This window comes from Ancylobacter sp., assembly GCF_965279025.1.
In the GTDB taxonomy this organism is placed as follows: domain Bacteria; phylum Pseudomonadota; class Alphaproteobacteria; order Rhizobiales; family Xanthobacteraceae; genus Ancylobacter.
Genome location: NZ_OZ257132.1, coordinates 1386950 through 1443705 on the forward strand (window position 1 = coordinate 1386950; position 56756 = coordinate 1443705).

Annotated in this window: 49 protein-coding genes and 1 pseudogene (2 of these 50 running past the window's edge); 29 read left to right on the top strand and 21 right to left on the bottom strand. The window is 67.9% G+C overall.

Annotated elements, in window-relative coordinates:
- The 7 genes from ACQY76_RS06450 to ACQY76_RS06480 form a co-directional block, all read left to right on the top strand.
- On the top strand, window positions 1-1304 hold the 3' portion of the coding sequence (locus ACQY76_RS06450) for an FGGY-family carbohydrate kinase (protein WP_428032065.1). 205 nt of this gene lie to the left of the window's left edge; 1304 of the gene's 1509 nt are visible here — the last part of the coding sequence; its start codon lies off the left edge, out of view; the stop codon is at window positions 1302-1304.
- 121 nt (window positions 1305-1425) lie between these two features.
- A complete protein-coding gene (locus ACQY76_RS06455; RefSeq protein WP_428032066.1) occupies window positions 1426-2532 on the top strand; it encodes an ABC transporter ATP-binding protein in 1107 nt (368 codons plus the stop codon).
- 1 nt (window position 2533) lies between these two features.
- Window positions 2534-3604, top strand: coding sequence for an ABC transporter ATP-binding protein (locus ACQY76_RS06460; RefSeq protein ID WP_428032067.1), 1071 nt, complete (start codon window positions 2534-2536; stop codon window positions 3602-3604).
- Entirely contained in the window at window positions 3601-4506 is a 906-nt protein-coding gene (locus ACQY76_RS06465; RefSeq protein ID WP_428032068.1) for a carbohydrate ABC transporter permease, read from the top strand. The genes ACQY76_RS06460 and ACQY76_RS06465 overlap by 4 nt, the downstream gene beginning before the upstream one ends.
- Window positions 4503-5291, top strand: a complete 789-nt coding sequence (locus tag ACQY76_RS06470; RefSeq protein ID WP_428032069.1) for a carbohydrate ABC transporter permease — start codon at window positions 4503-4505, stop codon at window positions 5289-5291. Before ACQY76_RS06465 ends, ACQY76_RS06470 begins: the two co-directional genes overlap by 4 nt.
- 10 nt (window positions 5292-5301) lie before the next feature.
- Window positions 5302-5607 carry a DUF2160 domain-containing protein gene (locus tag ACQY76_RS06475; RefSeq protein ID WP_428032070.1) on the top strand — a complete coding sequence of 102 codons (306 nt, stop codon included), beginning with the start codon at window positions 5302-5304 and terminating at the stop codon, window positions 5605-5607.
- 83 nt (window positions 5608-5690) lie between these two features.
- On the top strand, window positions 5691-7451 hold the full coding sequence (locus ACQY76_RS06480; protein WP_428032071.1) for an ABC transporter substrate-binding protein: 1761 nt from the start codon (window positions 5691-5693) through the stop codon (window positions 7449-7451).
- 217 nt (window positions 7452-7668) lie between these two features.
- On the opposite strand, the gene ACQY76_RS06485 is transcribed toward ACQY76_RS06480, so the two are convergent.
- Window positions 7669-8400, bottom strand: coding sequence for a TetR/AcrR family transcriptional regulator (locus tag ACQY76_RS06485; RefSeq protein ID WP_428032072.1), 732 nt, complete (start codon window positions 8398-8400; stop codon window positions 7669-7671).
- A 48-nt stretch (window positions 8401-8448) separates the two neighbouring features.
- Between ACQY76_RS06485 and ACQY76_RS06490 the strand changes: the two genes are divergently transcribed.
- From ACQY76_RS06490 to ACQY76_RS06500, 3 genes are read left to right on the top strand one after another with little or no spacing between them, the layout of a single operon-like run.
- Window positions 8449-9651 (top strand): efflux RND transporter periplasmic adaptor subunit, encoded by a 1203-nt coding sequence (locus tag ACQY76_RS06490; protein WP_428032073.1) that lies wholly within the window; start codon window positions 8449-8451, stop codon window positions 9649-9651.
- A complete protein-coding gene (locus tag ACQY76_RS06495; protein WP_428032074.1) occupies window positions 9648-10733 on the top strand; it encodes an efflux RND transporter periplasmic adaptor subunit in 1086 nt (361 codons plus the stop codon). The genes ACQY76_RS06490 and ACQY76_RS06495 overlap by 4 nt, the downstream gene beginning before the upstream one ends.
- Window positions 10730-13807 (top strand): efflux RND transporter permease subunit, encoded by a 3078-nt coding sequence (locus ACQY76_RS06500; protein WP_428032075.1) that lies wholly within the window; start codon window positions 10730-10732, stop codon window positions 13805-13807. The genes ACQY76_RS06495 and ACQY76_RS06500 overlap by 4 nt, the downstream gene beginning before the upstream one ends.
- 82 nt (window positions 13808-13889) lie before the next feature.
- Here the strand turns inward: ACQY76_RS06500 and ACQY76_RS06505 are convergent, their stop codons facing one another.
- The 11 genes from ACQY76_RS06505 to ACQY76_RS06555 form a co-directional block, all read right to left on the bottom strand.
- Window positions 13890-15284 carry an aspartate aminotransferase family protein gene (locus tag ACQY76_RS06505; protein ID WP_428032076.1) on the bottom strand — a complete coding sequence of 465 codons (1395 nt, stop codon included), beginning with the start codon at window positions 15282-15284 and terminating at the stop codon, window positions 13890-13892.
- 23 nt (window positions 15285-15307) lie between these two features.
- The gene (locus ACQY76_RS06510; protein WP_428032077.1) at window positions 15308-16822 is read right to left on the bottom strand and encodes an NAD-dependent succinate-semialdehyde dehydrogenase; all 1515 of its coding nucleotides are present in this window, start codon (window positions 16820-16822) and stop codon (window positions 15308-15310) included.
- Window positions 16823-16952: 130 nt separating this feature from the next.
- Entirely contained in the window at window positions 16953-17732 is a 780-nt protein-coding gene (gene ehuA, locus ACQY76_RS06515; RefSeq protein ID WP_428032078.1) for an ectoine/hydroxyectoine ABC transporter ATP-binding protein EhuA, read from the bottom strand.
- Window positions 17729-18421, bottom strand: coding sequence for an ectoine/hydroxyectoine ABC transporter permease subunit EhuD (ehuD, locus tag ACQY76_RS06520; RefSeq protein WP_428032079.1), 693 nt, complete (start codon window positions 18419-18421; stop codon window positions 17729-17731). Before ehuD ends, ehuA begins: the two co-directional genes overlap by 4 nt.
- Before the next feature lie 10 nt (window positions 18422-18431).
- Window positions 18432-19097 carry an ectoine/hydroxyectoine ABC transporter permease subunit EhuC gene (ehuC, locus tag ACQY76_RS06525; RefSeq protein ID WP_428032080.1) on the bottom strand — a complete coding sequence of 222 codons (666 nt, stop codon included), beginning with the start codon at window positions 19095-19097 and terminating at the stop codon, window positions 18432-18434.
- Between the two features lie 90 nt (window positions 19098-19187).
- Entirely contained in the window at window positions 19188-20039 is an 852-nt protein-coding gene (gene ehuB / locus ACQY76_RS06530) for an ectoine/hydroxyectoine ABC transporter substrate-binding protein EhuB (RefSeq protein ID WP_428032081.1), read from the bottom strand.
- 99 nt (window positions 20040-20138) lie between these two features.
- Complete coding sequence (gene doeB / locus ACQY76_RS06535) at window positions 20139-21149, bottom strand: N(2)-acetyl-L-2,4-diaminobutanoate deacetylase DoeB (RefSeq protein ID WP_428032082.1); 1011 nt, start codon at window positions 21147-21149, stop codon at window positions 20139-20141.
- Window positions 21150-21154: 5 nt separating this feature from the next.
- Window positions 21155-22333 (bottom strand): ectoine hydrolase DoeA, encoded by a 1179-nt coding sequence (gene doeA, locus ACQY76_RS06540; RefSeq protein ID WP_428032083.1) that lies wholly within the window; start codon window positions 22331-22333, stop codon window positions 21155-21157.
- Window positions 22330-23343, bottom strand: coding sequence for an ectoine utilization protein EutC (gene eutC, locus ACQY76_RS06545; RefSeq protein WP_428032084.1), 1014 nt, complete (start codon window positions 23341-23343; stop codon window positions 22330-22332). Before eutC ends, doeA begins: the two co-directional genes overlap by 4 nt.
- Window positions 23340-24356 (bottom strand): hydroxyectoine utilization dehydratase EutB, encoded by a 1017-nt coding sequence (eutB, locus tag ACQY76_RS06550; protein WP_428032085.1) that lies wholly within the window; start codon window positions 24354-24356, stop codon window positions 23340-23342. Before eutB ends, eutC begins: the two co-directional genes overlap by 4 nt.
- A 122-nt stretch (window positions 24357-24478) precedes the next feature.
- Complete coding sequence (locus ACQY76_RS06555; protein ID WP_428032086.1) at window positions 24479-25933, bottom strand: PLP-dependent aminotransferase family protein; 1455 nt, start codon at window positions 25931-25933, stop codon at window positions 24479-24481.
- Between the two features lie 60 nt (window positions 25934-25993).
- On the opposite strand from ACQY76_RS06555, the gene ACQY76_RS06560 reads away from it, so the two are divergent.
- The 5 genes from ACQY76_RS06560 (at window position 25994) to ACQY76_RS06580 (ending at window position 30392) form a co-directional block, all read left to right on the top strand.
- Window positions 25994-26449 carry an Lrp/AsnC family transcriptional regulator gene (locus ACQY76_RS06560; RefSeq protein WP_428032087.1) on the top strand — a complete coding sequence of 152 codons (456 nt, stop codon included), beginning with the start codon at window positions 25994-25996 and terminating at the stop codon, window positions 26447-26449.
- Window positions 26450-26801: 352 nt separating this feature from the next.
- Window positions 26802-27731 (top strand): metal ABC transporter substrate-binding protein, encoded by a 930-nt coding sequence (locus tag ACQY76_RS06565; RefSeq protein ID WP_428032088.1) that lies wholly within the window; start codon window positions 26802-26804, stop codon window positions 27729-27731.
- Complete coding sequence (locus ACQY76_RS06570) at window positions 27728-28666, top strand: manganese/iron ABC transporter ATP-binding protein (RefSeq protein WP_428032089.1); 939 nt, start codon at window positions 27728-27730, stop codon at window positions 28664-28666. The genes ACQY76_RS06565 and ACQY76_RS06570 overlap by 4 nt, the downstream gene beginning before the upstream one ends.
- On the top strand, window positions 28663-29538 hold the full coding sequence (locus tag ACQY76_RS06575; protein WP_428032090.1) for a metal ABC transporter permease: 876 nt from the start codon (window positions 28663-28665) through the stop codon (window positions 29536-29538). The genes ACQY76_RS06570 and ACQY76_RS06575 overlap by 4 nt, the downstream gene beginning before the upstream one ends.
- The gene (locus ACQY76_RS06580; RefSeq protein WP_428032949.1) at window positions 29535-30392 is read left to right on the top strand and encodes a metal ABC transporter permease; all 858 of its coding nucleotides are present in this window, start codon (window positions 29535-29537) and stop codon (window positions 30390-30392) included. Before ACQY76_RS06575 ends, ACQY76_RS06580 begins: the two co-directional genes overlap by 4 nt.
- Before the next feature lie 91 nt (window positions 30393-30483).
- On the opposite strand, the gene ACQY76_RS06585 is transcribed toward ACQY76_RS06580, so the two are convergent.
- The 5 genes from ACQY76_RS06585 to ACQY76_RS06605 are packed head-to-tail and all read right to left on the bottom strand — an operon-like array spanning window position 30484 to window position 36232.
- On the bottom strand, window positions 30484-31449 hold the full coding sequence (locus ACQY76_RS06585; protein WP_428032091.1) for an ABC transporter substrate-binding protein: 966 nt from the start codon (window positions 31447-31449) through the stop codon (window positions 30484-30486).
- A gap of 26 nt (window positions 31450-31475) precedes the next feature.
- The gene (locus ACQY76_RS06590) at window positions 31476-32474 is read right to left on the bottom strand and encodes an ABC transporter permease (protein ID WP_428032092.1); all 999 of its coding nucleotides are present in this window, start codon (window positions 32472-32474) and stop codon (window positions 31476-31478) included.
- Window positions 32467-34029, bottom strand: a complete 1563-nt coding sequence (locus ACQY76_RS06595) for a sugar ABC transporter ATP-binding protein (RefSeq protein WP_428032093.1) — start codon at window positions 34027-34029, stop codon at window positions 32467-32469. The genes ACQY76_RS06590 and ACQY76_RS06595 overlap by 8 nt, the downstream gene beginning before the upstream one ends.
- Window positions 34026-35177, bottom strand: coding sequence for a Gfo/Idh/MocA family protein (locus ACQY76_RS06600; RefSeq protein ID WP_428032094.1), 1152 nt, complete (start codon window positions 35175-35177; stop codon window positions 34026-34028). Before ACQY76_RS06600 ends, ACQY76_RS06595 begins: the two co-directional genes overlap by 4 nt.
- Window positions 35174-36232, bottom strand: coding sequence for a sugar phosphate isomerase/epimerase family protein (locus ACQY76_RS06605; protein ID WP_428032095.1), 1059 nt, complete (start codon window positions 36230-36232; stop codon window positions 35174-35176). Before ACQY76_RS06605 ends, ACQY76_RS06600 begins: the two co-directional genes overlap by 4 nt.
- A 163-nt stretch (window positions 36233-36395) precedes the next feature.
- Here ACQY76_RS06605 and ACQY76_RS06610 point away from each other — a divergent pair, with 163 nt between their 5' ends.
- The 3 genes from ACQY76_RS06610 to ACQY76_RS06620 all read left to right on the top strand — a co-directional run bounded on the left by ACQY76_RS06610 (window position 36396) and on the right by ACQY76_RS06620 (window position 40804).
- Entirely contained in the window at window positions 36396-37406 is a 1011-nt protein-coding gene (locus ACQY76_RS06610) for a LacI family DNA-binding transcriptional regulator (RefSeq protein WP_428032096.1), read from the top strand.
- A 165-nt stretch (window positions 37407-37571) separates the two neighbouring features.
- Entirely contained in the window at window positions 37572-40070 is a 2499-nt protein-coding gene (locus tag ACQY76_RS06615; RefSeq protein WP_428032097.1) for a glucan 1,4-alpha-glucosidase, read from the top strand.
- Between the two features lie 11 nt (window positions 40071-40081).
- Window positions 40082-40804 carry an ROK family protein gene (locus ACQY76_RS06620; protein ID WP_428032098.1) on the top strand — a complete coding sequence of 241 codons (723 nt, stop codon included), beginning with the start codon at window positions 40082-40084 and terminating at the stop codon, window positions 40802-40804.
- Window positions 40805-40911: 107 nt separating this feature from the next.
- Here ACQY76_RS06620 and ACQY76_RS06625 read toward each other — a convergent pair whose 3' ends face one another.
- Window positions 40912-42162: a Zn-dependent hydrolase gene (locus tag ACQY76_RS06625; protein WP_428032099.1), complete on the bottom strand. Its 1251-nt coding sequence runs from the start codon at window positions 42160-42162 to the stop codon at window positions 40912-40914.
- 28 nt (window positions 42163-42190) lie between these two features.
- Window positions 42191-43126, bottom strand: coding sequence for a LysR family transcriptional regulator (locus ACQY76_RS06630; protein ID WP_428032100.1), 936 nt, complete (start codon window positions 43124-43126; stop codon window positions 42191-42193).
- A gap of 132 nt (window positions 43127-43258) precedes the next feature.
- On the opposite strand from ACQY76_RS06630, the gene ACQY76_RS06635 reads away from it, so the two are divergent.
- The 3 genes from ACQY76_RS06635 (at window position 43259) to argE (ending at window position 46863) form a co-directional block, all read left to right on the top strand.
- On the top strand, window positions 43259-44428 hold the full coding sequence (locus tag ACQY76_RS06635; protein ID WP_428032101.1) for an aromatic ring-hydroxylating oxygenase subunit alpha: 1170 nt from the start codon (window positions 43259-43261) through the stop codon (window positions 44426-44428).
- Between the two features lie 11 nt (window positions 44429-44439).
- On the top strand, window positions 44440-45585 hold the full coding sequence (locus ACQY76_RS06640; protein ID WP_428032102.1) for an aromatic ring-hydroxylating oxygenase subunit alpha: 1146 nt from the start codon (window positions 44440-44442) through the stop codon (window positions 45583-45585).
- Window positions 45586-45708: 123 nt separating this feature from the next.
- A complete protein-coding gene (gene argE / locus ACQY76_RS06645) occupies window positions 45709-46863 on the top strand; it encodes an acetylornithine deacetylase (RefSeq protein ID WP_428032103.1) in 1155 nt (384 codons plus the stop codon).
- Between the two features lie 109 nt (window positions 46864-46972).
- On the opposite strand, the gene ACQY76_RS06650 is transcribed toward argE, so the two are convergent.
- Window positions 46973-47881, bottom strand: a complete 909-nt coding sequence (locus tag ACQY76_RS06650; protein ID WP_428032104.1) for a helix-turn-helix domain-containing protein — start codon at window positions 47879-47881, stop codon at window positions 46973-46975.
- Between the two features lie 393 nt (window positions 47882-48274).
- Between ACQY76_RS06650 and ACQY76_RS06655 the strand changes: the two genes are divergently transcribed.
- From ACQY76_RS06655 to ACQY76_RS06690, 8 genes and pseudogenes are all read left to right on the top strand, one after another.
- Window positions 48275-49465, top strand: coding sequence for an HlyD family secretion protein (locus tag ACQY76_RS06655; protein ID WP_428032105.1), 1191 nt, complete (start codon window positions 48275-48277; stop codon window positions 49463-49465).
- A gap of 56 nt (window positions 49466-49521) precedes the next feature.
- Complete coding sequence (locus tag ACQY76_RS06660) at window positions 49522-51084, top strand: DHA2 family efflux MFS transporter permease subunit (protein ID WP_428032106.1); 1563 nt, start codon at window positions 49522-49524, stop codon at window positions 51082-51084.
- A gap of 126 nt (window positions 51085-51210) precedes the next feature.
- A complete protein-coding gene (locus tag ACQY76_RS06665) occupies window positions 51211-52272 on the top strand; it encodes a hypothetical protein (RefSeq protein WP_428032107.1) in 1062 nt (353 codons plus the stop codon).
- Window positions 52273-52341: 69 nt separating this feature from the next.
- Window positions 52342-53111 (top strand): annotated as a pseudogene (locus tag ACQY76_RS06670) (IS5 family transposase).
- Window positions 53112-53319: 208 nt separating this feature from the next.
- Complete coding sequence (locus tag ACQY76_RS06675) at window positions 53320-54714, top strand: sensor histidine kinase (protein ID WP_428032108.1); 1395 nt, start codon at window positions 53320-53322, stop codon at window positions 54712-54714.
- A gap of 29 nt (window positions 54715-54743) precedes the next feature.
- Window positions 54744-55397 carry a response regulator transcription factor gene (locus tag ACQY76_RS06680; RefSeq protein WP_428032950.1) on the top strand — a complete coding sequence of 218 codons (654 nt, stop codon included), beginning with the start codon at window positions 54744-54746 and terminating at the stop codon, window positions 55395-55397.
- Between the two features lie 119 nt (window positions 55398-55516).
- Window positions 55517-55891: a response regulator transcription factor gene (locus ACQY76_RS06685; protein ID WP_428032951.1), complete on the top strand. Its 375-nt coding sequence runs from the start codon at window positions 55517-55519 to the stop codon at window positions 55889-55891.
- Between the two features lie 81 nt (window positions 55892-55972).
- On the top strand, window positions 55973-56545 hold the full coding sequence (locus ACQY76_RS06690) for a hypothetical protein (RefSeq protein WP_428032109.1): 573 nt from the start codon (window positions 55973-55975) through the stop codon (window positions 56543-56545).
- A gap of 7 nt (window positions 56546-56552) precedes the next feature.
- Here the strand turns inward: ACQY76_RS06690 and ACQY76_RS06695 are convergent, their stop codons facing one another.
- Window positions 56553-56756, bottom strand: the final stretch of a protein-coding gene (locus ACQY76_RS06695) for a lipase family protein (protein ID WP_428032110.1). Its footprint extends 1071 nt past the window's final position; 204 of the gene's 1275 nt are visible here — the last part of the coding sequence; the start codon falls outside the window, past its right edge; its stop codon occupies window positions 56553-56555.

Here is a 56756-nt window from a genome sequence, read left to right on the forward strand (position 1 = left end):
CCCCGGACGATGTGGTGGCGGTTTCCTGTGCCGGCTATGGCAGCGGCATCTACCTGACCGATCGCGACGGCAATCCGGTCCGGCCGGGCGTGGTCTCCACGGACAGCCGCACCGCCGATCTCGTGGCGGAGTGGGACGGCAACGGGCGCGCCGGCGTCACCGCCCGGCGCATCCAGCAGCGGGTCTGGCCCGGCCAGGCCATCGCCCTCATGGCCTGGTTCTCCAAGCATGAGCCGGAGACGGTCGCGCGCACCGAACGCGTCCTGTTCTGCAAGGATTTCCTGCGCGGGCGGCTGTGCGGGGATTTCTCCACCGACCCCACCGATGCCGGCATCGCCGGTGCCATCGACGTCGAGACCGGCGAATATGCCCGCGAGGTGTTTCGCGATCTCGGCATCGCCTCCTGGCTGGACGTGATGCCGGAGATCGGCCCCTCGGCCGAGGTGGTGGGCAAGGTGACGCCGGCGGCGGCACGCCAGACCGGCCTGAAGGAAGGTACGCCGGTGGTGCGCGGCGTCGCCGATGTCGCGGCAGCGGCGCTTGCGTCCGGCGTTGTAACACCCGAGCGCCTGTCGATGATCGCCGGGACATTCAGCATCAACTCCACCCTCCACGCCAGCCCGCGCCTGTCCGTACCGCCCTTTCTGCAAATGCCCTATCCCATTGGCGGTCAGGTGCTGGCCACGGAGGGGGCGGCGACGTCCGCCTCCAATTTCGAGTGGTTCTGCCGTGAAATCCTCGACGCCGAAGCCGCAAGGGCGCTGTCGAACGGCGCCTCGGTCTACGACGTCTGCAATGATTACGTGCGCGACGCGCTCGACCGCGACAACGACATCCTGTTCCTTCCCTATCTGTTCGGCGGTCCCGGCGGGGCGCCGGCGGGGCTGCTCGGATTGAAGCGCTCCGACAAGCTGGGCGACGTGCTGCGCGGCATCTTCGAGGGCATCGCCTATGCCCACCGGGTGGACATCGAGCGCCTGCTCTCCGGCTATGACGCGGCCAGGCCGACGACGATACGCCTCGCGGGCGGGGCCTCGCGCAGCGCCATCTGGGCGCAGATCTTCGCCGATGTGCTGGGACTGCCGGTGGAGGTTACCGACGGCACCGAGCTTGGCGCGCGCGGCGTGGCCATCGCCTCGGCGGTCGCCATCGGCGCCTATGCCGACTTTGAAACGGCCATCTCGAGGATGGTTCGGGTTCGCCAGCGCTGGGAGCCGAATGCCGGCCAGCACGCCGTTCACTCCCGCAAATATGTCCGCTTCCTCGGCCTCACCCGCGCGGTGGCGCGGGAATGGCCGCAATAGGCCAAATCGCCGGCACGGCCGTCGCCCGGCGAAGCAATGTCGTTGCCGCAAACCGGCCCTGCCACGCGTCCCTTACAGCCGGCCAGCTCTCTCGCAGACACGTCTCCACAATGAGGCCCCGATGTCGTTGTCGCTTCAGGATATCTCGCTGACGGTGGGTGGACAGCACCACCTGCGCGATATTGCCCTTACGCTGGAACGCGGGACGGTGAACGTGCTGCTGGGCCCCACGCGCTCGGGCAAGACATCGCTGATGCGCGTCATGGCGGGTCTGGACCCCGCCACCAGCGGCCGTATGACCGCCGACGGCCGCGATGTCACCGGCGTGCCGGTCAAGAAGCGCTCGGTTGCCATGGTGTACCAGCAGTTCATCAACTACCCCGCCCTCACGGTCTATGAGAACATCGCCTCGCCGCTGCGGGTACGCGGCGCCCCCAAGGCGGAGATCGACCGGCGGGTGCGCGCCGCCGCCGCGATGCTGAAGCTCGACAACCAGCTCGAGAAAACCCCGCTCAAACTGTCCGGCGGCCAGCAGCAGCGCTGCGCCATTGCCCGTGCGGTGGTGCGGCAGGCCGATCTCGTGCTGCTGGACGAGCCGCTGGCCAATCTCGACTACAAGCTGCGCGAGGAGCTTCGCGAGGAACTGCCGCGCATCTTCGCCGAGACCAACGCCATCTTCGTTTATGCAACCACCGAACCCACCGAAGCCCTCATGCTGGGCGGCAACACGGCCTGCCTGTCCGAGGGCCGCCTGCTGCAATTCGGGCCGGCGGCGCAGGTCTATCGACGCCCGAACAGCCTCGCGTCGGCGCGGACCTTCTCCGATCCGCCGATGAATGTCGCCGAGGTCGTGAAGCGCGGCGGAGAGCTGGTACTGCCGGGGGGAGCGGCAGTCGCGGCCGATGGCGCGCTGGCGGCGCTCACGGATGGCCCCTACCAGCTCGGCGTGCGGGCGCATCACCTGCGGCTGGCTCCCACGGCGGGAAGCATCAGCATCGCCGGCACCGTCGACATCACCGAAATCACCGGCTCCGAAAGCTACATCCACATCCACACCAACGCGCTGCGCTGGGTGGCGCTGGTCGCCGGCGTGCATGAGCTTGAGCCCGGCTCGCCCATCGCCATCCATATCGATCCGGCCCAGCTCTTCGTCTTCGATACGGACGGGCATGTGGTCGTTACGCCCGACAGCGCGGCAGATGGCGCCTTGCCGCGCGTGAGAGGCTGACATGGCACAGATCGAACTCGTCGACCTCGCACACGCCTATGGCACTGCGGCGCACCCCTCCGATTACGCGCTGAAGCCGATGAACACCACCTGGCGGCAGGGCGGCGCCTATGCGCTGCTCGGGCCCTCCGGCTGCGGCAAGACCACGCTGCTCAACATCATCTCCGGGCTCGTGACACCCTCGCACGGCAAGGTGCTGTTCGACGGCGTCGACGTCACCCGCCTGCCGACCGAGCGCCGCAACATCGCGCAGGTGTTCCAGTTCCCGGTCGTCTACGACACCATGACGGTGTTCGACAATCTCGCCTTCCCGCTGCGCAATCGCGGCCTCGACCGCCGCGCCGTGGAGGCGCGGGTCCGCGAGATCGCCGGCCTGCTCGACCTGACGCCCGATCTCGCACGACGTGCCCGTGGCCTCGGGGCGGATGCCAAGCAGAAGATTTCGCTCGGTCGCGGCCTGGTCCGGCCGGACGTGGCTGCGGTGCTTTTCGATGAGCCGCTGACGGTCATCGATCCCGCGCTGAAATGGGAGCTGCGCTCCAAGCTGAAAGCGCTGCATCGCGCCCTCGACGTCACCATGATCTACGTCACCCACGACCAGACCGAGGCACTGACCTTCGCCGACACGGTGGTGGTGATGCATGACGGCGGCATCGTGCAGTCGGGGCGGCCGGACGATCTCTATGACCGCCCCCGGCATACGTTCGTCGGCCATTTCATCGGCTCGCCCGGCATGAATTTCATGCCCGCGCAGGTGATGGCGGCCCATGCGCAGGTCGGCGAGGCCATTATCCCGCTGGCACGCAGCTACCCCACGCTGACCGCCGGAGCCAAGCTCGGCATCCGGCCGGAGCATCTGCGCCTGTGCGCGCAGGGCGGCCATCGTGCCCGGCTCGAGCGGGTCGAGGACCTCGGCCGCGTGCGCTATGCCCGCGTCCTCTTCGAGGGCAACCGGCTCGCGGCTCTCGTGCCCGAGGGCGAGCCGCCACCGAGCGGGCCGGACGTCGGCGTCGCCTTCGATCCCGCGCGCATTCATGTCTATGCCGACAATCTGCTGGTGGGCGAACCATGATCAAATCCATCGACAACCGCGCCTGGTTCCTGGTTCTGCCGGTTTTCGCGCTGGTGGCCTTCAACGCCATCGTGCCGCTGATGACGGTGGTGAACTATTCGTTCCAGGATTCCTTCGGCAACAACCAGTTCTTCTGGAACGGCATCGGCTGGTATCAGGAATTGCTGGATCCCTCGAGCGAACTCGGCGGGCGCTTCTTTGCGGCGCTGGGGCGCTCGGCGGCGTTCTCGCTCGCCATCCTCGCCATCGAGGTGCCGCTCGGCATTCTGGTTGCCCTGTGCATGCCGCGCGACGGCACGCAACTCGCCATCGGCCTCGTCGTCATGGCACTGCCGCTGCTGGTGCCGTGGAACGTCGTCGGCACGATCTGGCTGCTCTACACGCGCGGCGATATCGGCCTGTTCGGCTGGCTCATCAACGCGGTCGGCATCGACTTCAACGCCACCCAGAACGCCGCCCAGGCCTGGTTCGTGCTGATCGCCATGGATGTGTGGCACTGGACCAGCCTCGTGGCGCTGTTGTGCTTCGCCGGCCTCAAGTCGATCCCCGACGCCTATTACCAGGCGGCGCGCATCGACGGCGCGTCGCGGCTCGCCATCTTCCGCTACATCGAGCTGCCGAAGCTCGGCCGCGTGCTGATGATCGGCGTACTCCTCCGCTTCATGGACAGCTTCATGATCTACACCGAGCCCTTCGTGGTGACGGGCGGCGGGCCCGGCAACTCCACCACGGTGCTCTCCATCGATCTCGTGAAGATCGCGCTCGGCCAGTTCGACCTGGGCAAGGCTGCCGCGATGTCGATCGTCTACACGCTGATCGTGCTCACCGTGTGCTGGGTGTTCTACACCGTGCTCGTCACCCGCGACAGCGCCGCTGTCGATCGTCCGGAGGGCCAGTCATGAGCCGCCGCATCATCTTCTACGCCTATCTCATCTGCCTGATGCTGCCGCTCTACTGGCTGATCAACCTGTCGTTCAAAGCCAATGTCGAGATATCGACGACGATGACGCTGTGGCCCAACGTGCCAACGCTGCGCAACTACATCGTCATCTTCACCACGCCGGAATGGTTCGACGGGTTCCGGTTCTCGCTCAGCTATGTCGCGCTCAACACCATCATCTCGATCAGCGTGGCACTCCCCGCCGCCTACGCCTTCTCGCGCTACAGCTTTCTGGGCGACAAGCACCTGTTTTTCTGGCTGCTGACCAACCGCATGGCGCCGGCGGCGGTGTTCGCCCTGCCCTACTTCAACCTCTACTCCTCCATCGGGCTGTTCGACACGGTTTGGGCAGTGGCGCTGGCGCATTGCATCTTCAACGTGCCGCTGGCGGTGTGGATCCTGGAGGGCTTCATCTCCAGCGTGCCGCGCGAGATCGACGAGACCGCGCGCATCGACGGCTATTCCTTCCCCCGGTTCTTCGTGAAGATCTTCATGCCGCTGATCGCCAACGGCATCGGCGTGGCGGCCTTCTTCTGCTTCATGTTCTCCTGGGTGGAACTGCTGCTTGCCCGCACGCTGACCAACAGCAAGGCGATCTCGTCGATCATGACCCGTACCGTTTCGGCCTCCGGCATCGACTGGGGGCTGCTGGCCGCCGCCGGTGTGCTGACGCTCATTCCGGGCGCGCTCGTGATCTGGTTCGTGCGCAACCATATCGCCAAGGGCTTCGCCCTCGGGCGGGTGTGAGGAGGTCGGCATGCAAGGGTTTCTCGACCATCTCTCCGAGAGCACGGCCTGGATGGCCTGGACCTGGCAGACCGGCCTGTTCTTCGTCGCTCTCGCCATGACGCTCACGCTGATGACCTGGCTCGCGGCGGCGCGGCCCGAGGCGCCCCGCGTCGGGGTGCTGTATTTTCCGACCACGCGCGGCGACCGGCTGTTCCTGTCTTTGCTGGGGGCGGCCTTCATCCACCTCGGCTGGATCGCCCTCGCCGGGGGCGACCTCGCCTGGGCGTCCGGTCTCTCGGTGATCTGGGCGATGGCGGTGTTTCGCTGGGTGTGACACCGGGCGCATCAAAGGGCTGGCATGTGCGCCCAGTGCCAGCCGAACAGACAGAGGCGCGTTCTCCGGCCAAGGAAACGACCATGCAGAGCCTATCACGCGTCTCGATGGTGGCGCTCGCCCTAGCGCTATCGGCACCTCTCGCGGCATTGTCCGCCCACGCCGACGAGGCTGCCGCGAAGAAGTGGATCGACAGCGGCGAGTTTGAGCCGTCGACGCTGACGAAGGAAGAGCAGCTCAAGGAGCTGGAATGGTTCATCAAGGCGGCTGAACCGTTCAAGGGGATGGAGATCAACGTCGTCTCCGAGACCCTGACCACGCATGAATATGAATCCAAGACGCTCGCCAAGGCCTTCTCCGAGATCACCGGGATCAAGCTCACCCATGATCTGATCCAGGAAGGCGACGTGGTCGAGAAGATCCAGACCCAGATGCAGTCGGGCCGTAACATCTATGATGCGTGGGTGAACGATTCCGACCTGATCGGCACGCATTTCCGCTACAAGCAGGCGGTGCCGCTGACCGACTGGATGGCCGGCGAGGGCAAGGACGTCACCTCCCCGACGCTCGACCTGCAGGATTTCATCGGGCTCTCCTTCACGACCGCGCCCGACAAGAAGCTCTACCAGCTCCCCGACCAGCAGTTCGCCAACCTCTACTGGTTCCGCTATGACTGGTTCACCAACCCCGACTACAAGGCCAGGTTCAAGGCCAAGTATGGCTACGATCTCGGCGTGCCGGTCAATTGGTCGGCCTATGAGGACATTGCCGAGTTCTTCACCAACGACGTGAAGGAGGTCGACGGCGTGAAGGTCTATGGCAACATGGACTACGGCAAGAAGGACCCCTCGCTCGGCTGGCGCTTCACCGATGCCTGGCTCTCCATGGCCGGCAATGGCGACAAGGGCCTGCCCAACGGCCTGCCGGTCGACGAATGGGGCATCCGCATGGAAGGCTGCCGCCCGGTCGGCTCGTCGGTCGAGCGCGGCGGCGACACCAACGGCCCGGCGGCGGTCTATTCCATCGTCAAATACATCGAGTGGCTGAAGAAATACACGCCGTCCCAGGCCGCCGGCATGACCTTCTCCGAGGCCGGCCCGGTGCCCGCCCAGGGCGCCATCGCCCAGCAGATGTTCTGGTACACCGCCTTCACCGCCGACATGGTGAAGCCCGGCCTGCCGGTGATGAACGCCGACGGCACGCCGAAATGGCGCATGGCCCCCTCGCCCAAGGGCGCCTACTGGAAGGACGGCATGAAGCTCGGCTACCAGGATGTCGGTTCCTGGACCCTGCTGAAGTCCACCCCGGTGGAGCGTCGCAAGGCGGCCTGGCTCTACGCCCAGTTCGTCACCTCCAAGACCGTGTCGCTGAAGAAGAGCGATGTCGGCCTGACCTTCATCCGCGAGAGCGATATCTGGTCGCAGCACATGACCGAGCGCGCGCCCAAGCTCGGCGGCCTGATCGAGTTCTACCGCTCGCCGGCCCGCGTGCAATGGTCGCCGACCGGCTCGAACGTGCCGGACTACCCCAAGCTGGCGCAGCTCTGGTGGCAGAACATCGGCGACGCCTCCTCCGGCGCCAAGACCCCGCAGGCGGCGATGGACTCACTCGCCGCGGCGCAGGATTCGGTGATGGAGCGCCTCGAAAAGTCCGGCGTGCAGGGCGAGTGCGGCCCCAAGCTCAACAAGAAGGAAAGCATGGCCTATTGGGTCGAGCAGGCCAAGAAGAACGGCACTCTCGCCCCCCAGCCCAAGCTCGCAAACGAAAAGCCAAAGGGCGAGACAATCGACTACGACACCCTCATCAAGTCCTGGCCCGCAACCCCGCCGAAAAAGGGCGGCTGAGGATTCGCCAGAACCCTGCCTGTCCTCCCCGGCCGCGGCCGGGGAGGTTCTGCGTCCGGCAGCAACGGCATGCGATGTGACTCGAGACCCTGATCCTCCCAGACTCAAGTAGAGCCCCTCGATCATGGAGACGGACGGCGCGCGCCTCGCGGTTCACAGAGGAACAGATCATGCTGCCATGGCATGAGCCGCCCCGTATGAGCCCGCCCGATTGAACCTAGTCCGGCTCAACGGCCCCTGAGCCGCGCTCAAAAGGCGGACGGTAACCGTTCAGAAAGAGAGCGAGGCCGCTTTCGATCGTGGTCGTAACCCGGTCCGCTGTCAGCTGCCCGAGACCGAGCAGGCCCGTCAGTGGAATGTCGACCGACATCAGCTGCAGAAACTGCAGGGCCGCAAGCTCCGGGTCCGGGACGGACAGTTCGCCCCTCGCGCTCGCCTCGCGCAGGAACAGCGCGATCCTCTCCTGGATCACCTTTGGTCCCGATTCATTGAAGATACGTCCGAGTTCGGGAAACCTCGGTACCTGGGCGATGATGGTCCGGTAGAAGGCGAGCGCGTCCGTCGTGGCGAACATCGCCATGAAATTCCGGGCAATGGTCCGCAACCCCTCCTCGACATCGTCCGACTCGGAGGCCGAGTTCAAGATGGACTGTGCCGTCTGTGCGCAATTCTCGCTGACGAGGGCGGAAAACACCGCCTCCTTGCTTGGAAAATAGACGTAGAGGGTCGTCTTCGAAATCCCGGCGGCCCTGGCGATCGCATCCGTGCTTACGGCATCATAGGGCAGCTCCAGAAACAGCGCATGGGCCGCCTCCATCACCTGCCGCACCTTGGGGTTTTCCCGGTCGGGCGGTGCGAGAGATTTGGCGCTCGCGACGGTCGCCGCGCCCGTGCCGTCGCCGGCCATATCGGCATCCGACGTCTCGATTTTCCCGGCGTGCCGAACCATGGCGTGCCTCCATGCGCAATAAAATGAACTGTACAGTCCAGTTCATCATTGACCTTTCGTGCAATATGCGTCAAGCCTGAAACTGAACTGAACCGACCAGTACAGCCAAGGCGAGTCCTCATGCGCGTGGGTCTTTCAAGCATAGCCGGGCCTGTCAGGCGCCGGCGGCCGAACCGGGTGGGCGCCCTCGCCGCTGGCCTGCTCGCGCTCGCCGCGCTGACGGGCTGCGGACCGGAACAGGCGGCCGCCCCGCAGGCGCGGGAGGCGGTCAAGGCGCAGGCGGCCTCCTTCCAGCCGATCGCCCGGACGGTATCGCTGAGCGGAACGGTCGCTGCGCGCGTGGAGAGCAAGCTCTCCTTTCGCACCGCCGGCCGGATCGCCGAGCGCAAGGTCGATGTCGGCGACCATGTGAAGGCGGGCGACGTTCTGGCCACCATCGAGACGACGGAGCAGGTCTCCGATGTGCAGGCCGCCAAGGCGACGCTGCTATCGGCCGAGGCGACGCTGACGCAGGCGCAGAGCAGCTTCAAGCGGCAGCAGCAGCTGATCGAGAGCGGCTTCACCACACGCAGCAGCTACGATTCCGCCGAACAGCAATTGCACAGCGCCGAGAGTTCGGTCGAGTCCGCACGAGCCGATGTCGACACCGCCGAGGAACAGCTGGCCCTGACCGTGCTGAAGGCGGACGCCGACGGCGTCATCACCGCCCGCGACGCCGAGACCGGACAGGTTGTCTCCGCCGCGCAGACGGTCTTCACCCTGGCGCAGGACGGCGCGCGCGACGTCGTCTTCGATGTCTACGAGGCCCTGCTCGCCGACACCCCTCCGAGCGATCGCGTGGAAATCCGGCTGCTGTCCGACCCGGACGTGGTCGCCACGGCTGTGGTGCGCGAGATCGCGCCGACCTTCGACACAGCGACCGGTACGGTACGGGTCAAGATGTCGTTGATTGATCCGCCCGCCGCCATGAGCCTCGGCGCCGCCGTGCTCGGCAGCGGAAAATGGACCGCGAAAAACGTGATCGTGCTGCCCTGGACCTCGCTTTCCGCCGGCGAGGCCGGTCCCACCGTATGGGTCGTCGACCCCGAGACAAACGCCGTCTCGCCACGCGCCATCACGGTGGACCGCTACAAGACGGGGGAAATCCTCGTCAGTGCCGGGCTGAAGGAAGGCGAGATGGTCGTGACACATGGCGGCCAGTTCCTGCGCGCGGGTCAAATTGTCTCCATCACATCGGGAGAGCCGTCATGACGGTTCGACGCACGCTCATCGCCCTTGTCGGCCTCGGCTCGCTGGCCGCGCTCAGTGGCTGCTCGGAGAACGAGGCGGCGCCGGCGCCCCCCGTGCGGCCCGTGCTGTCCATGGTGGTGGCGCCGCACGGCGCCGAGGCGGCCCGCTTCACCGGCACCATCCAGCCGCGCTTCTCGCGCGATCTCGGCTTCCGCGTACTGGGCCGCGTGGATTCGCGCCTCGTCGATGTCGGCCAGACGGTCAAGGCCGGGCAGCTTCTCGCCTCGCTCGACCCGACGACGCTCTCCCTCGCCGTCCGGCAGCTGGAGGCAGAGCTGGCCAAGACGGAGGCCCAGCTCGTTTATGCCACCGCGACCCGCGACCGCAAGAAGGCGCTCGTGGCCCACAAGGTCGCCTCGCAGGCCGATCTCGACACGGCGGAAGAGTCGCTTGCCGGCGCCAACGCCGCCGTCACCCGTGGCCGCGCCGCCCTCGACAAGGCGCAGGAGCAGCTCTCCTACACCCGCCTGCTGTCCGAGACCGACGGCATCGTCACCGCCGCCAATGCGGAAGTCGGCCAGACCGTGAATGCCGGCGAAACCGTCTTCACCGTCGCGCAGGCCGATATCCGCGAGGCCATGGTCGACGTTCCCGACGAGATGGCGCAGGCGTTCAAGGTGGGTGACCGGTTCACCACGTCGCTGCAGGTCGAGCCCGGCATCCAGGCCGAAGGGCGCGTGCGCGAAATCGCGCCGCAGGCCGACGCCGCAACCCGTACGCGGCGCATCCGCATCACGCTCGACGCGCCGCCGCCGACCTTCCGCATCGGGACGACCGTCGTCGCCTCGCCGCAGCAGATCGCGCGGACCTCGATCGAGCTGCCGCGCTCCGCCCTGCTCAAGGCAGATGACCGCACCTTTGTCTGGGTGGTGGACGAGACGGCGATGACCGTCTCGCGCAGGCCCGTGGAGGTCGCGGCGGAGGCCGGCGAAACGATTCGGATCACGAGCGGGGTCGATGCCGGAACGCGGATCGTGACCGCCGGCGTGAACAGCCTGACCGACGGCCAGAAGATCAAGATCGACCCGGAGATGGTCCCATGAACGGCTTCAACCTGTCGGATTGGGCGCTCCGCCACCGCTCGCTTGTCTGGTACTTCATGATCATCGCGTCGATCGCCGGCGCGCTCGCCTATTTCAATCTCGGCCGTGAAGAAGACCCAAACTTCACCATCAAGACGATGCTCATCACCGCCATCTGGCCGGGCGCGTCGATCGAGGACACCGCCACGCAGGTCACCGAGCGGATCGAGCGCAAGCTCGAAGAGATCACCACGCTCGACTACACCAAGAGCCAGACCTCGCCGGGCCGGACGACGATCTTCCTCAATCTTCGGGACACGACGCAGGGGCGTGCCGTCAACGACACCTGGCTGCGGGTGCGCAGCATCCTCACCGATCTCAAGGGCGACCTGCCCGAAGGTGTGCAGGGTCCGTTCTTCAACGACGATTTCGGCGACGTCTACGGCAACATCTACGCCTTCACCTCCGATGGCCTCTCCCAGCGCCAGCTGCGCGACTATGCCGAGGCGGCGCGGGCCCGCATCCTCACCGTGCCGAATGTCGGCAAGGTCAATCTGGTCGGGGTGCAGGACGAGATCGTCTATCTCGAATTCTCCACCCGGCAGATGGCCGCCCTCGGCCTCTCCCAGCAGACCATCATAGATGCGCTGAGCGCGCAGAACGCCGTCGTTCCCTCCGGCACCGTCGAGGCCGATGGCGAGCGTGTGTCGGTGCGCACCAACGGACAGTTCGCCTCGGAGAAAGACCTCAGCAAGGTCAATCTCTGGATCAATGACCGCTTCTTCCGCCTGTCGGACGTGGCCACCATCACCCGCGGCTATGCCGATCCACCGACATCGCTGTTTCGCTATGACGGGAAGCCGGCGATCGGGCTGGCCATCGGCATGAAGCCCGCCGCCAACCTGCTGGAGTTCGGCGAGGCGCTGTCCAAGGAGATGCGGCAGATCGAGGCCGAGCTTCCGGTCGGCGTCGGCGTGCATCAGGTCTCCGACCAGCCTCATGTGGTCGAGGAGGCGGTCGGCGGCTTCACCAAGGCGCTGGGCGAGGCGGTGGCGATCGTTCTGGTGGTGTCCTTCATCAGCCTCGGCATGCGCGCCGGCCTGGTGGTCGCCCTGTCGATCCCGCTGGTGCTGGCGATCACCTTCGTGGCGATGGAGTATCTCGGCATCTCGCTCCAGCGCATCTCGCTCGGTGCCCTCATCATCGCGCTCGGCCTGCTGGTGGACGACGCCATGATCGCCGTCGAGATGATGGTCTCCCGGCTCGAAGTGGGCGATACGCTCGAGAAGGCGGCGACCCATGTCTACACCTCCACCGCCTTCCCCATGCTGACCGGCACTCTCGTTACGGTCGCCAGCTTCATTCCGGTGGGGCTCAACAGCAGCAGTGCGGGCGAGTTCACCTTCACCCTGTTTGTGGTGATCGCGGTCTCGCTGGTGGTGTCGTGGATTGTCGCGGTGGTCTTCACCCCGCTTCTCGGCGTCACCCTGCTGCCGAAATCCATGAAGAAGCATCACGAGGAGCCGGGGCGTTTCACCCGCTTGTTTCGTTCGCTCCTGCACGCCTGCGTCCGTTTCAAATGGCTGACCATCGCGGCCACGCTCGCGCTCTTTGCCGGCTCGATGGTCGGCATGGGCTTCGTGCAGCAGCAGTTCTTTCCCTCGTCGGACCGGCCGGAGGTCATCGTCGACTGGACCGCGCCGCAGAACACCTCGATCACCGAGATGCGTGCGCAGATGGACCGCTTCGAGGCGGCGCTGAAAGGCGATGACGACATCGCCTTCTGGTCCTCCTATGTCGGCGAGGGCGCCCAGCGCTTCCTGCTCTCCTACGACGTGCAGCCGGCGAGCCCCAATTTCGGGCAGATCGTCATCATGACCAAGGGGCTCGAACAGCGGCAACGCGTGATCAAGCGCCTAAAGGCCCTGGGCGAAAAGGAATTCGTCGGCACCGACGTGTTCGTCCACCCGCTGGACATCGGCCCGCCGGTCGGGCGCCCGATCCAGTACCGGATCAGTGGTCCCGATCCGGCAAAGGTGCGGGCCTATGCCCAGGACGTCGCCGCCATCGTCGGCTCCAACGCCAACACCGATCGCGTCACCTATGACTGGAACGAGCCGGGACGCGTCGTGAAGATCGATATCCTGCAGGACAAGGCCCGCCAGCTGGGGGTTACCTCGCAGGACGTGGCGACGGTGATGAACGGCGTCGTCGGCGGATCGACGGCGACACAGATCCGCGACTCCATCTACCTCGTGAACGTCGTGAGCCGGGCCCGCTCCACCGAGCGCGCCTCTATCGAGACACTGGAGAACCTTCAGATCCCGACCCAGAACGGCCGGTCCTTCCCGCTCGCGGCGATTGCGACGTTCCACTACGAGATGGAGCAGCCGATCCTGTGGCGGCGCAACCGCATCCCGACGGTGACGGTCAAGGCGGCTCTGGTCACCCCGGTCCAGCCGGCGACGGTCGTCGATCAGATCAAGCCGCAGATCGACGCCTTCATCGCCAAGCTGCCCCCCGCCTATCATGTGGTCACCGGCGGTGCCGTCGAGGAAAGCGCCAAGGGCCAGGGCCCGATCCTCGCCGTCGCGCCCTTCATGCTGATCACCATGGCGACGCTGCTGATGTTCCAGCTGCAGAGCTTCCAGCGCCTGTTCCTGGTGGTCGCGGTCGCGCCGCTCGGCCTGATCGGCGTCGTCGCCGCGCTGCTTCCTTCCGGCGCGCCGCTGGGATTCGTAGCGATATTGGGCGTGCTGGCGCTGATCGGCATCCTCATCCGCAACTCCGTCATCCTCGTCGTCCAGATCGAGCACCTGATCGACACGGGACAGGACAAGTGGCACGCCGTGCTGGAGGCCACCGAGCACCGGATGCGGCCGATCATGCTGACCGCTGCGGCGGCCTCGCTGGCGCTGATCCCGATCTCGCGGGAAGTGTTCTGGGGCCCGATGGCCTATGCGATGATGGGCGGCATCATCATCGGCACCGTGCTCACGCTGCTGTTCCTGCCGGCGCTGTATGTCGCGTGGTTCCGCATCAAGGAGCCCGCGCGCACGGCGGTGGAGCACATGGCAGCGGAGAAGAGCCTCTGACCTTCAGGCAACGGCGCTGGGGATCGCGGCGGCGGCCTGGGCTGGGTGGAGCCGGGGAAACGCGGCTCCACCGCCCGAAGGCTCAGCCGATCGCCGCCGAGACCGCCTTGATGGCTTCGCGTGTCGCGTCCACGACGATATCGGCTTCCTGCCGGGTCAGACACAGCGGCGGGGCGAAGCCCAGAATATCGCCCTGCGGCATGGCGCGGGCGATGACGCCGCGCTCCAGAAGAGCCGCCGCAACACGCGGCCCGACCTTTTCGCCGCCCTCGAAGAACACCCGGTCGTCGCGGTCGCGTACCAGTTCCACCGCCGCCAGCAGCCCTTCGCCGCGTACCTCGCCCACATGCCGATGCCCGCCGACGGCATCCTTCAGCGCCGCGTTGAAATAGGAGCCGACCTCGCGGGCGTTGGTGACGAGATCGAGTTCGTCCACCAGTTCGAGATTGGCGATGCCGGCCGCCGTGCAGAGCGGGTGCGAGGAATAGGTCCAGCCATGGCCGATCGGGCCGTGCTCGTCCGACCCCTGCTCCAGCTGCCGCCAGAGCTTTTCCGAGACGATGACGCCCGACAGCGGCGCATAGGCGGAGGTGAGCCCCTTGGCGATGGTGATCAGGTCCGGCTCGATGCCGTAATGGTCGGAGCCGAACATGGTGCCCAGCCGGCCGAAGCCGGTGACCACCTCGTCGGCGATCAGCAGGATGTCATGCTTCTTCAGCACCGCCTGGATCTTCGGCCAGTAGCCGGCCGGGGGAGGAACGATGCCGCCGGTGCCGAGCACCGGCTCGCCGATGAAGGCGGCGATGGTGTCCGGCCCCTCGGCCTGGATCATCTCCTCCAGCTTGTCGGCGCAATGCTGGGAGAATTCTTCCTCGCTCTGGCTGCGGTCTTCGCGGCGGAAATAATAGGGCGCCTCGGTGTGCAGGACCGGCGCGCGCGGCAGGTCGAACAGATTATGGAAGCCGGCGAGGCCGGTGAGGCTGCCGGTCATCACGCCAGAGCCGTGATAGCCGCGCCAGCGCGAGATGATCTTCTTCTTTTGCGGCCGCCCAAGCACGTTGTTGACGTACCAGACCAGCTTGATGTTGGTCTCGTTGGCATCCGACCCCGACAGGCCGAAGAATACCCGGCTCATATTTGCGGGCGCCCGCTCGATCACCATGCGGGCGAGGCGGATCGAGGGCTCCGAACCATGCCCGGCATAGGCGTGGTAATAGGCGAGCTTCGACGCCTGCTCGGCTATGGCATCGGTGATCTTCTTGCGGCCATAGCCGACATTCACGCAATAGAGCCCGCCAAAGGCGTCGAGGCTGCGCCGGCCCTCGCGGTCGACGATGTAGACCCCTTCCGCCCCAGTGATGATGCGGTTGGGCATCTCGCCGCGCGCGTGCTGGCCCATATGGGTGGAGGGGTGGAAGAAATGGTCGCGGTCCCAGCTTTCGAGCTCGTTGCTGGAGGGGGCGGGATGATCGAGCATGCTTATCTCCATGTTTCTCGCCCTCAGCTCAGGTCGAGGCAGACATATTTGAGGTCGGTGAAGGCTTCGAGGCCGTGGCGGGACCCTTCCCGGCCGAGGCCGGATTGCTTCATGCCGCCAAAGGGGATCGGCGCGCCGGTGATCTTGACGCGGTTGATCGCCACCATGCCGTAGTCCAGCGCCTGCGCCATCCGCGCCGCGCGGGCGCCGTCGCGCGTGACGACATAGGCGACCAGCCCATATTCGCTGGCATTGGCGCGGGCGATCACCTCCTCCTCGCTGTCGAACGGTGCGAGGGCAGCAATGGGGGCGAAAGTTTCCTCGCGCATGATCAGCGCCTCTTCCGGCACGTCGGCGAGCACGAGGGGGGCGAGGAAGAGCGGGCCGGGCACCGAGCGCTCCGGGGTCAGCCGCCGGGCGCCGCGCCCGAGCGCGTCGTCGATCTGCGCGCGGGCCTTCGCCACCGCGCCGGCGTGCATCAGCGGGCCGATCTCGGTGCCTTCATCGAGGCCTTTGCCGACGCGCAGCTGCGCCGCCCGTTCGGCAAAGGCGGTACAGAAGCGCGCATAGAGCGGGCGCTGCACATAGATGCGGTTGGCGGCGAGGCAGTCCTGTCCCGAGGTGGCGAATTTGGCGTCGAGCGCGATCTCCACCGCGCGCGCAAGGTCGGCATCCTCGAACACGATCAGCGGCGCGTGGCCGCCCAGTTCCATGACGACACGTTTCAGGCTGGATGCGGCATTGCGCGCGACCATGCGGCCGATGTCAGTGGAGCCGGTGAAGCTGACCGCGCGCACCCGCAGATCGGCGCAGAAGGTTTCGGCGATCGGGGCGGGCGCGCCGGTGACCACGTTGAACACGCCGGCGGGCATGCCGGCGCGCTCGGCGAGTTCGGCCAGCGCCAGCGCCGAGAGCGGCGTGTGCGAGGAAGGGTGCGAGACGATGGTGCAGCCGGCCGCCAGCGCGGCGGCGGCCTTGCGGGTGAGCATGGCGGACGGGAAATTCCACGGCGTCAGCAGCGCGGCGACGCCCACCGGCTCGCGGGTGAGCGACATCTGCGCGCCGGGGAGGTGGCTGGTGACGCCCTCGACATTCACCCGCAGCGCCTCCTCGGCGTAATAGGCGATGAAGGAGGCGGCATAGGCGATCTCGCCGCGCGATTCCGCCAGCGGCTTGCCCTGCTCGATCGTCATCAAGAGCGCCAGATCCTCGGTGGCGCTGAGCATCAGCGCGTGCCAGCGGCGCAGAATGTCGGCGCGCTGCTGCGGGAGAAGGGACTTCCACGGCGCGAAGGCGCGGTGGGCGGCGTCGACCGCGCGCGCCGCCGCCGCCGCGCCAAGAGCGGCAACCTCGGCAATGGCGGTGCCGTCGGCGGGATCGGTGACGGGGAAGGTCCGCCCGTCCGGTGCCCCGGTCCACTTGCCGTCGATATAGGAGAGCGTGCGCAGCAGCCGGCGGTCCTGCAGCCGCGACAAGGCTGGGTGAGGCTCGGGCCGGGCGAGGCGGTCGAGGCGTTCGGTGCGGGCGGGCGCGATCATGGCAGCTCCTCTCTCAACGCCGCGAGATTAGGGGCGGGGGCACCGAGAGGGTTTCCGAAGGTGCCGGCGGCCACCGACAGGCCGCCGGAACTTCGCCGCCGCGCCGAGAGACTCTCGGCGGGCACGCCCATTACCGCAGGACGGAGGCGAGGAACTCGCAGGTGCGCGGGTGCTGCGGCGCGGTGAAGATCGCATCGGGAGTGCCCTGCTCGCAGATGCGGCCCTGGTCGAAGAAGCACACGCGATCCGAGACTTCGCGGGCGAAACGCATCTCATGCGTCACCAGCAGCATGGTGAGGTCGTGCTCATGGGCGAGATCGCGGATGACCGCGAGAACCTCGCCGACCAGTTGCGGGTCAAGCGCCGAGGTCGGCTCGTCGAACAGCAGCACGCGCGGGCGCATGGCGAGCGCACGGGCGATGGCGACGCGCTGCTGCTGGCCGCCGGAAAGCTGCGAGGGATAGTGGTCCTTCTTGTCCGCCAGGCCCACCATGTTCAGCAGCTCGATCGCCCGGCACTCGGCCTCGCCGCGCGCCAGGCCCAGCACGCGCATCGGCGCTTCCACGACATTGCGCAGCACGCTCATATGGGGGAACAGGTTGAAGCTCTGGAACACCATGCCGACATGGCTGCGGATCTGGCGCAGATGGCGTTCCGATGCCTGGAACGGGCCGGTGCCGCCGGGCAGTTGATAGGGCATGCCGGCAAGGGTCAGTTGCCCCTCCTGAAACGGCTCCAGCGTCATTAGGATGCGCAGCACGGTCGATTTGCCCGAGCCGGACGGGCCGATCAACGTGACCTTCTCGCCCGGCGCGACCTCGAAGTTGAAATCGTCGAGCACGGTGAGCGCGCCGAAGCGCTTGGTCACGCCGGCGAACTGGATGAGCGGGGGCTTCACGGTTTCGGTCATCGCAGCGGGATTCCTGCCTTGGGAAGCACCTTCTGCAGCCGGTGCAGGCCGGCCGAGCAGATCAGCGTCAGGATGAGGAAGATCACGCCGACCATGGTCAGCGGCACCAGATATTCAAATGTGCGCTCGCCGATCATGTTGGCCAGCGCCATCATGTCGAGCACGGTGATGACGGAGAGCACCGGCGTCTCCTTGATCATGGCGACCATATAATTGCCCATGGCGGGCAGGATGCGCGGCACGATCTGCGGCACCACGATGTCGCGGAAGGTCTGCAGGCGGGTGAGGTTGAGCGCGGTCGCCGCCTCCCATTGCCCGCGCGGCACCGCCTCGATGCCGCCGCGATAGACCTCGGAGGTGTAGGCGGAATATTGCAGCCCCAGCGCCAGCGCGCCGGTGAGGAAGGCGGGCAGCGTCACGCCATATTCCGGCAGCACGTAATAGAGGAAGAAAAGCTGCACCAGCAAAGGCGTGTCGCGCAGGAACTCGACAACGCACGCCGTGGTCCAGGAGACGCTGCGAAACCGGCTGCGGCGCAGCAGGGCGAAGACGAGGCCGAGCACCAGCGCGATGGCGAAACCCGCTGCCGCCGCCTTCAGCGTGACCGTGAGGCCGATGAGGATGATGGGCAGGATCGACCACGCATAGGCGAGCGGGGTCGCGGTGTCCCAGGTGAAGCCGTACATCATGCCGGAGCCCTCACGAATGCGCCGCGCGCGGGAAGGCGGCGCCGCGCCGGACCAGGCGCTCGATCAGGCGCATCGCCAGCATCAGCACCAGCGACATGGCGAAATACCCCACCAATGTCAGGCTGTAGACGCCGGCGCTGTCGAGGGTGATGTTGCGGATCGACTGGGCGCGGAACGTCAGATCGGCGATGGAGATGAGCGAGACCAGCGAGGACAGCTTCAGCGTCTCGATGGCGAGATTGCCGAAGGCCGGCATCATCTCGATCAGCGCCTGCGGCAGGGTGACATGGATCAGCGTGTGCAGGCGGCCGAAATTGAGCGCCCGCGCCGCCTCAAACTGCTGCACCGACACCGAGGCGAGGGCGCCGCGCACGATCTCCGATCCATAAGCGCCGACATGCAGCGCGAGCACCAGAATGCCGGTCGAGACCGGCTCGAAGCTGATGCCGATCAGCGGCAGCGCGTAATAGAACCAGAACAGCTGCACCAGCAGCGAGGTGCCGCGAAACAGCTCGGTGTAGCAAAGCGCCAGCACGGAGACGACGCGCCCGCCCTCGACCCGGGCGATGCCCGCCACGAAGGCCAGCACCACGCCGATGGCGATCGCCGCCAGGGTGATCCACGCGGTGACGAACGCGCCCTGCGCCAGCGCGGGCAGATAGGAAACCCACTGCATCGTCAGCTCCCGGTTTGTGCGGCAGAAAACGGCGCGCCCTCCGCCACGGCGAGGCCGCCGGCGGAGGGACGCTTGTGGTCGACGCGCGGTTTACTTGCCGGCGCAGAGATCGGCCACCTTGCGGTCCGCCGCCGCCTGGATGCTCTCCGGCGAAAGGCCGTAATTGGCCAGGATCTTCTTGTACGCGTCGGTGCTGCGGAACTCGACCAGCGCCGCGTTGAACGCCGCGTAGAGTTCCTTGTCCTCGGGGCGGAAGGCGAACCCGCCAAAGTTGCGCACCGGCTTGCCGTCGACCACCGGATCGGTGAACGGCGCCACCTGCTCGACATTGGCCTGGCCCTTGGCGAGCGAAGCGACGGTCAGCTCGGTCGCCGCATAGGCGTCGGCGCGGTTCTGCACGGTGGCGAGCGCGTCGGCATTGGCGGTGATGAAGATCACCTGGTCGTCCTTCACGCCGACGGCGCGCAGGAAGTCGATATTATTGGCGCCCGAGACCACCGCCACCTTGAGCGAGGGATCCTTGGCGATGTCGGCATAGGTGGCGAGCTTCTTCGGGTTGCCCTTCTTCACCAGCAGGCCTTCGCCATAGGAGGAATTCGGCTCGGTGAAGGCGACCTGCTTGCACCGCTCGGGGGAAATGTTCTGCTCGGCGGCGACGAAGTCGAAGCGCTTGGCCTTGAGGCCGGGAATGAGCGTGCCGAACGGGGTGACCGACCAGGTGACGTCGGCGATGCCCATCTTCTTCAGCACCGCGTTGGCGACATCCGGGCCGATGCCGGCCGAGGTGCCGTCTTCCTTCATGTAGGAGTAGGGCACTTCATTGGCGGTGGCGGCGCGGATATAGCCCTGGTCCTTCACATCCTTCAGCGTGGTGGCGTTCGCAGCCGAAAGGCCACCGATGAGAGCGAGGGCGGAAAGCCCGGAGATCTTCAGGAACGACATTGCCAATTTCCTCTGGTTGATAGGTCCGCAGGCCGATTTTTCGGATCTCGGCGCCCGGCGCCGGCGGAAGAAATGGGGCCGCGTCGGCGGCCGGTTGGATCAGGCGTCCGTCACCACGGCGAGGACGGACAGGCAGTCGCCGGCCTTGATCAGGCCGGGCACATGGCGGGCGGCGAGCACGCCGTCCATCGCTGCGCGATATTCCGCCGGCGTCTCGCCGGTGCGGCCAATGGGGTAGACCCGGGCGACGAGGTCGCCCGCCCGCACGCTGGCGCCGAGATCAACGGCGAAGGCGATGAGCCCGTCATCCCCGGCGAAGGCGAAGCAGTCGCTCGACGGCATGTCGAGCCAACGGGTGGGGGCGGTCTCCGGTTCACCCCGGAGGATCCCGGCATGGCGCAGCAGGTTGAGCGAGCCGCGCCGGGCGATATCGATGCTCGTGGCGCTGGCAGTGCCGGCGCCGCCGAGTTCGGTGGTGACGAAAACCTTGCCCATCGCCTCGACGGTGGTGTCGAGCATGCCGACCGCGTCGATTTCCAGCATCCGCATCGAATAGGGGGCGGAGAACGCCGCGACCGCCGCGAAGCAGGCCTCTTCCTGCGCCTTGTCCGGCAGCTCGTGCGCGGCGGCATAGGGCAGGAAGTCCAGCGTCCGGCCGCCGGAATGGAAGTCCAGCACGATGTCGGCCAGCGGCACGAGGTGCCGTGTGACGAAATCGGCGATCTTTTCCGTCACCGTACCGTCCGGGCGGCCGGGAAAGCTGCGGTTGAGGTTGCCACGATCGATGGGCGAGGTGCGGGTGCCGGCGCGAAAGGCCGGGTAGTTCAGCGCCGGCACGATGATGACGCGCCCCTGCACCTCCTGCGGCCGCAAGGTGCGCGACAGCTCGAACAGGGCGGCCGGACCCTCATATTCGTCGCCGTGATTGGCGCCGGTGAGCAAAGCGGTCGGCCCCTCGCCATTGGCGATGACGCAGACCGGGATCATCACCGAGCCCCAGGCGCTGTCGTCGCGGCTATAGGGCAGGCGCAGATGGCCGTGCTGGACGCCGGGCGCGGCGAAATCGACTGTCGGCGTGATCGGCGAGGGGCGGAGAGACGCGGTGAGCATTCCCCTCACCCCTTCACGAAGAGCTGGCGCGGCACGTTGGACAGGCACTCATGGCCGGTCTGGGTGATGGCGATGCTCTCGGTGATCTCCAGCCCCATATCTTCCAGCCACAGGCCGGTCATGAAATGGAAGGTCATGCCGGGCTTCAGCTCGGTGCGGTCGCCGGGGCGAAGGCTCATGGTTCGCTCGCCCCAGTCCGGGGGATAGCTCAGCCCGATCGGGTAGCCGGTGCGGTTGTCCTTGATGATCCCGTACTTCTTCAGCACCGCGAAGAAGGCATTGGCGATGTCCTCACAGCTGTTGCCGGGCCTGGCGGCGGCAAGGCCCGCCTCCATGCCTTCCAGCGTCGCCTTCTCGGCGTCGAGAAAGGCCGGCGTCGGCGTGCCGAGGAAGACGGTGCGCGAGAGCGGGCAGTGGTAGCGCTTATAGGCGCCGGCGATCTCGAAGAAGGTGCCCTCGCCGACCCGCATCGGCTTGTCGTCCCAGGTCAGATGCGGGGCGGAGGCGTCCGCTCCCGACGGCAGCAGCGGCACGATGGCAGGATAGTCGCCGCCGAATTCGGCCGTGCCGCGAATGCCGGCATCGTAGATCTCCGCCACGAGATCGCATTTGCGCATGCCAGGCTCGATGACCTCGACGATGCGCTTGTGCATCCGTTCGACGATGCGGCCGGCCTTGCGCATATAGTCCAGCTCGGTCGGGCTCTTGACCGCGCGCTGCCAGTTCACCAGCCCGCCGGAATCCTTGAAGCGGGCATTCGGCAGGTGTTTCTGCAGCGAGGCGAAGGCGGCGGCGGTGAAGTAGTAATTGTCCATCTCGACCGCGATGGCGCCGGTGTCCCATCCGCGCTCCGCGATGATCTGCGACAGCAGGTCCATCGGGTGGCGCTCCGACGACTGCACATAGTGGTCGGGGTAGCCGATGATATTGTCGTGGGAGAGATAAGCGGTGCGGCGGGCGCCGTTGGCGTCCTGCTTGCGGCCGTACCACACCGGCTCGCCGGTGGGCGGTACCAGCACGCACTGGTGCACATAGAACGACCAGCCATCATAGCCGGTGAGCCAGTGCATGTTGGAGGGGTCGGTGACGACCAGCAGGTCGATGCCGGCCTTCTCCATCGCCGCGCGGGTCTTGGCGAGGCGCTCGGCATATTCCTCGCGGGAGAAATTCAGGGTCACGGTCACGCGGTGTCTCCGGCTGCGGCCTTGGTGTCGATGGGGCGCCCCGCCTTCGCGCTGCGGGCGCGGGCAAGAGCGAGATTGGCGATGGCGGTGTCCTGCACGCCGGTGCCGGTGAGGTCGGCCAGCGTGATCTCCTCCGCGCGTGTCCGGCCCGGCGCGGTGCCGGCGATCACCTCACCGAGCTCGGCAAAGGGCGCGTCGGCGGCAACAACGCCGGCGCCGATGGCGTGGTGCAGTTCGCCGAGGCGCCGGGTCTGGCTCAGCCGGTCGGCGATATAGGTGACGCGGGCAAAGGCTTGCGGGTCGATCTCGTTCTTGTGCTCGCTGTCCGCCCCCATGGCGGTGACGTGCTGGCCGGGCTCCAGCCAGTCCGCCCGCAGGATCGGCCGCTCCGCCGGCGTGGTGGTGACGACGATGTCGGCACCGCGCACCGCCTGCTCGGGGTTGGCGACGGCGGTGACGGGAAGCCCGAGCTGGTGCGACAGGTCACGCGCCGTCTGTTCCGCCTTCGCGGCATCGCGGGCCCAGATGCGGGCCGCGCGAAGCGGACGCACGAGCGTCAGCGCCTCCAGCTGCAGCCGCGCCTGCATGCCGGCGCCGAAGATGGCCGCCACCGCCGACTCGGGGCGGGACAAATGGCGGGCGGCGACGGCGCCGGCGGCGGCGGTGCGCACATCGGTTAGGTAGCCATTATCCAGCAGCAGCGCCTCGACCAGGCCGGTGCGGGTGCTGAACAGGATCATCAACCCGTTGAGGCTCGGCAGGCCGAGCCGCGGATTGTCGAAGAAGCCGGGGCTGACCTTGATGGCGAAGCCTTCCAGCCCCGGGACATAAGCGGTCTTCACATCGACCTCGCCGCGATGCTCGGGAATGTCGAGGCGCAGGATCGGCGGCATGGCGACAGGCTTGGTCGCCAGTGCGGCGAAGGCCGCCTCGACGCAATCGACGGCGCTGGCGTCGAGCCGGACGATCGGGCGCAAATCCGCCTCGGTGAGGACGAGCATCTGGCTCATGCGGGCACTCCGTGGATGAGGCGGCGATGCGTCTCCGGGTCGATGTTGCCGCCCGACAGGATGAGTGCGGTGGCCCCGAGCGGACGCAGCTTGCCGGCGAGCAGCGCGGCGATGCCCACGGCGCCGGCGCCCTCCACCGTCTCGCCCTCCTCCCGAGCGGCGTGGCGGATGCCGGCGGCGATCTCGTCCTCGGTGACGAGGACGACCTCGTCGAGCAAGGCGCGGCAGAGCGCGAAGGTGAAGCGGTTGGCGAGGCCGATGCCGCCGCCGAGCGAATCCGCCAAAGTCTCCTCCTCCACCACGTCGACCGGCCGTCCCGCAGCGAGCGAGGCGGCCATCGCCGCGCCCCTCTCCATCGACACGCCGACGACGCGCACATCCGGGCGCAGCGCTTTCACCGCCAGCGCGATGCCGCCGGCTAGCCCGCCGCCGGACAGCGGCACGAGGACGAGCGCGAGGTCCGGCAGGTCCTCGACGAGTTCGAGGCCGATGGTGCCCTGTCCGGCAATCACGTCGGGATGGTCGAAGGGCGGGATGGCGGTGAGGCCGCGCTCGGTGACGAGGCGGACGACCTCGGCCTGTGCGTCATCCTGCGAGCGGCCGACGATCCGCACCTCGGCGCCTAGCGCGCGCACCGCCTCGACCTTGTTGAGCGGCACCAGCGCCGACATGCAGACTGTGGCCGGCACACCAGCCTCGCGGGCGGCATAGGCCAGCGCCCGGCCATGATTGCCGGTGGAAGCGGTGACAAGGCCGCGCCGGCGGGCCGGCTCGTCCAGAGCCAGCAGCGCATTGGTGGCACCGCGCAGCTTGAAGGCGCCGACCGGCTGGCGGGTCTCCAGCTTCAGATGGACCGGCTGGCCGCAGCGTTCCGCCAGCGTGAATGATGCGACCAGCGGCGTGCGTGCCACCCGCCCGGCCACGCGCTCGGCGGCGGCTTCGACGCGCGCAAACGCGACCGGGAGACCGGCCATGGCGGTGCAGGTGGAAGCGGCGTCGGCGAGATCCGGCATGAGCTGATGTCCCCTCTCACTTGTAATGGTGGGAGGCATCAAAAATCATGTCAATTATTATATTGTAATGATCCAATCACGGCGCGCCGGCGCGGCATGGCCAGTGCCGCGCCGCGGTGACGTCACCCGATGGCGCCAATGTCGAACACCGGGGGAAGCTGCTCGAAGGTCTGGCGCACCGTGGTCAGCGCCTGGGTCAGCGCGGCGGGCGAGAAATGCCCGCCCAGGCAGATGCGGATGCCCCCGCCGTGATTGCTGCCGGCGATGAACGGATCGGAGGGCGTCACCGCGACGCGCCGCTCCGCCAGCGAGCGCACCAGCCCGTCCTCCGTCCAGTGCGGCGGCACCTTGAGCCAGGCGCAGAGCGACAGCCTGTGGCTGGAGGCGACATGGGCGCCGAGCGTCTGCGCCACGATGCGCTGGCGCGCACTTGCCTCGTCGCGCTGCACGGCCAGCAGGCGCCGCGCCGTGCCGTCCTCGATCCACCGCGTGGCGATCTCGGCCAGCAGATAGGCCCCGCTCCAGCTGGTGACGCGCAGGATCGAGGCCGCCCGGATCGAATAATGCGGGGGCACCACGAGATAGCCGACCCGCAGGCCCGTCAGCACGGTCTTGGTGAAGCTGGTGACGAAGAAACCGAGATCCGGCACCATCTGGCTGATCGAGGGCAGGGGCGTGTCGATCAGCGGCTTGTAGACCTCGTCCTCGATCACGAACACGCCGTGGCGTTGAGCGATGGCGGCGATAACCTGGCGGCGCGCGGGCCCGGCGACATGGCTGGTCGGGTTGTTTAGCGTGGGAATGAGCACCAAAGCGCGAGGGCTGCCGGCCTGGCATGCGGCCTCGAACGCCTCGGGGAGCACGCCTTCACCGTCGGTGGGAAGCCCCCTCAGGCTGAAGCCCAGCACATTGGCGAGACCGATCACGCCGTGGTCGGTCAGGTTCTCGGTCAGCACGATATCACCGGCGCGCACGATGCAGCTCAGCGCCAGGAAGAGGCCGTGCGCGGCGCCATTGGTGATGAGGATGCGCTCCGTGCCGGCATCGACGCCCAGCGGCATCAGCCAGGCCCGCGCCGCCTCGCGGTGCGCGTCGAGGCCGGCGATCGGACGGCAGGCGCTCATGAAGGCACCAGTGTCGGCCCCCGCCAGCGCGCCCAGAACGATCCGCGACGCCTCCTCATGCGCCTGTGTGTAGACGCCGCGGACGATGGAAAGATCCACCACCTCATCGGGGTTGCGGTCCAGCATCAGGCGGCCGGCCCGCTCGGTGACGCGGGCCTTGACGAAGGTGCCGCGGCCAATCTCGCCGGAGAGATAGCCCAGCCGCTCCGCCTCCCGATAGCTCAGGCTCACCGTCTGCACCGACAGCCCGAGTTCGCGGGCGAGGTCGCGATGCGTCGGCATCCGGTCCATCGGCTTGAGCACGCCGGAATCGATATCGGCGAGGATGCGCTCCGTCAGCGCGGCGTGCTTGGTCTGGCCCTTGGCCTTGGTCAGCCGGGGCTGCCAGTCCACGGCCTTGCCCAATCCGGCGCTGGCAGGCGCGGCGGCCGAAGGGTGGACTTGACGCAGCATCGAATTGTCTCGTTCTTAAGGGAGGTTCTTCATGACATTATGCACGCCCGGTCGCGAAAGATGAAGCTCGATGCCACCGATCACCGGATCCTCGCGGCGCTGCGGCGCGACGGGCGCATCACCAAGCTGAAGCTGGCCGAGGAGGTGCATCTCTCCCCGGCGGCCTGCTGGGAACGGCTGCGACGGCTGGAGACCGGCGGCATCGTCAAGGGCTACACCGCCATCATCGACCTCGGGGCCGGCGAGCCGCGCACGACGGTCATTGTCGAGATCAGCCTGCAAAGCCACCAGCAGGCGGATTTCCGCCGCTTCGAGGAGGCCGTCTGCCGGGAGCCCGCCATCGTCTCCTGCGACGCCACCGGCGGCGGCATCGACTATATATTGCGGGTGACGGTGCCGGACATTGACAGCTACCAGCGCCTCATCGACCGATTGCTCGGACAGCCGATCGGGATCGAGCGTTACTTCAGCTATGTGGTGACGAAAAGCGTGCCGCTGGGCAGAACCGGCGATTGAAGCCGGGCCGAACCCTGCCAGGAGACGCGCGCAACGATCCCCACCCCTCGGCGCCGCTTCTCTCTGCTCTCCTTCGGCACGCCATTGCCGGGCACAGGCGGCGTATCGAAGCCGGAAGCCCCGCGTCTGCATCATCTAATCAGGTCGTCTTAATCCACTCGGGTCGCCCGATCCCGAGGGCGGGGCGCGGCGGCAGAACCGTTCCTGTCCATGGTTTGACGGCCGCCCCGCCCCGCCCCGCCCCGCCCACCCCCCGCCTAAGCCCTCCCCCTTCCTGCAACTCATTTGCAGTTGCACATCGCCGAACTCGGCGTAGAGTGCTTCTGCAAATCATTCGCAAAAGGAGGCTGGCATGTGGAGACAATCGAGGCGCGCGATCCTGACCGGCCTGCTGGCGGGAGCGCTGTCCGGCCTGGCGGGCGCGTCCGGCGCCCTCGCGCAGGCGGCGCCGGCGAAGTTCAAGGCGGTGACCACCTTCACCATCATTGCCGACATGGCGCGCAACGTGGCGGGCGATGCCGCCATCGTTGAATCGATCACCCGGCCGGGTGCGGAAATCCACAATTACGCGCCGACGCCCGGCGATATCCAGCGCGCCCAGGGCGCGCAGCTCATTCTGTGGAACGGGCTGGGCCTCGAACTCTGGTTCGAGAAGTTCTTCCGCAATCTGAACGATGTGCCGGGGGTCGTGGTCTCTGCCGGCGTGGACCCGATCAGCATCGACCAGGGCCCCTATAGCGGCAAGCCCAACCCGCACGCCTGGATGTCGCCCACCAATGCGCTGATCTATGTCGACAACATCCGCGACGCCTTCGTGAAATACGACCCGGCCAATGCCGCCACCTACGCGGCCAATGCGGCCGCCTACAAGGCCAAGATCGAGGCCTCCGTCGCGCCGATCCGTGCCGAGCTGGAGGCCATTCCCGCCGACAAGCGCTGGCTGGTGTCCAGCGAGGGCGCATTCTCCTATCTCGCCCGCGATTTCGGGCTGAAGGAGCTCTATCTCTGGCCGATCAACGCCGACCAGCAAGGCACGCCGCAGCAGGTGCGCAAGGTGATCGACGCGGTGCGCGCCAACAAGATTCCCGCCGTGTTCAGCGAAAGCACCGTCTCCGACAAGCCGGCGCGGCAGGTGGCGCGCGAGACCGGGGCGCTCTATGGCGGCGTGCTCTATGTCGATTCGCTGAGCGAGGCCGACGGCCCGGTGCCGACCTATGTCGACCTGCTGCGCGTTACCACCGGCACGCTGGAAAAGGGTCTCGCGGAGGGCCTGTCGCAATGAACGCTCCCCTGCCCCCGTCCGCCATGGGCGCCTCGCGCGACGATGGCGCGAGCTTTGCCGGCAAAGTCTTGCCGGATCCGGGCCTTGCCGTCCGTCATGTCTCGGTCACCTATCGCAACGGCCACACCGCGCTGCGCGACGCCAGCTTCGAAATCCCCACCGGCACCATCACCGCGCTGGTCGGGGTCAACGGCTCCGGCAAGTCGACGCTGTTCAAGGCGATCATGGGCTTCGTGCGCGTCGCCTCGGGCGAGATCACCATTCTCGGCGGCAGCGTCGGCGAGGCATTGAAGCGCAACCTCGTCGCCTATGTGCCGCAGAACGAGGAGGTGGACTGGAACTTCCCGGTCCTCGTCGAGGACGTCGTGATGATGGGCCGCTACGGCCATATGGGGCTGATGCGCATTCCCCGCGCCGCCGACCGCGCGGCGGTCACGCAGGCTCTGGCGCGCGTCGGCATGGGCGAATTCCGCCAGCGGCAGATCGGCGAGCTTTCCGGCGGCCAGAAGAAGCGCGTCTTCCTCGCCCGCGCGCTGGCGCAGGATGCCAAGGTGATCCTACTCGACGAGCCGTTCACCGGCGTCGACGTGAAGACCGAGGAGGCCATCATCCTGCTGCTCCGGGCGCTGCGCGACGAGGGGCGCGTGATGCTGGTCTCGACCCATAATCTCGGCAGCGTGCCGGAATTCTGCGACCGCACCGTGCTGGTGAAGGGCACCATCCTCGCCTATGGGCCGACGGCGGAAACCTTCACCGAGGCCAATCTGGAAAAGACCTTCGGCGGCGTGCTGCGCCATTTCGTGCTGGGCGGCGCCGGCCTGCACGCCGATGACGACAGCCGTCAGCTCGCCGTGCTGACCGATGACGAGCGCCCGCTGGTGTTCTATGGCGAGAAGGGCGAATGCGCGCCCCGCACGCGGGAGAACGCCCCGTGATCGCCCTGCTGGCGGAGCCCTTCGGCTATGAATATATGCGCAACGCCATGTGGGTCTCGGCCCTGGTCGGCGCGGTGTGCGCGTTCCTCTCCTGCTATCTCATGCTCAAGGGCTGGTCGCTGATCGGCGACGCGCTGTCCCATGCCATCGTGCCCGGCGTCGCCGGCGCCTACATGCTGGGCCTGCCCTTCGCCATCGGCGCGTTCTTCTCCGGCGGGCTGGCGGCTGCGGCGATGCTGTTCCTCAACCAGCGCACCAAGCTGAAGGAGGACGCCATCATCGGGCTGATCTTCTCCTCCTTCTTCGCGCTAGGGCTGTTCATGGTCTCGCTGTCGCCGACCTCGGTGAACATCCAGACCATCGTGCTCGGCAACATCCTCACCATCACGCCGGAGGACACGCTGCAGCTTGCCATCATCGGCTTCGTGTCGCTGGCCATCCTGCTGGTGAAATGGCGGGACCTGATGGCGGTGTTCTTCGACGAGGCGCATGCCCGCTCCATCGGGCTGAAGCCCACCGCGCTGAAGATCATGTTCTTCACCCTGCTGTCCGCCTCCACCGTGGCGGCGCTGCAGACGGTGGGGGCCTTCCTGGTCATCTGCCTGGTGGTGACGCCCGGCGCCACCGCCTATCTGCTGGCCGACCGCTTCCCGCGCCTGCTGATGATCGCTGTCGGCATCGGCGCGGTGACCAGCTTCCTCGGCGCCTATGTCAGCTATTTCCTCGACGGCGCCACCGGCGGCATCATCGTGGTGCTGCAGACGCTGGTCTTCCTCATTGCCTTCGTCTTCGCTCCCAAGCACGGCATGATGGCGGCGCGGCGGCGCGCGGCGGCCACACTGAAATCGAATGCGCTGAAGGCGGGAGCCTGACCATGATGGCGACCCTGCTCGCGCCGTTCCAGTTCGACTTCATGGTCAACGCCCTCGTCATCTCGGGGCTGGTGGCGGTGCCGATGGCGCTGCTCTCCTGCTTCCTGGTGCTGAAGGGCTGGTCGCTGATGGGCGATGCCATCTCCCACGCGGTGTTTCCCGGCGTGGTCATCGCCTATATCGTCGGCCTGCCCTTTGCCATCGGCGCCTTCGTCGCCGGCATGTTCTGCGCGGTGGCGACCGGCTTCCTCAAGGACAATAGCCGGATCAAGCAGGACACGGTGATGGGCATCGTGTTCTCCGGCATGTTCGGCGTCGGGCTGGTGCTCTATGTGAAGATCCAGTCCGAGGTGCATCTCGACCACATATTGTTCGGCGACATGCTCGGCGTCTCCGTCCGCGATATCCTCGAGACCGGGCTCATCGCCGCCGTGGTGGCGGGCGTCATCGCGGTAAAATGGCGGGACTTCCTGCTGCACGCCTTCGACCCCATACAGGCGCGGGCCGTGGGCCTGCGGGTTGGCCTGCTGCATTACGGGCTGCTGTGCCTGATCTCGCTCACCATCGTCGGCGCGCTCACCGCGGTGGGGCTGATCCTCGCCATCGCCATGCTCATCGCGCCGGGCGCCATCGCCTTCCTGCTGGCGCGCACCTTCCGCGCCATGCTGGTGGTGTCGCTGGCGGTGGCGGTGCTGTCCTCGCTGCTCGGCGTCTATCTCTCCTTCTTCCTCGACAGCGCGCCGGCGCCGACCATCGTGCTGCTGATGAGCCTCGTCTTCATCGCCGCCTTCGTGCGCTCCTCGGCGCGGGCGGCCCCAGTGATGGACAGCCGGGGCGAAGCGCCCGCGCCCTGAAAAGACTGCCCCCTGAAACGGGTGGAGGCCGCCCCGGCGGGCGGCCTCCATGCTTGCAGATAGAATGAAGGCAGGCCGTTCGGCCGCGGCCTCAGAACGGGCTGTCGGGGAAGTAGAACTGCGCCGCGTTCTCGGCGGTGATCAGCGTCGAGCCGATGATGAACCGGCCATAGACCGGGGTCGCGGAGACGAAGTTCAGCGCGGTGACTTCCAGCGCGGTGGAGATCAGCGCCGGCGGATAGGAAACGTCGACCGGGATCTGCGTGTCCTTGTCCATCACCCGCTTGATGATCTGCTTCATGCCGGCGCCGCCGACGATCCACATCTCCTTCTGCCGCCCGGCCTGGGAGATGGCTTCCATCACGCCGATCGCCATGTCGTCGTCGGCGGCCCAGACGGCGTCGATCTGCTTGTGCTTGGACAGGTAGTCCTGCATCACCTGGAACGCCTTGTCGCGGTTCCAGTTGCCGTGCTGCATGTCGAGGATCTCGATCCCCGAGCCGGCGATGGCGGCCTGGAAGGCGTCGACGCGCTCATTGTCCAGCGTGGTCGGGATGCCGCGCAGCACCACGATCTTGGCGCCCGGCTTCAAATTGGCCTTGAAATACTCGCCCGAGACGCGGCCGAAGGCGGTGTTGTCGCCGGCGACATAGAGGTCCTCGATGCCGGCCTGCGAGAGGCCGCGATCGACCACCGTCACCCATTTGCCGGCGTCCTTCACCGCCTTGACCGGGCTGGTCAGCGGCTCGGATTCGAAGGGCAGCACCACCAGCGCGTCGATATTGCGGGTGGCGACCATGTCCTCGATGTCGTTCACCTGCTTGCCCACCGCGCCGGCAGTGGCGAGCACGAATTCGAGATTGGGATAGGTGGCCTTCAGCCGCTTGATGGTGTCCTGCGCGTGCCAGTTCAGCCCGCCCATGAAGCCATGGGTGGCGGAGGGGATCGAGACGCCGATCACCGCCTTCTTGCCCTGCGCCATGGCGGGTAGGGAAAGACCGGTGGCGGCGACCGCGGAGCCGATGGCGGCGGTGGTAAGGAATGTCCTGCGTTCCATTGTCGTTTCTCCCATTGTCTCCGCTCTCAGGCGGATGATGATTTGCCGCGCTGGAGAACCACCGCGAGCACGATGATGACGCCCTGGATCGTCCCGTTGAGATAGGGCGAGACGAGGTCCGCCAGAATGAGGATGTTGTCGATGAGGCTGAGGATCAGCACGCCGATCACCGTGCCCCACACCCGGCCATAGCCGCCCTTCAGCGCGGTGCCGCCGATGATGACGGCGGCGATCGCCTCCAGCTCCCACAGCATGCCGGTGGAACCCGAGGCCGAGCCGAGGCGCGGCACGTACATGATGGTGGCGAGCCCGACGAGCAGGCCGAGCAGCACATAGGTCATCAGCCGGATGCGCTCGACATTCACCGCCGAATACAGCGCCACCTTGTCGTTGGAGCCGATAGCCTCGCAGTAGCGCCCGAAGCGGGTATGGCGCATCGCAATCTGGCCGGCGATGGCGACAAGCGCGAAGACGATGATCGGCCAGGCGATGCCGAACAGGCCGGAATAATAGACCGGCCGGTAAAACTGGCGGACGCCGAAATCGAGGCTGATCGTGCCGCCATCGGCCAGCCAGGTCACCAGCGAGCGGAAGATGCCCATGGTGCCGAGCGTGACGATGAACGGCTCGATCCGCGCCTTGGTCACCAGCAGCCCGTTGCCGAGCCCGGCCAGCAGGCCGACACCGAGGGCAATGGCCATGCCGGCCAGCACCAGCGGCAGCCCGACCCCCATCGTCGGCAGCAGCGCGTTCATGGCGAGGATCATCACCCCGGCGATGAAGGCCGCCATCGAGCCGACGGAGAGGTCGAGCCCGCCGGAGGTGATGACGAAGGTCATGCCCACCGCGATCATGCCGATGAAGGCGGAGCGCGCCAGCACATTGGTGACGTTGCCGGCGGAGAGGAAGTTCTCGTTCAGATAGGCGCCGAGCGCCACCAGCAGGATCAGCGCCAGCAGCGGGCCGAGCGCGGAAAGGCCCGGCAGGCGGAACGCGGCCGGACGCGGCGCCGTGGTATCAGACATGCGAGGCGCTCCCTGGGGCCGGCGCTGTCGCCGGCGTGCCCGTTGCCGTTTCCATTTCCTGCGTGCCCATCACGAGGCGCACCACGGCGGTCTCGGTGACGCGCTCGCCTTCCAGTTCGCCGGCGAGCCGGCCGTGGCGCATGACCAGCACCCGGTCCGACAGGCCGAGAATTTCCGGCATGTCGGAGGAGATGACGATGACGCTGCGCCCTTCGGCCGCCAGCGCGTCGATGAAGGCATAGATCTGGCTCTTGGTGCCGACATCGATGCCGCGCGTCGGCTCGTCGATGATCACCACCTCGGGGTCGCCCAGCATGGTCTTGGCCAGCAGCAGCTTCTGCTGGTTGCCGCCCGAGAGGTTGCCCACCTTCATGTCGCGGCGCGGGGCGCGGATATCGAAATCAGCAATCGCCCCGGTCAGCGCCGCGTCCTCGCGGGCGGAATCGATGAAGGGCGAGCCGAAGCGCGCCAGCGTTGAAAGGGTGAGGTTCTCGGTGAGGTTTTTGTCGAGCAGCAGCCCGCGCTCCTTCCGGTCCTCGGTGAGGTAGGCCATGCCGCGCGCGGCGGCCTCGCGCACCGAGCCGATGGTGACCGGCACGCCGTGGCGCAGGATCGTTCCGCTGGCGGGGCGCAGGCCCACCAGCCCCTCGGCGAGCTCGGTGCGGCCGGAGCCGACAAGGCCGGAAATGCCCAGCACCTCGCCGCGCCGCAGGGTGAAGGAGATGTCCCGCACCAGTGGCGGCACCGAGAATCCGCGCACCTCCAGCGCCACCGCGCCGGCATGGTGGCGCTTGGGTGGGTAGATGTCCTGCAGGTCGCGCCCGACCATGGCGGTCGCCATGCCGTCCTCGGTGAGTTCGCCGCGCCCGGCCCGGCGCACCACCGCGCCATCGCGCAGCACGGTGACGCGATCGGCGAGGCGGGTGATCTCCTCCAGCCGGTGCGAGGTGTAGAGCAGCGCCACCCCCTGCGCCCGCAGCCGCTCGATCTGGCGGAACAGCACCTCCACCTCGCGATGTGTCAGCACGGCGGAAGGCTCGTCCATGATCAGCACCCGCGCATTGCGCGACAGCGCCTTGGCGATTTCCACCATCTGCCGGTCGGAGACGGGCAGGTCGCGAATGCGCGCATCGGGACGGATCGCGCTGTCGAGCTGGTCGAGCAGCGCCTGCGCCCCCGCGCGCATGCCGCGGTGGTCGAGAAACAGCCCGCCCAGCTCGCGCCCCAGCCAGATGTTCTCGGTGACGGTGAGATCGGGGGCGAGATTGAACTCCTGGTGGATCACCACCACGCCCGCCGCTTCCGCCTGCGCGCCGGTTGCAAAGGGCGCCGGCGTGCCGTCGAGCCGCACCGCGCCGGAGGTGGGGGCCAGAAACCCGCCGAGGATCTTCATGATCGTCGACTTGCCCGCGCCGTTCTCGCCGATCAGCGCGTGCACCTCGCCCGCCTGAAGCGCGAAGTCGATGCCGTGCAGGATCTCGATCGGCCCGTAGCTCTTGCGCACGTCCACCAGTTCGAGAACCGGGGCGGCCGTGCGCTCCGGGGTGACGCTCATAGCGTCACCCAGCCGGCATTGCGCCGGGAGGACTGCACGCAGGCCTCGACGAATCGCATGCCGGCCAGCCCGTCCGCCAGGGTCGGGAAGAGCACGCCGTCGGGCACCGCCTCACCCGCCCGGCGGGCGCGGATGGCGCGCGCCGCCTCGGCATAGATGTTGGCGAAGCCCTCCAGATAGCCCTCCGGATGGCCGGGGGGAATGCGCGAGACGCGGCCCGCCTCGGGGCCGGCACCGGCGCCATTGCGGGTGATGCGGCGGCGCGGCTCGCCGAAGGGGGTGTGCCAGAGATAGTTCGGGTCCTCCTGCGCCCATTCCAGCCCGCCCTTGTCGCCATAGACGCGCAGGCGCAGGCCATTCTCATTGCCCGGCGCCACCTGGCTCGCCCACAGCATGCCGCGCGCCCCGCCGGCGAAGCGCAGCAGCACATGGGCGTTGTCGTCCAGCGCGCGGCCGGGCACGAAGGTCTGGAGGTCGGCCGCCAGCGCTTCCGGCGTCAGGCCGGAAACGAAGCAGGCAAGGTTGTAGGCATGGGTGCCGATATCGCCCGTCGCCCCGCCGGCGCCCGAGCGCTCGGGATCGGTGCGCCATTCCGCCTGCTTGGAGCCGGACTTCTCCGCCGCCTCGGTCAGCCAGTCCTGCACATATTCGACCTGCACCAGCCGGACGCGGCCGATGTCGCCCGCCGCCACCATGGCGCGGGCCTGCCGGATCATCGGGTAGCCGGTGTAATTATGCGTCAGCACGAACAGCGCGTCGGCCTTTTCCGCCACCCGCGCCAGCTTCTTCGCCTCGGCCATGGTCGCGGTCAGCGGCTTGTCGCAGATGACATGGATGCCGCGCTTGAGAAACTCGATAGCCGGGCCGGCATGCATGTGGTTGGGCGTGACGATGGCCACCGCCTCGATGCCGTCCTTGCGCCGGGCCTCGCCCTTGGCCATGGCGAAATAGTCGTCATAGGAGCGGGCGAGCCCCAGCGCCTGCGCCGAGGCGCGGGACTTTTCCGGGGTGGAGGAAAGCGCGCCGGCGACCAGCGTGAACTCGCCGTCGAGCCGCGCCGCGATGCGGTGCACGGCGCCGATGAAGGCGCCGGTGCCGCCGCCGACCATGCCGAGGCGAAGCGGCACGTGGGGGGAAGCGGCGCTCATCGGTCGAGCCCCAGCAGGCGGCGATTGGCGTCGCGGTCGGTGGCGCCGGCGGCGAAGTCGTCGAACGCCTTCTCGGTCACGCGGATGATGTGGTTCTTGACGAACTGCGCGCCCTCGCGCGCCCCGTCCTCGGGGTGCTTGAGGCAGCACTCCCACTCGACCACCGCCCAGCCGTCGAAATCCATCGCGGCGAATTTCGAGAAAATGGCGCCGAAATCGACCTGCCCGTCGCCCGGGCTGCGGAAGCGGCCGGCACGCTTCAGCCAGGGCTGGTAGCCGCCATAGACGCCCTTGCGGCCGGTCGGGTTGAACTCGGCATCCTTCACATGGAACATGCCGATGAGCTCGGCATAGATGTCGAGATGGTCGAGATAATCGAGCTGCTGCAGCACATAGTGCGACGGGTCGTAAAGCATCTTGGCGCGCGGATGGTTGTCCACCCGCTCCAGGAACATCTCGAACGTGTCGCCGTCGTGCAAATCCTCGCCGGGGTGGATCTCGAAACAGAGGTCGACGCCGCAGTCGTCGGCGAAATCGAGCAGCGGGCGCCAGCGGCGGGCGAGTTCGTCGAACGCCTCCTCGACCAGCCCGGCCGGGCGCTGCGGCCACGGATAGACATAGGGCCACGCCAGCGCGCCGGAAAACGTCACCATGGCGGTGAGGCCGAGATGCTTCGACGCGGTGAGCGCCTTCTTCATCTGGTCGACCGCCCATTCCTGCCGCGCGGCCGGGTTGCCGCGCACCTGCGGCGCCGCGAAGCCGTCGAACATCGCGTCATAGGCGGGATGCACCGCGACGAGCTGGCCCTGCAGATGGGTGGACAGCTCGGTGACGACGACGCCGTTTTCCGCGCCCTGCCCCGCCCAATGCGCGCACCAGTCGCGCGAGGCCGCTGCCTGGTCGAGGTCAAGAATGCGCGGGTCGTTGGTCGGCACCTGCACGCCGGCATAGCCGCACTCGGCTGCCCAGCGCGTGATGTTGTGCCAGCTATCGAAGGGCGCATCAGTGCCGATGAACTGGGCCAGAAACAGGCCCGGCCCCTTGATGGTCCGCATGTTTTCCTCCCGACCGCCGCAGCGGCCAACCGTTGTGTTTTTCTATTCGGTTGCATTCAGCCTAACGGAGCCATGTAATCGATTGCAAGGGGGGTCCTTGCGGGCGTCGTCCGCCATGGCCGGTGGATTGCCAGCGCGCCCCCGGTGCGCCTATGGAGTGGCCATGCAGCACCAGAGGCCGAAGATCGTGGACGTGGCGCGGCTCGCCGGCGTCTCCACCGCCACGGTCAGCCGCGTCCTGTCGAATCCCGACGTGGTCAGCGCCGAGACACGGCGCAGCGTCGAGGAGGCGATCCGCCAGACCGGCTACCGGCTTAACCACGCCGCGCGCAATCTGCGCCACCGGCGCACCGGCGGGGTGGTGGCGCTGGTGCCGAACCTGTCCAACCCGTTCTTCTCGCAGATCCTCGCCGGCATGGCGGCGGTGCTGGCGGGCGCCGGCTACAATCTGCTGGTCGCCGACACCTGCGCCATGGGCGGGGAGACGCTGCTCAGCTATGCCGAGCCGAGCCGCGCCGACGGCCTGATCGTGCTCGACGGGTCGCTGCCGGCCGAGGGGCTGAAGCGCCGCGTGCCGATGGTGCTGGCCTGCGAATGGATTCCCGGCATCGAGGCCCCGCGGGTGAAAATCGACAACCGCGCGGCGGCGCGGGTAGCGGTCGGCCACCTGCTTGATCTCGGCCATCGCCACGTCGCCCATGTGGCGGGGCCGCCGGGCAATGTGCTGAGCGAGGCGCGCCTCGCCGGCACCGAGCAGGCGCTAGCCGCGCGCGGCCTGCCGCCGCCGCATGTCTTCCCCGGCGATTTCAGCCTCGATTCCGGCCGACGCGCCGGAGCGGCGTGGCTGGCCCTGCCGCCGGCCGAGCGTGCCAGCGCCGTCTTCCTCGCCAGCGACGCCATGGCCTGTGGCTTCATCGGCGAGGTGCAGCACAGCGGCCTCGCCGTGCCCCGCGACGTCTCGGTGATGGGGTTCGACGACATCGAGCTGGTCTCCCACATGACGCCGGCGCTCTCCACCATCCGCCAGCCGCGCGAGGCGATCGGCCGCCGGGCCGCGCAGTGCCTGCTGGCGATGATCGCCGGCGAGGCGCGGGATGGCGATATCGTGCTTCCCACCGAGCTGGTGCTGCGCGCCAGCACGGCACCGCCCGGCACCGCGGTCCTCGGGCGGTAGCCCCGTCTGCGGCGCGCTGGCGGCGGAGCGAGGCGATGTCCGATTGACCGCGCCGGAAATCTCTCGCAGTTTCGCCCGCAAGGCTCAAGGATGGCCGGCGCGGGTCCGCCCGTACGCCGAAAGCAAAGATCGCCCGTTCTCAAAGGGCGCGGGAGTGGGGAAGCGATGAGCATGGATGGAGATCTCACACCTCCGGGCGCCCCCGGCGGCCCGGCCCGCTGGACCTCGAGCGCCAAGGTCGGCGTCGGCACCGCCCGCACGGCGGCAAGCCGGCTGTGGTTCACCCTCAGCCACGGCATCCTCAACGAGATCTACTATCCCCGCGTCGACACCGCCTGCACCCGCGATTTCGGCTTTATCGTCACCGGGCCGGACGGCTATTTCGCCGAGGAAAAGCGCGACGCCGACCACGAGGTCGGCGTGCTGGAGCACGGCGTACCGGCCTACCACCTCCTCAACACCGCCAATGACGGGCGCTGGCGCATCCAGAAGCAGATCCTCACCGATCCGCGCCGGGAAGTGCTGGTCCAGAAGGTCACCTTCGAGGCGCTGATCGGCGACATTTCGGACTACCGCCTGTTCACGCTGCTGGCGCCGCACCTCCTCAATGCCGGCGCCGACAACACCGGCTGGGTCGGTGACTACAAGGGCACGCCGATGCTCTTCGCCACCGGCCGGCGCGGCCAGTCGCTGGCCATCGCCTGCTCGGTGCCATGGAAGGCCCGCTCGGTCGGCTATGTCGGCACGTCGGATGGCTGGCAGCAGCTGAACGAGACCGGCGCACTGGACGAGCGCTACCGGCGTGCCGAGAGCGGCAATGTCGCGCTCAGCGCGGAAATCGACCTTGCCGCCTGCGACGGCGAGATGCTGGTGGCGCTGGGCTTCGGCGCCCGGCCGGAGGAGGCCGGCTTCCGCGCCGTCTCCAGCCTGCAGGAGGGCTTCGACGAGCTGCGCCGCACCTATGTGCAGGGCTGGCGCGCCTGGCAGGGCACGCTGCTGCCGCTCGACCATCCGCAGAACCGTTCGAACATCAATTCCTACCGCGCCAGCACCATCGTGCTCGCCACCCACCAGCCGAGCTCCGTGCCCGGCGCCATCATCGCCAGCCTCTCCATACCGTGGGGTTTCAACAAGGGCGACGAGGACCTCGGCGGCTATCACCTCGTGTGGCCGCGCGACTTGGTCGAGAACGCCGGCGGCCTGCTCGCGGCCGGTGCCTCCGGCGAGGCAAAGTCGGTTCTTGGATACCTGCGCGCCATTCAGGAGACGGACGGCCACTGGTCGCAGAATGTGTGGCTCGACGGCGCGCCCTATTGGGGCGGGGTGCAGATGGATGAATGCGCCTTCCCGATCCTGCTGGCCGACATGATCCGCCGCGGGGGGCACTTCGCCCATGGCGAACTCGACAGCTACATGGACATGATCGCGCGCGCCGCCCGCTTCATCGTGCTCAACGGCCCGGTCACCGGACAGGACCGCTGGGAGGAGGATGCCGGCTATTCGCCGTTCACCCTGGCGGCGGAAATCTCCGCCCTGCTCGCCGCCGCCGAGATGATGGACATCTTCGGCCGCAGGGAAGAGGCGCAGTATCTGCGCGAGAAGGCCGACGCCTGGAACGACTCGATCGAGCACTGGACCTTCGCCACCGGCACCGACCTCGCCGACCGTCTCGGCATCGAGGGCTATTATGTGCGCGTCGCCCCGCCGGAGACGGCGGACGCCGCCTCGCCGCTGGACGGCTTCGTGCCGGTGAAGAACCGCCCGCCAGGCGACAGCGACCGGCCGGCGGCACAGCTCATCTCGCCGGACGCGCTGGCGCTGGTGCGCTTCGGCCTGCGCGCGCCGGACGACCCGCGCATCCTCGCCACCATCAAGGCCATCGACGCCATCCTCAAGGTCGAGCTGCCGCAGGGCCCGCTCTGGTATCGCTACAATGGCGACGGCTATGGCGAGCATGAGGATGGCGCGCCCTTCGACGGCACGGGCGTCGGCCGGGCCTGGCCGCTGCTCACCGGCGAGCGCGCCCATTACGAGATCGCCGCCGGCAATCTGGTGCGGGCCGGCCAACTTCTCGTCACGCTGGAGGATTGCGCCGGGCCGGGCGGCCTGCTGCCCGAGCAGGTGTGGGACCAGGACGACATCCCCGCGCGCGAACTCTACAAGGGCCGCCCCTCCGGCAGCGCCATGCCGCTGGTCTGGGCGCATTCCGAGCATATCAAGCTCATGCGCTCGCTGCGCGACGGCAAGGTGTTCGACACCCCGCCGCAGACCGTCCAGCGCTATCTCGTCGACAAGGTGACCTCGCCGCGCCGCCTCTGGCACTTCAACCAGAAGCTCCGCTCCATCCCGGCCGGGCTGGCCCTGCGGCTCGAGCTGCCGGCACCGGCGATCGTCCACTGGACGGTGGACAGCTGGACCACCACGCAGGACACGCCCACGCACCCCACCTGCTTCGGCCTCCACGTCGTCGACCTGCCGACCACCGGCGCGCACCATGGCAGGCACCTGCGGTTCACCTTCTTCTGGACCGAGCCGGGCACCTGGGAGGGCGAGGACTTCACCGTCACGATCGACGGCGAGCACCCGCTCTTCCACGCCAGTGCCGACGAGGACGATCACGAGGTGAGCCGGCGGGTCGCCGAGCCCGCGCAGGCGTCGAGTTGAGGGAGAGCGACATGACAGGCAAGACGGCAGGTATTGGCGCGCCGGGCATTCTCGCGGTCGACATCGGCGGCACCGGGCTGAAATGCGCGGTGATCGACGACCACGGCACCATGATCTCCGAGCGCGAGAAGGTCGAGACGCCCCATCCCTGCCACCCGGAAGCGCTGCTCGACGCCTATGCCGGCATGGCGGCCAAGCACCCGGCCTTCGACCGTATTTCCATCGGCTTCCCCGGCGTGGTGCGCAACGGCACGGTGCTGACCGCGCCCAATCTCGGCACCGATCTGTGGGCGGGCTTCGCGCTGGCTGACGCCATGGCGGCGCGCCTCAAGGCCCCGGCGCGGCTTATCAACGATGCAGAGATGCAGGGCTATGGCATCATCTCCGGCACGGGCATCGAGCTGGTGATGACGCTGGGCACCGGCGCCGGCACGGCGCTGTTCCGCGACGGCGATCTGATGCCGCATATGGAGCTGGCGCACCACCCGGTGCACGACAACCTGACCTATGACGAATATCTCGGCGTCGCCGCCTATGAGAAGCACGGCAAGAAGCACTGGAACCACCACGTCCAGCGGGTGATCGAGCTGCTCTACGTGCTGCTGCACTATGATCATCTCTATCTCGGCGGCGGCAACGCCAAGCATGTCGAGATCAAGCTGCCGGACAATGTCAGCATCGCCAACAATGATGCCGGCCTCACCGGCGGTGCCGCGCTCTGGCGCAAGGACTGAGCGGGGCGCGGGGCGTTCCGCGCGCCGCCGTAAACTCTGCTTTGGCGGCGCGGGGCATCCGCGCGCCGCCGTTAACTTTGCCTTGGCGGCGCGCGGAATGCCCCCGCTCACTCCACCACTTCGGCCGCCTGAAGCACCGCCTGCAGCAGAACGTCGGTGCCGGCGCCGGCCCAGGCGGGGGTGATCTCCTCCGCCTCATTGTGGCTGAGCCCGTCGACGCAGGGGCAGAAGATCATCGCCGCCGGCATGGTCTTCGCCACCCAGCACGCATCGTGCCCGGCGCCCGACACCATGTCGCGGTGCGAATAGCCCAGTCGCTCGGCACCCTCGCGCAGGCCCGCCAGCAGAACCTCATCGAAGGCGGTGGGATCGAAGGCACCGACCTCCTCGATCGCCACGCCGATGCCGAGATCGGCGGCGATCTCGCGCGCCGCCTGTTTCACCGCCTCCGCCATCGAGGCCAGCGCCGCCAGCTCGGGATGGCGAAGATCGGCGGTGAACACCACCTTGCCCGGCAGGATGTTGCGCGAGTTCGGCGCGAAGACCAGCTGCCCCACCGCGCCGACCGCCTTCTCGCCATGGGCGCGGGTGATGGTCTCGATGCGGTCGATGATGCGCGCCGCGCCCAGGCTTGCATTGAGCCGGCGGTCCATCGGCGTGGTGCCGGTGTGGGCCTCGCGCCCGGTCAGCGTCACCTCCACCCAGCGCAGGCCCTGGCCATGGGTGACGATGCCGATATCGACGCCTTCCTGTTCGAGGATCGGCCCCTGTTCGATATGCAGCTCGAAATAGGCGTGGCCCTTGCGCGCCCCCACCGGCTCCTCGCCCTTGAAGCCGATGCGCTCCAGCTCGTCGCCGAAGCGCAGGCCCTGCGCATCGGTGCGGGCATAGGCCCAGTCCAGCGTGTGGACGCCGGCATAGACGCCGGAGGCGATCATGGCGGGGGGAAAGCGCGAGCCTTCCTCATTGGTCCAGTTCACCACTTCCACCGGCCGGCGGGTGCGGATGCCGAGGTCGTTCAGCGTGCGCACCACTTCCAGCGCCGCGAGAACGCCGAGCACGCCGTCATATTTGCCGCCGGTGGGCTGGGTGTCGAGATGCGAGCCGATGAGGATGGGCAGGGCCCCGGCATCGGAGCCCTCGCGGCGGGCGAACATCGAGCCCATGGCGTCCACGCCGACGCGCATGCCCGCTTGCTCGCACCAGCGCTGGAACAGCAGGCGGCCCTCGCGGTCGGCGTCGGTCAGCGCCTGCCGGTTGTTGCCGCCGGCAATGCCGGGACCGATCTCAGCCATCTCCATGAGGCTGGTCCACAGCCGCGCGCCGTCGACGCGCATGTTGCCGGTCTGCTGGTTCATCCGTTCGCTCTCCTGTCCATGCTCTCGGCTAGTGCCCGGCTTCATCGCTTCGCGCGCGCCCGGCGGCGCGCTGGAAATAGGTCGCGGCATGGTCGGCGAATCGCCGGAGCAGGCCGCGCGGCGCACCGTAGCGCGCGGCGAGCACGATGCGCAGCGGCGCCAGCGGGGTATCGATCCGCAGCGTCGCCACCTCGCGCCCGTCGTAGGTGGTCGCGGAAGGTGGCCGCATCACCAGCAGCGTGAAGCCGAAGCCCGCCGCCACCGCGCTGCGCACCGCCTCCAGCGAGGTGGAGACATAGGCGATGGGCGGATCGATGCCGCCTTCCGCCAGCACCTCCTCGAAATAGGTCCGGCTGCCCGGCCCGTCGAGCATCACATAGGGCTCGCGCGCCAGCTCATCGAGCGCCACCGCGCCGCGCGCCGCCAGCGGATGATCGGCCGCCACCACCACCATCGGCTTCAGCGCCGCCAGCTCGGTGAGCGACAGCTCGGCAAGGTCGGCGCCGCGATCATAGGTGAGCGCGAGGTCGATCTCGCCGTCGCGCACCGCGTCGGCCAAAGCGGTCAGCGCCATCTCGGTCTGCCGGATGACGACGCCCGGCGCCACCTGCGCGAAGCCGCGGATGAGGTCGGCGGCGTAGAACGGAGCCAGCGTCCAGAAGATGCCGAGGCGGATTTCGCCGGCGCTCTCCGCCGCCAGCGCCTTCGCCTCGCGGGCGACCTGCTCGGCGCTGGCGGTCAGCCCGGCGGCGTGCTGCAGGAACACCCGCCCCTGCAGCGTCAGCGTCAGCCCGCGCGCGTGGTGGCGCTCGAACAGGGTGAGGCCGAGCGCCTCCTCCAGCTTGCCCAGCGCCTGCGCGATCGAGGGCTGGGAGATGTTGAGCGCCCGCGCCGCCGGCGCGATGCCGCCATGCTCGGCGACCGCACGGAAATAGGTGAGCTGGCGAAGCGTGTAGCGAACCATGGTTTGCCTTCGTCAAAGCTCGGATATTCCAGCTTTTGTCTATCTTAGGACTGCTTCAATCTGCTTCAAAGCCGTCACTTCCCGCGAAAGCCCTGCCGCTGCGGTGCGGCGTCCGCCGACAGGAGCCGCGTCATGTCCCCCACCCCTTCCTTCGCCGAAACACCCGCCGCCGCGCTGCTGGCCGCCGCCAGCCGCCCCTTCACCGATGCGCGGGCCATGCCGCCGGGTGTCTATACCAGCGCGGATTTCCTCGCCCGCGAGCTGGAGAGCATCTTCGCGCGCGAATGGATCTGCGTCGGGCGGGCGCGTTCGCTGGCGCAGCCCGGCGACTATCTGACCTATGAGCTGGCCGGCCAGCCGGTGATGGTGGTGCGCGACCGCGAGGGCGGGCTGCGAGCCTTCTCCAATGTCTGCCTGCACCGCATGTCGACGCTGCTGGAGGGGACGGGCAACCGGCGCTCCATCGTCTGCCCCTACCACGCCTGGACCTATGGCCTCGACGGCCGGCTGCGCGGGGCGCCGTTCATGGCGGAGACCACCGGCTTCTGCAAGGACGACTACGCCCTCCCCGCCATACGCTGCGAGGAATGGCTCGGCTGCATCTATGTGACGCTGGACAATGAGCGGCCGGGCGTTGCGGAAAGCCTCGGCGCGCTGGAGGCGATGATCGCGCCCTACCAGATGGAGAACTATGTCGAGTGCTTCCGCGAGACCCATGTCTGGGACACCAACTGGAAGGTGCTCGCCGAGAATTTCATGGAGAGCTACCATCTTCCGGTGTGCCACGCCGCCACCGTGGGCGGCCATTCCAAGCTCGAGGAGATGGAGTGCCCGCCGGGCCTGCCGGCCTTCAACTACCACTGGATCACCAAGGAAGCCTCGCTGCCGATCGGCAACGCCCACCCGTCCAACACAAGGCTTGAGGGGCGCTGGCGCAAGACCACGGCGCTGCTGGCACTCTACCCCAGCCACCTCATCACCCTGACGCCAGGCTATTTCTGGTATCTCTCGCTGCACCCGCAGGGCCCGGACAAGGTGTCGCTGCTGTTCGGCGGCGGGCTCTCGCCCGAGTTCATGGCCGACCCCAGGGCGGAGGAGTACATCGCGACACTGAAGGGCCTGCTGGACGAGGTGAACGAGGAGGATCGCGGCTGCACCGAGAAGGTGTTTCGCGGCATGAAGGCGGAGCGCGCCCGCGCCGGCCACCTCTCCTATCTGGAGCGGCCGATCTACGATTTCATGCAGTATATCGCCGAACGCACCGCCGGCTTCGACCGGTCGGTCGCTTTCGCGGCGGAATGAGGCGCCTGCGCATGGTCACCCCCACCTCGCTCGCCGGCATGAACGCCACCCTGCAAGAGGTGGCGGCGCTGCCCGAGCATGCCGCGCAGTCGCTGCCGGGGCGCTTCTATACCGACCCGGACTATTTCCGCTACGAGGTGGAGACCTATCTCTCGCGCGACTGGCACTGCCTCGGGCGCGCCGACGAGATCCCCAGGCCCGGCGATTATTTCACCAGCCAGCTCTTCGGTGAGCCCCTGCTGGTGGTGCGCGGCGATGACGGGGCCGTCCGCGTGCTGTCCAATCTCTGCCGCCATCGCGGCATGCCGCTGGCGGAAAAGGCGGGCTCCACGCGGCGCTTCGTCTGCGCCTACCACGCCTGGAGCTATGGCCGCGCCGGCGAATTGGTGAACGCCCCGCGCATGCGCGACAAGGGCGTGAGCGCGGAGAATTGCAGCCTTCCCGCCTTTCGCAGCGAGATGTGGAACGGCTTCATCTACGCCAATCTCGACGACGATGCCGCGCCGCTGGCGCCGCGCCTGCGCCAGCTGGAGACGCTGCTGCAGCGCTATGGCACGGGCGAGATGCGCATCGTGCGCAGTTTCGAGGAGGAGTGGAAGACCAACTGGAAGTGCCTGGTGGAGAACTTCATGGAGGCCTACCACCTCTCCGTGGTCCATCCCGAGACCCTGCACCCCTACACGCCCACCGGCCTCAGCCGCAAATCCATGGCGGATGACGCCTTCACCTCCTATTGCGCCAACTACCCCGACACGGCGGCGACACGCGGCGAGGGCGCGCCGGGGCTGACGCCGGAAGAGCGCCGGCGCTCCACCCTGTTCTGCCTGTTCCCCACCCAGCTCGCCAGCCAGGCGGCGACGCTGCTGGTCTCGCTTTCCATCCAGCCTTTGGAGGTCGACCGCATCCGCGTGCGCTGGACGCTCTCCACCTATGCGGACGAGCTGACCCAGGACGAGCTGGAACAGCGCATCGCGCTCTGGCACGAGGTGAACCGGGAGGACCGCGAAAAGCTGGAGAAGATGCAGCTCGCGCTCACCTCGCGCCACGCGCCCTCCGGCCCGCTGGCGCCACGCGACTATGAGGGCACGATCTGGGATTTCTACCGCTACCTCGCCCGCCGCACGGCCGCCACGGCGCCCGCTCTCGCGCCGGCGTGAGGCGGAGGTGGCGCCGGGGCTGCAGCGTCGGATTTTCCGATCCAGCGGCTTTGAAATTCATGCTTTGCCGATGCGCGCCGAGGCGTCACCTTGGCGCCACCCTGTCCTCTCCTGCCGGCGCCCATGACCACCTCCCGCACGATCGACATTCTGGAGCGGCTGATCGCGTTCCCCACCGTCAGCCGCGATTCCAACCTCGCCCTTATCGACTATGTCCGCTCGCTGCTGGCGCCGCTCGGCGCCCGGCTGACGCTGGTGCACAACGAGGCCGGCACCAAGGCCAATCTCCACGCCGTGCTGGGCCCGCAGGGCGGCGGCGGCGTGCTGCTCTCCGGCCATACCGACGTGGTGCCGGTGGAAGGGCAGGCCTGGACGAGCGACCCGTTCACGCTCACCGCGCGCCAGGACCGGCTGCTCGGGCGCGGCACCTGCGACATGAAGGGCTTTCTCGCCAGCGTGCTGGTGGCGGCGGAACAGGCGGCCGGCCGGCGCCTTGCCCGGCCGCTGCACCTCGCCTTCAGCTATGACGAGGAGATCGGCTGCGTCGGGGTGCGCGGGCTGATCGAGCGGCTGGTCGGCAGCGCCGATCTTCCGGCCCTGTGCATCATCGGCGAGCCGACGCTGCTGGAAACCGTGGTCGCCCACAAGGGCAAGCTCGCCGCGCGCGTCACCTGCCGGGGCCGGGAATGCCATTCCAGCCACGCGCCGGAGGGGCTGAACGCCATCCACCTCGCCGCCGACATGGTGGGCGAGATGCGGGCGATGCAGGACGAGCTCGCCGCCGGCCCTCGCGATGGCGACTATGCCGTCGCCTTCACCACCGTGCATGTCGGGACCATCCATGGCGGCACCGCGCTCAACATCGTGCCCAATGGCTGCACGCTCGACATGGAGATCCGCAACCTGCCGGGCGACGACCCGGCGCGGCTGATGGACCGGCTGTTCGACAAGGCCGCCGAACTGACCCGGCAGGCGCAGGCGCGCTTCCCCGGCACCGGGGTGGAAATCGACATCGTCAACGCCTATCCAGGGCTCGAAACCCAGCCGGAGGCCGAGGTGGTGGCCATGGTGCGCCGCCTCAACGGCGCCGGGCCGCTGCGCAAGATCGCCTTCGGCACCGAGGGCGGACTGTTCCACCAGCGGCTCGGCATCGCCACCGTGGTGTGCGGGCCGGGCGACATTCGCGACGCGCACAAGCCGGATGAATATGTCAGCCGCGACCAGCTCGCCCGTTGCGACGCGATGCTGGCGCGGCTGGTGGACGAGATCGCGGCCTGAGCGAGGCGCCGCCCGGGGCGGCAAAAAAGAACCCCGGCTCGGGGGAGCCGGGGTCGAGGCAGGCTTCCGGGGCAGGAGGCCTTGGGGAAGCGGGGGAAGACGGGCCCGTTCAGTGGCGGACGCGGTTGGCGCAGCGCCACTGATAGGGGGTGTCGCCAACGAAGCGGCGGAACACCGTGGTGAAGTGGGCCTGGGTCTGGAAGCCGACCGCGAGGGCGATCTCGACCAGCGGGTCGCGGGTTTCCAGCAGCATGGACTGGGCGCGCTCGATGCGCTGGCGCAGCAGGTAGTCATGCGGGCGCATGCCGGTGGCGATGCGGAACTGGGCGGCGAAATGCATGCGGCTCAGCCCGGCCGCCTCCGCCATGCCTTCCAGCGTGACGCACTCGCCGAGATTCTCCTCGATATAGGTGGTCACCCGCTTGAGGCGCCATTTCGGCAGGCCGGACTTCAGCCGGCGGCGCGGCTCGGGGTCGGCCTGCGGGGCCGGAGCGCGCAGCAGGCCCGGCTCATCCGCCTGGGCCTCGCAGGGCTGGTCGGCGCCGGCAACGTCATCCATGCGGACATTGGCGCCGAGCAGCCGGGTAAGGATGGCGAGGCGCAGCGCATCGGCATAGAGCCCGCCATGTTCGCGCTCGCCCCGCTCCGCCGCTTCCAGCGCCTGCGACAGGCGCCGCACCACGGGGTCGGCGGCATTCAGCCCCTGCGGGCGGGCCGGGCCAGCGAGAAGTTCGGCGCAGCGGGCGAGACTTTCCGGGGCGACTTCGAGGCGGATCGTGTCGGCGCTGTCCGAGCCGACCCGAACGTCCCGCTGGGCGGCGGCGGCGCACCGGTCCGGCGCGGTGACGGAGATGACCACGCCCATATGGCCGAGGCGGACGGCGAGGCTCTCGTCGGACGAGGGCGCCGGCGAGGGGCGCACCGGCGCCACAGGGCCGGCGGCGTTGGCGAGGGAAGGCAGGGCCTCGATGGCGTGCGAACGGAAACGGCTGGCAATCGGCGAAACGTGGATCGACATGGCCTGGACTCCAGAGTCCGCGAAGGGAAAAGCCGCTGGGCGTTCCACCCGGAAGGACCGGCTCAATATTTGACGCGGTGGTACACGACACGCCGGATCAAATATTGCGTCGATCTCGTCTTCCGTTCGGCCCGACCAGAGTGTGGCTGGCGATGTGTCCAGACTAGCGTCGCGGCGATTTCGCTCCATTCTACGAGGGTTTCAACCGCTATATGATGAGTTGGGCGAGGCCATACTTTGGTATGAGAGGGCCGTTGCGCAGCCCGGCGGCGCACCCCATGTCGCTGGAGCCGGGGGGCCGGTGCATTTGAGGAATTGGCGTGGCGACGCGGAAGAAGAAGCGTCCGCAATCGACCAGTCTGCCCTCACATTCCCCGTGCCATGGAGGCGGCGATGACCATCGCCACGGACCCCGCCAAGCTCGACGCCCGCCCCATCCCGACGCCCGATGCGGCCGCCCCCGCAGCGACGACGCGGCACAGGGCGCGCTACCTGATCGAAGCCGCCGCCGCGGCGCTGGTCCTGGGCGGTGCCGTCTTCGCCGGCTATGACTACTGGACCGACTGGCGCTTCGAGGCGACCACCGACGACGCCTATGTGCAGGCGGACATCGTGGCGATCGCCCCGCAGGTCTCCGGCTACCTGGTCAAGGTCAACGTCACCGACAACCAGCGGGTCCGCCAGGGCGACGTGCTCGCCGTGATCGATCCGCGCGACTACAAGGCGGCGCTTGACCAGGCCGAGGCCGATGTCGCGGAAGCGCGGGCGACCATCGACGACCGCGCCGCCCAGCTCGACGAGCAGCAGGCGGTGATCGCGCAGGCACAGGCGCAGATCGACGCCGACAAGGCCGCCGTCACCTTCGCGCAGCAGAACAATGAGCGCTTCGCCAAGCTGGCGACGGATGGCTTCGGCCCGGTCGAGACCGCCCAGCAGGCGGCCTCGCAGATCCTGCAGACGCAGGCGCAGCTCGCGCGCGACACGGCGGCGCTCGACGCCGCCCGCAAGCAGGTCGCCACCTTCACCGCCCAGCTCGCCGAGGCGCGGGCGAGCCTCGCCCATAACGAGGCCGTGCGCGAGACGGCCCGGCTCAATCTCGGCTACACCCAGCTCACCGCGCCGGTGGACGGGGTGGTGGGCGCGCGCACGCTGCGGGTCGGCCAGTTTGTCGAGCCGGGCAACCAGCTGCTCGCCGTGGTGCCGCTGCAGGCGACCTACATCATCGCCAACTACAAGGAGACCCAGCTCACCGACGTGACGCCCGGCCAGAAGGTGACGATCGACGTCGACACCTTCCCCGGCGCGCAGGTGCACGGCTTCGTCACCAGCCTCGCCCCGGCCAGCGGACAGGAATTCGCGCTGCTGCCGCCCGACAATGCCACCGGCAATTTCACCAAGATCGTGCAGCGCATCCCGGTGCGCATCGACCTCGACCCCACCGATCCCCTGGCCGGCCTCATCCGCCCGGGCATGTCGGTGGAGACGACGATCCGCACCGGTGGTGACGCGCCGATCGCGGCCGGTGCGACGGCGATTCCCGCGCCTGCGCACGCGGCGGCAGCCGTTACAAAGCCGGCTAGCTGATCAGGCTTCGCGGCCGCCCGGCCCGCCCCCGACATCGCGCTCCAGGGAGCCCTCCGATGGATAATGCCGTCGCGCTGCGTGCCGCGCCCGCCCCTCCGGCAGGGGCCAGCCTGCGGACCTGGATCGCCGTCTTCGGCTGCCTGCTCGGCGCGCTGATCGCGGTGCTGGACATCCAGATCACCAATTCCTCGCTGCCGCAGATCGAGGGCGGCATCGGCACCGGCTCGGACAACGGCACCTGGATCTCCACCTCCTATCTCATCGGCGAGATCATCATGATCCCGCTGACCAATTATCTCGCGCAGGTGTTCGGCTTCCGCCGCTTCATTCTCGGGGCGACCACGCTGTTCCTGGTGTTCTCGATGACCTGCGCCTTTGCCACCAGCCTCAACCAGATGATCGTCTCGCGCGGGCTGCAGGGCTTCTTCGGCGGCTGCCTGATCCCGCTCGCCTTCACTGCGGTGCTGACGCGCCTGCCCTTGCACCAGCGCCCCGTCGGCCTCGCCGCCTTCGCCCTCACCGCCACCTTCGGCCCGGCGATCGGGCCGACCATCGGCGGCTGGCTGACCGACCAATATGGCTGGCCCACCATCTTCTTCGTCAACATCATCCCCGGCGCGGTGATGCTCGCCCTGCTGCTGCCGACGCTGGAGCGCAGCCCGATGCAGTTGCGCCTGCTGCGCGAGGGTGACTGGTGGGGCATCGGCTTCATGGCGGTGGGCCTCGCCTGCCTGCAGACCGTGCTCGACGAAGGCAACAAGGACGACTGGTTCGGCTCGCCGCTGATCGTGCGCCTCTCGCTGGTCGCGGCCGTGTGCCTCGCCATCTTCATCGCCATCCAGCTGAAGGTGGACAAGCCGACCTTGCAGTTGCGGCTGCTGAAGCGGCGTAATTTCGCCCTCGGCATCGTCGCCAACACCATCGTCGGCTTCGCGCTGTTCGGCTCGGTCTATGTGCTGCCGACCTATCTCGATGCCGTGCAGGGCTACAGCGCGCAGCAGATCGGCGCGGTGCTCGCCTGGGTCGGGTTGCCGCAGCTGCTCATCATTCCCTTCGTGCCGATGCTGATGAAGCGCATCGACGCGCGGCTGATGGTCATTGCCGGCCTCGCCATCTTCGCGCTGAGCTGCTTCATGAACACCCATCTCAGCTTCAACGATGGCGGCGACCAGCTCATGGCCACCAATATCGTGCGCGCGCTCGGCCAAGCCATCGTGCTTTCGCCGCTCGCCAACATCACCATGACCGGGATGCCGCCGGAATTCTCCGGCCAGGCGTCAGGCCTGTTCAACATGATGCGCAGCCTGGGCGGCGCGATCGGCACCGCCGTGTTGGCGACGCTGATCAGCAAGCGCGAGCAGTTCCATTCCAACATCATCGGGCAGTCGGTCACGCCCTATGGCGAAACGGTGCGGGACTTCCTCGACCGCATGCAGCACTACTTCATGAATCACGGCCTGCCGAACCCGGCCGAGGCCCACCACCAGGCGGAGGTCCTGCTCGGCAGGCTGGTGGCGCAGCAGGCACTGATCATGGGATTCTCGGACACGTTCGCGGTGCTCGGCGCGGTGCTGCTCGCCGCCGCGCTCGCCGTCGCCCTGACGCAACGCGAGGTGTGAAACGGAGGGTTGCCGGAATCCTATTGACAACCTTCGTTGCCTCCGACTGGAATGGTAACAAGGTGAGCCGCCCGCAGGGGGCTTGCCCCACAGGCTTACGCAGGGCGTTCGGTCGAGCGGCAGTTCATGAAGTTCCGGTTTTACCGTGCCTATGTCCGTGTGGTCGATGCCCATCTGCCGATCCTGCGCGCCCGGCTCACGCGCTGGCTGTCGCTGGAATCGCGCCCGAGCGAAGTCGCGGGCGGGCTTACCCATCCCGGCGACGTCCACGCGGTCTTTGTCATCTGGCAACCGCGCGAGACCGGATGGTATGTGTGGAATGCCCTCGACGCGCTGGCGGAGGCCGGTATCAACGTCACGCTGGTGGTCAACAACCCGCTGCCGGTCGACCGGCTGGAGGCGCTGCGGGCGCGGGCGCACCGGGTCCTGCTGCGCGACAATAGCGGCTTCGACATGGGCGGCTATCGCGACGCCATTCTCGGCCTTGCCGGCCGCGCGCCGGACAGGCTGCTGATCCTCAATGACAGCGTCTATTATTTTCGCGCCGGCCTCACCGAGTTGTTTAGCCGGCTGGCGATCTCGGACCACGATGTGTGCGCCACCTACGAGAACTGCGCCGTCCAGCACCACACCCAGTCGTTCTGCTATTCGATCTCGCGCCGCATGCTGGAGCAACCCGACTACATCCGGTTCTGGAAAGACTACCTGCCGGTGAATGTGCGCGGATGGGCGATCCGGAAGGGCGAGATCGCCGGCGCGCACTGCTTGGCGCGCCTGGCACGCTCGACCGAGGTGCTGTTCAGCGCCGCGCGGCTGCGCACCTCGATCACCGCCCTCGACCTCGCGCAGTTGCAGGACCTCGCCGACTATCTTCCGTCCGATTCGCGCGCGGCCTTGCGTGCGCTGCCGCAACGGCGCGAGGCACTGGTGGACGAGATCCTCGCCGCCGTCGACATGCGCTCGCAGATCCACAGCAGCGGGTTTCTCTGCCGGCGCTTTCTCGGCTCGCCCCTGCTCAAGCGCGACCTGATGTTTCGCGGCCTGTACCGGATGCACGAGCTGGAAACGCTGCTGCGCACCGTCGGCGCCGAGGGCCATGACGAGGAGATACTGGCCGACATGCGCCGCAAGGGCGTCGGCTCCCAGCTGCTCGGCCGGGCGCGCCAGCGCTTCCTGCTCGACATCTAGGTCACAGACCCATAAACGGGATTCCCTTTTGGGTCGGAGGCTGATTCATTTCTCCTGATGGAGGATGAGATGGCCCGCTTTGATCTAACGGATTTCGAGTGGTCGGTGATCCAGCCGCTTTTGCCGAACAAGCCGAGGGGCGTGCCTCGGGTGGACGACCGGCGCGTGCTGAACGGGATTTTCTGGCGACTTCGGACCGGGGCGCCGTGGGCCGACATTCCCGAGCGCTACGGCCCGCACACGACCTGCGTGAACCGCTTCAACCGCTGGCGCAAGGCGGGGGTCTGGGATCGGCTTCTGGAAGCGGTGTCAAAGGCTTACGATGGCGACATCCAGATGATCGATTCCTCCAGCATCCGCGTGCACCAGCACGCCGCCAACGCCCAAAAAAAGACGACCGATCCGGTTGCATGGGTCGCTCGCGGGGCGGCCTGACAACGAAGATCCATGCTCTGGTGGATGCCGAAGGCCTGCCGATCGCCCTGAAATTGACCGAGGGCCAGGCTCATGACGGACGCAGCGCCCGCGACATGCTCGGCGCGCTTGTCGATGGCCAGACCCTCCTGGCCGACCGCGCCTATGACAGCGACGAACTCCGGCAAAGCCTGCGCGAGCGAGGCGCATGGGCCAACATCAAGCCCATGCCGAACCGCAAGAACGTGCCAGCCTTCAGCCCCTTCTTGTATCGCTATCGCAACCTCGTCGAGCGCTTCTTCAACAAGATCAAGCACTACCGCGCCGTTGCGACCCGATACGACAAGCGACCTGACAATTTCCTCGCCGGCGTAAAACTCGCATCACTCAGAATATGGATGCGGTTTAATGAGTCGGTCGCCTAGAGCGCAGCCGGCCCTCGGCCGTGCGCTTGCGACAAGGCATGGCGGACGGGAAAGACCGTGCACGCCTTCCCCGCCAGTCTCGCGCGACCGCAGGACCTCGCCTAGAATGCCATTCCGGCCCCTTGTTTCGAGGCCGGCGCGGGGCGGGTCGAGGATGTACAGTTCACGGGGACGGATCTTGGACGATCGACCATCGAACCGATGGCTCATGCCGGCGATCGCCGCCCTGCTCGCCGCGGCGATCTTCGCCATCGACACGTTCTCCGCGCTCGATATGGCGATCGCGGTGCTCTATGTCGTCGTCGTTCTGCTGTCGGCGACAAACTCCGAGCGGCGCGGCCTGCTCGTCATCGCCGGGCTGTGCATCGGCCTGACGCTGCTTAGCTATTTCGTCATGCACAGCGACGATTACGACCTGGCGGCGACCATGCGCTGCCTCGTCAGCATCGCCGCGATCACCGTCACCACGCTCCTGTGCCTCGACAACCAGGCCGCCACCCAATCGCTGCGCAGCCAGGCCGCGCTGCTCGACCTCACCCACGACGCCATCTTCGTGCGCGATACCGGCGATGTCATCACCTATTGGAGCCTCGGCGCCGAACGGCTCTATGGCTGGTCGCGGGCGGAAGCGCTCGGGCAGGCCGCGACCACGCTGCTGAAGACGGTGTTTCCGGTGCCTCTCGCCGACATCCGCGCCGAGCTGTACGAGACCGGGCGCTGGGAGGGCGAACTCGTCCACACCCGCAAGAGCGGCCCGGCGGTCACGGTGATGAGCCGCTGGTCGCTGCAGCGCGACGAGCGCGGGCGCCCGCTGGCCGCGATGGAGACCAACAGCGACATCACCAGCCGCAAGCAGACCGAGGACGCGCTGCACCAGACCCGCGCCGAACTTTCCCATGTCGCCCGCGTCACCACGATGGGCGAATTGACCGCCTCCATCGCCCATGAGGTCAACCAGCCGCTGGCCGCCGTGGTAACCAATGGCGAGGCGTGCCTGCGCTGGCTCAAGCGCGCCGAGCCCGATGTCGGCGAGGCGCTGGCCTCCGTCGAGCGCATGATCGCCAATGGCCGTCGCGCCAGCGAGGTGGTGGCCCGGCTGCGCGCACTGGCGCGCCGCGACCAGCCGGACCATGCGCCCGTCGACGTCAACGAGATGATCGACGATGTCCTGCCGCTGCTGGAACGCGAGCGGCTGACGCACGCCGTCACGCTCGACTTGGTGCTGGGCGAGGGCCTGCCGGACGTTCTCGCCGACCGGGTCCAGCTTCAGCAGGTGGTGCTCAATCTCGCGCTCAACGCCATCCAGGCGATGAGCGGTGTGGACGACACCCGGCGCCGGCTGGCGCTCCGCACCCGCGCCGAGGCGCTCCCGGAGCGCAGCTGCGTCGTCATCGAGGTGCGCGACGGCGGGCCCGGCGTGGCGGCGGAAAACCTGCCAAAGCTGTTCGACGCTTTCTACAGCACCCGCAAGGACGGCATGGGCATGGGGCTTTCGATTTCCCGCTCCATCGTCGAGGCGCATGGCGGGCGCATCGTCGCCGATTGCCTTGACGAGGGCGGCATGCTGTTCACCGTGTCGCTGCCCGCCTCACGGCCCGTTTGACGGCCGACGCCGAAGGAACCTGCCTCGTGATCAGCCGCACCTCCACGCCGTCCACCGCCGCCTCCGCCGATCCGCTGGTCGTCGTCGTCGATGACGATGCCGATCTGCGCCAAGCGCTCTCCAGCCTGTTCCGGTCGATCGGGCTGCAGGTGCAGCTCTTCGGCGGCACCGCCGAATTGCTGGCGGCCAAGCTGCCGGACGTGCCGCGCTGCCTCGTGCTGGACATCCGCCTGCCGGGGGTGAGCGGGCTCGACTTCCAGTCGCAGCTGGGGCGCACGGGCATCGACATGCCGACCATCTTCATGACCGGCCACGGCGATATTCCGATGACCGTGCGCGCCATGAAGGCCGGCGCGGTCGACTTCCTCACCAAGCCGTTCCGCGACCAGGACATGCTGGACGCCGTGGCCACCGCGCTGGCGCTCGACCGGGAGCGACGCGCGGTGCAGCAGGCGCTGTCCGACGTGCAGGGCCATTATGAATCGCTGACCCCGCGCGAGAAGCAGATCATGGCGCTCGTCACCTCCGGCCTGATGAACAAGCAGGTCGCCGCCGAGGTCGGGTTGAGCGAGATCACCGTCAAGATTCACCGTGGCCATGTCATGCGCAAGATGGGCGCGCGTTCCCTGGCCGATCTCGTGCGTATGGCCGAAACGTTGGGTCTATCCGCTGCCAAGGGATGATGGAGCAAACCTGCGTATAATTCGAAAGTCGCCCTTCAGGGGCCTATATGGAGGTCATCGCGGCGCCGCAGCGGCGGCCGCACATTCGGAAAAGAGGTATTATCTTGGCCCCCACCCCGATGATCACGATCATCGACGACGACGAATCCGTGCGCGTCGCCACTGAGAGCCTCATCCGCTCGCTCGGCTTCAGCGCGCGCACCTTCGCCTCCGCCGAGGATTTCCTGCGCTCGCCCTCGCTCGGCAAGACCGACTGCGTCATCACCGACGTGCAGATGCCGGGCATGAGCGGCGTCGAGCTGCAGAGCGCGCTGCGCGCCCGGGGCGACCGCACCCCGCTGATCTTCATCACCGCCTTTCCCGAAGAGCGCATCCGCCGCCAGGTCCACGCCGCCGGCGCCATCGGCTTCCTTGCCAAGCCCTTCGACGGCGACGCCATGATCGCCTGCATCGACCTGGCGCTCGGCGACGGCACAGCCGCGTCCAGCCACTGACCACCGCCCACTGACGACCGCCATCGGTCGTCGGCGTCCCGGGACTTGCGGCCGCGCCGCAGAGATGCCGATATCGCAGGGATGGATGTCCCCGCCTCGCCCCCTCGCCCGGTCCCTCCCCCCGCCCCCCGGCCCGCGGTCCGCCGGCGCCGCTCGTTCCGTGAGCGCCCGCTGCGCACCTGCCTCGGCTTACTGTTCCGCCTCGTCTTTACACCGCTGATTCTGCTCGACGAGCTGGTGCGCCCGCTCTATCGCCCGCTGATCGCCCGCATCGCCGCGCTGCGCATCATGCACGCGTTCGAGCGCTGGATCGCCGCCCGCTCGGTGTGGACGATCCTGGTGCTGCTGTTCATCCCCTATGTCACCATCGAGCCGCTGAAGATCGTCGCGCTGGTATGGGTCGCCGATGGGTGGCCCCGGCGCGGCACGCTGCTGCTGGTCGTGGCCTATCTCGTCAGCTTCGTGGTCATCGAGCGCATCTATTCCGCCGGGCGCCCCAAGCTGATGACGCTGCCATGGATGGCGTGGGTGATCCTCACCCTCACCAGCGTGCGCGACCGCGTGGTGGCGGCGCTGCATCTCGATCGGCTCAAGGTCCGCCTGCGCCGCCTGGTGCGGGACGTGCGGCGCAGGCTCGCTCTTTTGTTTCGCTGAACCTTCCTCAGCGCGTGCGCAAGCGATGCGCCGGCGCGCTGGCTGCATCGGCGCAATCGCTCGGTGCCCGCACCCCCGCAAGCCGCGCCTCCAGCCACCCCGTTGCCGCGCCGGCACTCGCCGTCTCGGCCTGGCCATGGCTGGCAAAGGGGATTTCCTGATAGTCGAGCCGCACCCCGTCGCGGCAGAGCTGGCGGGCATAGTCGCGCGT

Bases quoted from the DNA above. Each gene is read 5' to 3' on its own strand.
- ACQY76_RS06455 (WP_428032066.1), top strand. From the start codon at position 1,426: ATGTCGTTGTCGCTTCAGGATATCTCGCTGACGGTGGGTGGACAGCAC.
- ACQY76_RS06460 (WP_428032067.1), top strand. From the start codon at position 2,534: ATGGCACAGATCGAACTCGTCGACCTCGCACACGCCTATGGCACTGCG.
- ACQY76_RS06465 (WP_428032068.1), top strand. From the start codon at position 3,601: ATGATCAAATCCATCGACAACCGCGCCTGGTTCCTGGTTCTGCCGGTT.
- ACQY76_RS06470 (WP_428032069.1), top strand. From the start codon at position 4,503: ATGAGCCGCCGCATCATCTTCTACGCCTATCTCATCTGCCTGATGCTG.
- ACQY76_RS06475 (WP_428032070.1), top strand. From the start codon at position 5,302: ATGCAAGGGTTTCTCGACCATCTCTCCGAGAGCACGGCCTGGATGGCC.
- ACQY76_RS06480 (WP_428032071.1), top strand. From the start codon at position 5,691: ATGCAGAGCCTATCACGCGTCTCGATGGTGGCGCTCGCCCTAGCGCTA.
- ACQY76_RS06485 (WP_428032072.1), bottom strand. From the start codon at position 8,400: ATGGTTCGGCACGCCGGGAAAATCGAGACGTCGGATGCCGATATGGCC.
- ACQY76_RS06495 (WP_428032074.1), top strand. From the start codon at position 9,648: ATGACGGTTCGACGCACGCTCATCGCCCTTGTCGGCCTCGGCTCGCTG.
- ACQY76_RS06500 (WP_428032075.1), top strand. From the start codon at position 10,730: ATGAACGGCTTCAACCTGTCGGATTGGGCGCTCCGCCACCGCTCGCTT.
- ACQY76_RS06505 (WP_428032076.1), bottom strand. From the start codon at position 15,284: ATGCTCGATCATCCCGCCCCCTCCAGCAACGAGCTCGAAAGCTGGGAC.
- ACQY76_RS06510 (WP_428032077.1), bottom strand. From the start codon at position 16,822: ATGATCGCGCCCGCCCGCACCGAACGCCTCGACCGCCTCGCCCGGCCC.
- ehuA (WP_428032078.1), bottom strand. From the start codon at position 17,732: ATGACCGAAACCGTGAAGCCCCCGCTCATCCAGTTCGCCGGCGTGACC.
- ehuD (WP_428032079.1), bottom strand. From the start codon at position 18,421: ATGATGTACGGCTTCACCTGGGACACCGCGACCCCGCTCGCCTATGCG.
- ehuC (WP_428032080.1), bottom strand. From the start codon at position 19,097: ATGCAGTGGGTTTCCTATCTGCCCGCGCTGGCGCAGGGCGCGTTCGTC.
- ehuB (WP_428032081.1), bottom strand. From the start codon at position 20,039: ATGTCGTTCCTGAAGATCTCCGGGCTTTCCGCCCTCGCTCTCATCGGT.
- doeB (WP_428032082.1), bottom strand. From the start codon at position 21,149: ATGCTCACCGCGTCTCTCCGCCCCTCGCCGATCACGCCGACAGTCGAT.
- eutC (WP_428032084.1), bottom strand. From the start codon at position 23,343: ATGAGCCAGATGCTCGTCCTCACCGAGGCGGATTTGCGCCCGATCGTC.
- eutB (WP_428032085.1), bottom strand. From the start codon at position 24,356: ATGCCGGATCTCGCCGACGCCGCTTCCACCTGCACCGCCATGGCCGGT.
- ACQY76_RS06555 (WP_428032086.1), bottom strand. From the start codon at position 25,933: ATGCTGCGTCAAGTCCACCCTTCGGCCGCCGCGCCTGCCAGCGCCGGA.
- ACQY76_RS06560 (WP_428032087.1), top strand. From the start codon at position 25,994: ATGAAGCTCGATGCCACCGATCACCGGATCCTCGCGGCGCTGCGGCGC.
- ACQY76_RS06565 (WP_428032088.1), top strand. From the start codon at position 26,802: ATGTGGAGACAATCGAGGCGCGCGATCCTGACCGGCCTGCTGGCGGGA.
- ACQY76_RS06570 (WP_428032089.1), top strand. From the start codon at position 27,728: ATGAACGCTCCCCTGCCCCCGTCCGCCATGGGCGCCTCGCGCGACGAT.
- ACQY76_RS06585 (WP_428032091.1), bottom strand. From the start codon at position 31,449: ATGGAACGCAGGACATTCCTTACCACCGCCGCCATCGGCTCCGCGGTC.
- ACQY76_RS06590 (WP_428032092.1), bottom strand. From the start codon at position 32,474: ATGTCTGATACCACGGCGCCGCGTCCGGCCGCGTTCCGCCTGCCGGGC.
- ACQY76_RS06595 (WP_428032093.1), bottom strand. From the start codon at position 34,029: ATGAGCGTCACCCCGGAGCGCACGGCCGCCCCGGTTCTCGAACTGGTG.
- ACQY76_RS06600 (WP_428032094.1), bottom strand. From the start codon at position 35,177: ATGAGCGCCGCTTCCCCCCACGTGCCGCTTCGCCTCGGCATGGTCGGC.
- ACQY76_RS06605 (WP_428032095.1), bottom strand. From the start codon at position 36,232: ATGCGGACCATCAAGGGGCCGGGCCTGTTTCTGGCCCAGTTCATCGGC.
- ACQY76_RS06610 (WP_428032096.1), top strand. From the start codon at position 36,396: ATGCAGCACCAGAGGCCGAAGATCGTGGACGTGGCGCGGCTCGCCGGC.
- ACQY76_RS06615 (WP_428032097.1), top strand. From the start codon at position 37,572: ATGAGCATGGATGGAGATCTCACACCTCCGGGCGCCCCCGGCGGCCCG.
- ACQY76_RS06620 (WP_428032098.1), top strand. From the start codon at position 40,082: ATGACAGGCAAGACGGCAGGTATTGGCGCGCCGGGCATTCTCGCGGTC.
- ACQY76_RS06625 (WP_428032099.1), bottom strand. From the start codon at position 42,162: ATGAACCAGCAGACCGGCAACATGCGCGTCGACGGCGCGCGGCTGTGG.
- ACQY76_RS06630 (WP_428032100.1), bottom strand. From the start codon at position 43,126: ATGGTTCGCTACACGCTTCGCCAGCTCACCTATTTCCGTGCGGTCGCC.
- ACQY76_RS06635 (WP_428032101.1), top strand. From the start codon at position 43,259: ATGTCCCCCACCCCTTCCTTCGCCGAAACACCCGCCGCCGCGCTGCTG.
- ACQY76_RS06640 (WP_428032102.1), top strand. From the start codon at position 44,440: ATGGTCACCCCCACCTCGCTCGCCGGCATGAACGCCACCCTGCAAGAG.
- argE (WP_428032103.1), top strand. From the start codon at position 45,709: ATGACCACCTCCCGCACGATCGACATTCTGGAGCGGCTGATCGCGTTC.
- ACQY76_RS06650 (WP_428032104.1), bottom strand. From the start codon at position 47,881: ATGTCGATCCACGTTTCGCCGATTGCCAGCCGTTTCCGTTCGCACGCC.
- ACQY76_RS06655 (WP_428032105.1), top strand. From the start codon at position 48,275: ATGACCATCGCCACGGACCCCGCCAAGCTCGACGCCCGCCCCATCCCG.
- ACQY76_RS06660 (WP_428032106.1), top strand. From the start codon at position 49,522: ATGGATAATGCCGTCGCGCTGCGTGCCGCGCCCGCCCCTCCGGCAGGG.
- ACQY76_RS06665 (WP_428032107.1), top strand. From the start codon at position 51,211: ATGAAGTTCCGGTTTTACCGTGCCTATGTCCGTGTGGTCGATGCCCAT.
- ACQY76_RS06675 (WP_428032108.1), top strand. From the start codon at position 53,320: ATGCCGGCGATCGCCGCCCTGCTCGCCGCGGCGATCTTCGCCATCGAC.
- ACQY76_RS06685 (WP_428032951.1), top strand. From the start codon at position 55,517: ATGATCACGATCATCGACGACGACGAATCCGTGCGCGTCGCCACTGAG.
- ACQY76_RS06690 (WP_428032109.1), top strand. From the start codon at position 55,973: ATGGATGTCCCCGCCTCGCCCCCTCGCCCGGTCCCTCCCCCCGCCCCC.